The organism is Rossellomorea aquimaris (assembly GCF_008180865.1).
In the GTDB taxonomy this organism is placed as follows: Bacteria; Bacillota; Bacilli; order Bacillales; family Bacillaceae_B; genus Rossellomorea; species Rossellomorea yichunensis.
This window is the reverse complement of sequence record NZ_VTEX01000002.1, coordinates 401,451-457,250: the sequence shown is the minus strand read 5'-3', so window position 1 is coordinate 457,250 and position 55,800 is coordinate 401,451. Positions and strand designations below refer to the sequence as shown.

The 55,800-nt window shown below is 40.9% G+C and carries 68 protein-coding genes (2 of these 68 running past the window's edge); 58 read left to right on the top strand and 10 right to left on the bottom strand.

All coding sequences use genetic code 11. The features are described from left to right. The 16 genes from FZC88_RS09855 to FZC88_RS09780 all read left to right on the top strand — a co-directional run. Positions 1–20, top strand: the final stretch of a protein-coding gene (locus FZC88_RS09855) for a hypothetical protein (protein WP_148994657.1). It extends 604 nt beyond the left edge of the window; 20 of the gene's 624 nt are visible here — the last part of the coding sequence; its start codon lies beyond the left edge, outside the window; the stop codon is at positions 18–20. 137 nt (positions 21–157) lie between these two features. Next, positions 158–595 (top strand): VOC family protein, encoded by a 438-nt coding sequence (locus FZC88_RS09850; RefSeq protein ID WP_148994656.1) that lies wholly within the window; start codon positions 158–160, stop codon positions 593–595. Positions 596–831: 236 nt separating this feature from the next. Next, entirely contained in the window at positions 832–1,110 is a 279-nt protein-coding gene (locus FZC88_RS09845) for an ArsR/SmtB family transcription factor (protein WP_148967713.1), read from the top strand. A 61-nt stretch (positions 1,111–1,171) separates the two neighbouring features. After that, a complete protein-coding gene (locus FZC88_RS09840; protein ID WP_148967714.1) occupies positions 1,172–1,555 on the top strand; it encodes a VOC family protein in 384 nt (127 codons plus the stop codon). 56 nt (positions 1,556–1,611) lie between these two features. Then, the gene (locus tag FZC88_RS09835) at positions 1,612–2,157 is read left to right on the top strand and encodes a hypothetical protein (protein ID WP_148994655.1); all 546 of its coding nucleotides are present in this window, start codon (positions 1,612–1,614) and stop codon (positions 2,155–2,157) included. A gap of 163 nt (positions 2,158–2,320) precedes the next feature. After that, positions 2,321–2,668: a hypothetical protein gene (locus FZC88_RS09830; protein ID WP_148994654.1), complete on the top strand. Its 348-nt coding sequence runs from the start codon at positions 2,321–2,323 to the stop codon at positions 2,666–2,668. A gap of 164 nt (positions 2,669–2,832) precedes the next feature. Continuing rightward, the gene (locus FZC88_RS09825; RefSeq protein ID WP_187443568.1) at positions 2,833–3,303 is read left to right on the top strand and encodes a DUF1648 domain-containing protein; all 471 of its coding nucleotides are present in this window, start codon (positions 2,833–2,835) and stop codon (positions 3,301–3,303) included. A 24-nt stretch (positions 3,304–3,327) separates the two neighbouring features. Continuing rightward, positions 3,328–3,720 carry a DUF3021 family protein gene (locus tag FZC88_RS09820; protein WP_148994652.1) on the top strand — a complete coding sequence of 131 codons (393 nt, stop codon included), beginning with the start codon at positions 3,328–3,330 and terminating at the stop codon, positions 3,718–3,720. A 193-nt stretch (positions 3,721–3,913) separates the two neighbouring features. Then, positions 3,914–4,996: a DUF418 domain-containing protein gene (locus tag FZC88_RS09815; RefSeq protein WP_187443567.1), complete on the top strand. Its 1,083-nt coding sequence runs from the start codon at positions 3,914–3,916 to the stop codon at positions 4,994–4,996. Between the two features lie 268 nt (positions 4,997–5,264). Continuing rightward, positions 5,265–6,506, top strand: coding sequence for an ATP-binding protein (locus FZC88_RS09810; protein WP_148994650.1), 1,242 nt, complete (start codon positions 5,265–5,267; stop codon positions 6,504–6,506). A gap of 407 nt (positions 6,507–6,913) precedes the next feature. Beyond that, complete coding sequence (vanR, locus tag FZC88_RS09805; protein WP_148994649.1) at positions 6,914–7,615, top strand: vancomycin resistance response regulator transcription factor, VanR-F/VanR-M family; 702 nt, start codon at positions 6,914–6,916, stop codon at positions 7,613–7,615. Next, positions 7,608–8,717, top strand: a complete 1,110-nt coding sequence (locus FZC88_RS09800; RefSeq protein ID WP_148994648.1) for a HAMP domain-containing sensor histidine kinase — start codon at positions 7,608–7,610, stop codon at positions 8,715–8,717. The genes vanR and FZC88_RS09800 overlap by 8 nt, the downstream gene beginning before the upstream one ends. Positions 8,718–8,807: 90 nt before the next feature. Then, complete coding sequence (vanY, locus tag FZC88_RS09795; RefSeq protein ID WP_148994647.1) at positions 8,808–9,677, top strand: VanY-A/VanY-F/VanY-M family D-Ala-D-Ala carboxypeptidase; 870 nt, start codon at positions 8,808–8,810, stop codon at positions 9,675–9,677. A gap of 224 nt (positions 9,678–9,901) precedes the next feature. Next, on the top strand, positions 9,902–10,507 hold the full coding sequence (locus tag FZC88_RS09790) for a GNAT family N-acetyltransferase (protein ID WP_148994646.1): 606 nt from the start codon (positions 9,902–9,904) through the stop codon (positions 10,505–10,507). Positions 10,508–10,720: 213 nt separating this feature from the next. Beyond that, positions 10,721–11,122 carry a CBO0543 family protein gene (locus tag FZC88_RS09785; protein ID WP_316247532.1) on the top strand — a complete coding sequence of 134 codons (402 nt, stop codon included), beginning with the start codon at positions 10,721–10,723 and terminating at the stop codon, positions 11,120–11,122. Positions 11,123–11,146: 24 nt separating this feature from the next. Further along, entirely contained in the window at positions 11,147–11,608 is a 462-nt protein-coding gene (locus FZC88_RS09780) for a hypothetical protein (protein ID WP_148994644.1), read from the top strand. 83 nt (positions 11,609–11,691) lie between these two features. Here the strand turns inward: FZC88_RS09780 and FZC88_RS09775 are convergent, their stop codons facing one another. Continuing rightward, positions 11,692–13,236 carry a metal ABC transporter solute-binding protein, Zn/Mn family gene (locus tag FZC88_RS09775; RefSeq protein WP_148994643.1) on the bottom strand — a complete coding sequence of 515 codons (1,545 nt, stop codon included), beginning with the start codon at positions 13,234–13,236 and terminating at the stop codon, positions 11,692–11,694. Positions 13,237–13,937: 701 nt separating this feature from the next. On the opposite strand from FZC88_RS09775, the gene FZC88_RS09770 reads away from it, so the two are divergent. The 5 genes from FZC88_RS09770 to FZC88_RS09750 are packed head-to-tail and all read left to right on the top strand — an operon-like array spanning position 13,938 to position 18,488. Then, positions 13,938–14,606, top strand: a complete 669-nt coding sequence (locus tag FZC88_RS09770) for a GntR family transcriptional regulator (RefSeq protein ID WP_187443566.1) — start codon at positions 13,938–13,940, stop codon at positions 14,604–14,606. Between the two features lie 34 nt (positions 14,607–14,640). Continuing rightward, the gene (locus tag FZC88_RS09765) at positions 14,641–15,663 is read left to right on the top strand and encodes a TRAP transporter substrate-binding protein (RefSeq protein WP_148994641.1); all 1,023 of its coding nucleotides are present in this window, start codon (positions 14,641–14,643) and stop codon (positions 15,661–15,663) included. Positions 15,664–15,677: 14 nt separating this feature from the next. Then, positions 15,678–16,190: a TRAP transporter small permease gene (locus tag FZC88_RS24725; RefSeq protein ID WP_148994640.1), complete on the top strand. Its 513-nt coding sequence runs from the start codon at positions 15,678–15,680 to the stop codon at positions 16,188–16,190. Beyond that, complete coding sequence (locus tag FZC88_RS09755; protein WP_148967751.1) at positions 16,175–17,452, top strand: TRAP transporter large permease; 1,278 nt, start codon at positions 16,175–16,177, stop codon at positions 17,450–17,452. The genes FZC88_RS24725 and FZC88_RS09755 overlap by 16 nt, the downstream gene beginning before the upstream one ends. 28 nt (positions 17,453–17,480) lie before the next feature. Next, on the top strand, positions 17,481–18,488 hold the full coding sequence (locus FZC88_RS09750; protein WP_148967752.1) for a proline racemase family protein: 1,008 nt from the start codon (positions 17,481–17,483) through the stop codon (positions 18,486–18,488). 192 nt (positions 18,489–18,680) lie between these two features. On the opposite strand, the gene FZC88_RS09745 is transcribed toward FZC88_RS09750, so the two are convergent. Beyond that, a complete protein-coding gene (locus FZC88_RS09745) occupies positions 18,681–19,778 on the bottom strand; it encodes a hypothetical protein (protein WP_148994639.1) in 1,098 nt (365 codons plus the stop codon). Positions 19,779–20,446: 668 nt separating this feature from the next. Then, the gene (locus FZC88_RS09740) at positions 20,447–21,172 is read right to left on the bottom strand and encodes a MerR family transcriptional regulator (protein ID WP_148994638.1); all 726 of its coding nucleotides are present in this window, start codon (positions 21,170–21,172) and stop codon (positions 20,447–20,449) included. Between the two features lie 89 nt (positions 21,173–21,261). Here FZC88_RS09740 and FZC88_RS09735 point away from each other — a divergent pair, with 89 nt between their 5' ends. The 6 genes from FZC88_RS09735 (at position 21,262) to FZC88_RS09710 (ending at position 25,334) form a co-directional block, all read left to right on the top strand. After that, on the top strand, positions 21,262–21,966 hold the full coding sequence (locus FZC88_RS09735; protein WP_148994637.1) for a CPBP family intramembrane glutamic endopeptidase: 705 nt from the start codon (positions 21,262–21,264) through the stop codon (positions 21,964–21,966). A 47-nt stretch (positions 21,967–22,013) separates the two neighbouring features. Continuing rightward, a complete protein-coding gene (locus FZC88_RS09730) occupies positions 22,014–22,541 on the top strand; it encodes a P-loop nucleotide/nucleoside kinase family protein (protein WP_148994636.1) in 528 nt (175 codons plus the stop codon). Between the two features lie 20 nt (positions 22,542–22,561). Continuing rightward, positions 22,562–23,584 (top strand): phosphotransferase enzyme family protein, encoded by a 1,023-nt coding sequence (locus tag FZC88_RS09725; protein ID WP_148994635.1) that lies wholly within the window; start codon positions 22,562–22,564, stop codon positions 23,582–23,584. An 81-nt stretch (positions 23,585–23,665) separates the two neighbouring features. Beyond that, positions 23,666–23,791, top strand: a complete 126-nt coding sequence (locus FZC88_RS24430) for a hypothetical protein (RefSeq protein ID WP_262371816.1) — start codon at positions 23,666–23,668, stop codon at positions 23,789–23,791. Positions 23,792–23,960: 169 nt separating this feature from the next. Continuing rightward, the gene (locus tag FZC88_RS09715) at positions 23,961–24,536 is read left to right on the top strand and encodes a LysE family translocator (protein WP_148994634.1); all 576 of its coding nucleotides are present in this window, start codon (positions 23,961–23,963) and stop codon (positions 24,534–24,536) included. A gap of 21 nt (positions 24,537–24,557) precedes the next feature. Further along, on the top strand, positions 24,558–25,334 hold the full coding sequence (locus tag FZC88_RS09710) for an AraC family transcriptional regulator (protein ID WP_148994633.1): 777 nt from the start codon (positions 24,558–24,560) through the stop codon (positions 25,332–25,334). 162 nt (positions 25,335–25,496) lie between these two features. On the opposite strand, the gene FZC88_RS09705 is transcribed toward FZC88_RS09710, so the two are convergent. Next, a complete protein-coding gene (locus FZC88_RS09705) occupies positions 25,497–26,132 on the bottom strand; it encodes a lysozyme inhibitor LprI family protein (protein WP_148994632.1) in 636 nt (211 codons plus the stop codon). Between the two features lie 364 nt (positions 26,133–26,496). On the opposite strand from FZC88_RS09705, the gene FZC88_RS09700 reads away from it, so the two are divergent. The 4 genes from FZC88_RS09700 (at position 26,497) to FZC88_RS09685 (ending at position 30,432) form a co-directional block, all read left to right on the top strand. Beyond that, complete coding sequence (locus FZC88_RS09700; protein ID WP_148995148.1) at positions 26,497–27,696, top strand: MFS transporter; 1,200 nt, start codon at positions 26,497–26,499, stop codon at positions 27,694–27,696. Beyond that, complete coding sequence (locus FZC88_RS09695; protein ID WP_148994631.1) at positions 27,693–28,532, top strand: MBL fold metallo-hydrolase; 840 nt, start codon at positions 27,693–27,695, stop codon at positions 28,530–28,532. The genes FZC88_RS09700 and FZC88_RS09695 overlap by 4 nt, the downstream gene beginning before the upstream one ends. Positions 28,533–28,641: 109 nt before the next feature. After that, positions 28,642–29,265 carry a DUF421 domain-containing protein gene (locus FZC88_RS09690; RefSeq protein ID WP_148994630.1) on the top strand — a complete coding sequence of 208 codons (624 nt, stop codon included), beginning with the start codon at positions 28,642–28,644 and terminating at the stop codon, positions 29,263–29,265. Between the two features lie 33 nt (positions 29,266–29,298). After that, positions 29,299–30,432 (top strand): zinc-dependent alcohol dehydrogenase, encoded by a 1,134-nt coding sequence (locus tag FZC88_RS09685; RefSeq protein ID WP_148994629.1) that lies wholly within the window; start codon positions 29,299–29,301, stop codon positions 30,430–30,432. A gap of 200 nt (positions 30,433–30,632) precedes the next feature. On the opposite strand, the gene FZC88_RS09680 is transcribed toward FZC88_RS09685, so the two are convergent. Continuing rightward, positions 30,633–31,148, bottom strand: coding sequence for a DUF3231 family protein (locus tag FZC88_RS09680; protein WP_148967771.1), 516 nt, complete (start codon positions 31,146–31,148; stop codon positions 30,633–30,635). A gap of 313 nt (positions 31,149–31,461) precedes the next feature. On the opposite strand from FZC88_RS09680, the gene FZC88_RS24650 reads away from it, so the two are divergent. From FZC88_RS24650 to FZC88_RS09650, 6 genes are all read left to right on the top strand, one after another. After that, the gene (locus FZC88_RS24650; protein WP_316247531.1) at positions 31,462–33,198 is read left to right on the top strand and encodes a phosphotransferase; all 1,737 of its coding nucleotides are present in this window, start codon (positions 31,462–31,464) and stop codon (positions 33,196–33,198) included. Between the two features lie 258 nt (positions 33,199–33,456). Further along, the gene (locus FZC88_RS09670) at positions 33,457–34,728 is read left to right on the top strand and encodes a S1C family serine protease (RefSeq protein WP_148994628.1); all 1,272 of its coding nucleotides are present in this window, start codon (positions 33,457–33,459) and stop codon (positions 34,726–34,728) included. Between the two features lie 181 nt (positions 34,729–34,909). After that, the gene (locus FZC88_RS09665; protein WP_262371815.1) at positions 34,910–35,794 is read left to right on the top strand and encodes a peptidylprolyl isomerase; all 885 of its coding nucleotides are present in this window, start codon (positions 34,910–34,912) and stop codon (positions 35,792–35,794) included. 137 nt (positions 35,795–35,931) lie between these two features. Next, on the top strand, positions 35,932–36,810 hold the full coding sequence (locus tag FZC88_RS09660) for a hypothetical protein (RefSeq protein WP_148994627.1): 879 nt from the start codon (positions 35,932–35,934) through the stop codon (positions 36,808–36,810). A gap of 189 nt (positions 36,811–36,999) precedes the next feature. Continuing rightward, positions 37,000–37,704 (top strand): response regulator transcription factor, encoded by a 705-nt coding sequence (locus FZC88_RS09655; RefSeq protein WP_148967774.1) that lies wholly within the window; start codon positions 37,000–37,002, stop codon positions 37,702–37,704. Continuing rightward, on the top strand, positions 37,694–39,097 hold the full coding sequence (locus FZC88_RS09650; protein ID WP_148994626.1) for a sensor histidine kinase: 1,404 nt from the start codon (positions 37,694–37,696) through the stop codon (positions 39,095–39,097). Before FZC88_RS09655 ends, FZC88_RS09650 begins: the two co-directional genes overlap by 11 nt. A 122-nt stretch (positions 39,098–39,219) precedes the next feature. Here the strand turns inward: FZC88_RS09650 and FZC88_RS09645 are convergent, their stop codons facing one another. Next, positions 39,220–40,155, bottom strand: coding sequence for an iron-hydroxamate ABC transporter substrate-binding protein (locus FZC88_RS09645; RefSeq protein WP_148994625.1), 936 nt, complete (start codon positions 40,153–40,155; stop codon positions 39,220–39,222). 255 nt (positions 40,156–40,410) lie between these two features. Between FZC88_RS09645 and FZC88_RS09640 the strand changes: the two genes are divergently transcribed. Beyond that, on the top strand, positions 40,411–41,391 hold the full coding sequence (locus FZC88_RS09640) for a DUF1835 domain-containing protein (protein ID WP_148994624.1): 981 nt from the start codon (positions 40,411–40,413) through the stop codon (positions 41,389–41,391). Between the two features lie 25 nt (positions 41,392–41,416). On the opposite strand, the gene FZC88_RS23975 is transcribed toward FZC88_RS09640, so the two are convergent. Further along, a complete protein-coding gene (locus tag FZC88_RS23975; protein ID WP_187443565.1) occupies positions 41,417–41,587 on the bottom strand; it encodes a hypothetical protein in 171 nt (56 codons plus the stop codon). Between the two features lie 369 nt (positions 41,588–41,956). Here FZC88_RS23975 and FZC88_RS23970 point away from each other — a divergent pair, with 369 nt between their 5' ends. Next, a complete protein-coding gene (locus FZC88_RS23970; RefSeq protein ID WP_187443221.1) occupies positions 41,957–42,118 on the top strand; it encodes a hypothetical protein in 162 nt (53 codons plus the stop codon). Between the two features lie 49 nt (positions 42,119–42,167). On the opposite strand, the gene FZC88_RS09635 is transcribed toward FZC88_RS23970, so the two are convergent. After that, on the bottom strand, positions 42,168–43,361 hold the full coding sequence (locus tag FZC88_RS09635; protein WP_148995147.1) for a YhgE/Pip domain-containing protein: 1,194 nt from the start codon (positions 43,359–43,361) through the stop codon (positions 42,168–42,170). Between the two features lie 280 nt (positions 43,362–43,641). On the opposite strand from FZC88_RS09635, the gene FZC88_RS09630 reads away from it, so the two are divergent. Further along, the gene (locus tag FZC88_RS09630) at positions 43,642–44,049 is read left to right on the top strand and encodes a YbaN family protein (RefSeq protein WP_262371814.1); all 408 of its coding nucleotides are present in this window, start codon (positions 43,642–43,644) and stop codon (positions 44,047–44,049) included. A gap of 47 nt (positions 44,050–44,096) precedes the next feature. Then, a complete protein-coding gene (locus tag FZC88_RS09625; protein ID WP_262371813.1) occupies positions 44,097–44,279 on the top strand; it encodes a hypothetical protein in 183 nt (60 codons plus the stop codon). Here the strand turns inward: FZC88_RS09625 and FZC88_RS09620 are convergent, their stop codons facing one another. Further along, a complete protein-coding gene (locus FZC88_RS09620) occupies positions 44,280–44,471 on the bottom strand; it encodes a hypothetical protein (RefSeq protein WP_148994623.1) in 192 nt (63 codons plus the stop codon). Between the two features lie 223 nt (positions 44,472–44,694). Between FZC88_RS09620 and FZC88_RS09615 the strand changes: the two genes are divergently transcribed. From FZC88_RS09615 to FZC88_RS09595, 5 genes are all read left to right on the top strand, one after another. After that, positions 44,695–44,901, top strand: coding sequence for a hypothetical protein (locus FZC88_RS09615; protein WP_148967779.1), 207 nt, complete (start codon positions 44,695–44,697; stop codon positions 44,899–44,901). 13 nt (positions 44,902–44,914) lie between these two features. Further along, entirely contained in the window at positions 44,915–45,265 is a 351-nt protein-coding gene (locus tag FZC88_RS09610) for a hypothetical protein (protein WP_148967780.1), read from the top strand. 330 nt (positions 45,266–45,595) lie between these two features. Then, a complete protein-coding gene (locus FZC88_RS09605) occupies positions 45,596–46,270 on the top strand; it encodes a lysoplasmalogenase (protein ID WP_316247530.1) in 675 nt (224 codons plus the stop codon). 128 nt (positions 46,271–46,398) lie between these two features. After that, positions 46,399–46,944 carry a sigma-70 family RNA polymerase sigma factor gene (locus tag FZC88_RS09600; protein WP_148967781.1) on the top strand — a complete coding sequence of 182 codons (546 nt, stop codon included), beginning with the start codon at positions 46,399–46,401 and terminating at the stop codon, positions 46,942–46,944. Continuing rightward, positions 46,937–47,590, top strand: coding sequence for a hypothetical protein (locus FZC88_RS09595; protein WP_148994622.1), 654 nt, complete (start codon positions 46,937–46,939; stop codon positions 47,588–47,590). Before FZC88_RS09600 ends, FZC88_RS09595 begins: the two co-directional genes overlap by 8 nt. A 46-nt stretch (positions 47,591–47,636) precedes the next feature. Here FZC88_RS09595 and FZC88_RS09590 read toward each other — a convergent pair whose 3' ends face one another. Next, positions 47,637–47,936 (bottom strand): hypothetical protein, encoded by a 300-nt coding sequence (locus FZC88_RS09590; protein WP_148967784.1) that lies wholly within the window; start codon positions 47,934–47,936, stop codon positions 47,637–47,639. A gap of 289 nt (positions 47,937–48,225) precedes the next feature. On the opposite strand from FZC88_RS09590, the gene FZC88_RS09585 reads away from it, so the two are divergent. From FZC88_RS09585 to FZC88_RS09535, 12 genes are all read left to right on the top strand, one after another. Next, complete coding sequence (locus tag FZC88_RS09585) at positions 48,226–48,429, top strand: ATPase (RefSeq protein WP_148967785.1); 204 nt, start codon at positions 48,226–48,228, stop codon at positions 48,427–48,429. A 212-nt stretch (positions 48,430–48,641) separates the two neighbouring features. Next, entirely contained in the window at positions 48,642–49,040 is a 399-nt protein-coding gene (locus FZC88_RS09580) for an Rrf2 family transcriptional regulator (RefSeq protein WP_148967786.1), read from the top strand. A 214-nt stretch (positions 49,041–49,254) separates the two neighbouring features. Continuing rightward, positions 49,255–50,157 (top strand): NAD(P)/FAD-dependent oxidoreductase, encoded by a 903-nt coding sequence (locus FZC88_RS09575; protein WP_148967787.1) that lies wholly within the window; start codon positions 49,255–49,257, stop codon positions 50,155–50,157. Between the two features lie 179 nt (positions 50,158–50,336). Then, entirely contained in the window at positions 50,337–51,506 is a 1,170-nt protein-coding gene (locus FZC88_RS09570) for an MFS transporter (RefSeq protein WP_148994621.1), read from the top strand. A gap of 353 nt (positions 51,507–51,859) precedes the next feature. Beyond that, positions 51,860–52,453 carry a DJ-1/PfpI family protein gene (locus FZC88_RS09565; protein ID WP_148994620.1) on the top strand — a complete coding sequence of 198 codons (594 nt, stop codon included), beginning with the start codon at positions 51,860–51,862 and terminating at the stop codon, positions 52,451–52,453. A 28-nt stretch (positions 52,454–52,481) separates the two neighbouring features. Then, entirely contained in the window at positions 52,482–52,931 is a 450-nt protein-coding gene (locus FZC88_RS09560; RefSeq protein WP_148994619.1) for a 2-thiouracil desulfurase family protein, read from the top strand. Between the two features lie 124 nt (positions 52,932–53,055). Beyond that, positions 53,056–53,490 carry a hypothetical protein gene (locus tag FZC88_RS09555; RefSeq protein ID WP_148994618.1) on the top strand — a complete coding sequence of 145 codons (435 nt, stop codon included), beginning with the start codon at positions 53,056–53,058 and terminating at the stop codon, positions 53,488–53,490. Between the two features lie 180 nt (positions 53,491–53,670). Continuing rightward, a complete protein-coding gene (locus FZC88_RS09550; protein WP_148994617.1) occupies positions 53,671–54,162 on the top strand; it encodes a hypothetical protein in 492 nt (163 codons plus the stop codon). A gap of 96 nt (positions 54,163–54,258) precedes the next feature. After that, positions 54,259–54,681, top strand: coding sequence for a FosM family fosfomycin resistance protein (gene fosM / locus FZC88_RS09545; protein ID WP_148967793.1), 423 nt, complete (start codon positions 54,259–54,261; stop codon positions 54,679–54,681). Positions 54,682–54,809: 128 nt separating this feature from the next. After that, the gene (locus FZC88_RS23965) at positions 54,810–54,977 is read left to right on the top strand and encodes a hypothetical protein (protein ID WP_187443224.1); all 168 of its coding nucleotides are present in this window, start codon (positions 54,810–54,812) and stop codon (positions 54,975–54,977) included. A 52-nt stretch (positions 54,978–55,029) separates the two neighbouring features. Next, on the top strand, positions 55,030–55,248 hold the full coding sequence (locus tag FZC88_RS09540) for a hypothetical protein (RefSeq protein WP_148967794.1): 219 nt from the start codon (positions 55,030–55,032) through the stop codon (positions 55,246–55,248). Positions 55,249–55,300: 52 nt separating this feature from the next. After that, positions 55,301–55,800, top strand: partial view of an HAD family hydrolase gene (locus FZC88_RS09535; RefSeq protein ID WP_148995144.1) — the 5' portion only. 157 nt of this gene lie beyond the right edge of the window; only the first 500 of its 657 coding nucleotides appear in the window; it begins with the start codon at positions 55,301–55,303; the stop codon falls past the right edge of the window.

Below are 55,800 nucleotides of genomic sequence, written 5' to 3'. Positions count from 1 at the left end.
AGTTGAATATGGAGGGTTGAGCCAAGGGAGCCATGGGGACAGGCACCTTGGGCTCGTTTTTGTATAAGAGCCACGGTACCTGTCCCTGTGGTTCACACAAAGAAACCTTACACGAATACAGGTATTGAAAATAACAGGAACAAAGGAGGTATGAAATATGAAAATCAATAGAATCGATCATGTGAGTATAAACGTACAGGATCTTTCAGAGGCTAAGGCGTTTTTTGTTGATTTAGGACTTGTAGTGCAAGCGGAATGGGAATTGGATGGAGAACAGTTGGACAGAATAGTGGGGCTTAAAGGTGTGAAAACGGCTTGTGTAGGATTGGGGATGCCAGATGGTCAGGCATGGATAGAGCTGGTCAAATTTTATACACCGTCAGATGAAAAAGGTATTCAGCAGCCTTTAGCAAATACGCTGGGAATCCGACATATTTGCTTTGCTGTTGAAGATATTGAAACGATTGTTGGCAATTTGAAAAAGAAGGGCACGGAAATCTTTAGTGAGATACAGCAGTACGAAGAAAGTTATAAGTTATGCTACGTTCGTGGTCCAGAAGGGATTATTTTAGAGTTGGCGGAGAAAATCAGTTAAATAGTGAATGGGACTTTAAATGATTTAGATCTCCACCTTTATTCTTGAATGATCGGGTGCTTTAAGAAGATGAGAACACCAGAACCAAAAGTTTCTGGTGTTTTCTATATCCCTAAAGACTCTCTAAATCTTTAAATGGGAATATAGCTGAATCATATCATAATGTTCCTACTGTTGAGCAACTAAATAGTTGCTTATACTTGACGGGCAACCAATAAGTTGCATATAATCAATATATGACTTGGGACAAAGACACTATATTCAAAGCACTTGGCGACTCGACTCGGCGGCTTATCCTGGATGAGCTTTCCGACCGCAACGAGCTGACGTTGTATGAACTTACGGCACGCCTCGTTATGAAGCACAACCTTTCCATTTCGCGACAGGCGATCACGAAACATCTTAATCTATTGGAAGATGCAGGACTCGTCATTTCAGAACGGAAGGGAAAATATCGAGTACTTATGTTTAACAAAGAACCACTTGAAAACTTATTGAAAGGATGGGTAGACTAATTTATCACAAATCGGTAGAAGATAAACTGCCATCGCAACGATTAAAGGAGGCCAAATGAGGATGAAAATTATAATCACCAGTATATTCGTTCAAGACCAGGACAAAGCATTAGCGTTTTATACGGACACCCTGGACTTTGTGAAAAAGCATGATGTTCCTACAGGAGCACACCGGTGGATTACGCTTGTTTCACCTGATGAACAGGACGGGACCGAGCTTTTACTTGAACCAAATGAGCACCCGGCTGCGAAAGAGTATCAAGAGAAATTATTCGCTGACGGCATCCCCGTAACGATGTTTGGAGTTTCGGATATTCGCAAGGAGCACGAGCGGTTAGTGGAAAAAGGTGTAACGTTTACGATGGAGCCAACCGCCATGGGAGATATCACGATAGCTGTCTTTGACGATACATGTGGAAACCTTATTCAGATGATACAGCAGTAATTTTTTATGACGATGTATAAAATGAATCGGAGCATTGAAAATTAGGTGGGATAAAAATGGACAGTCAAGTAAAGTTGGCATTTGAACATTCTAAGTCAGGCGATAAAGAAGAGCGTTATGAAGCCTACCAATATATATTAAAGGTAACTGACCGAAAAGTTGATTGGGCATATGAAGTATGGGATCAACTATTAGAGGACTTAACTCATAAAGATAACCATCAACGCTCTCGTGCAGCACAGTATTTAGCTAACCTAGCCATCAGCGATCCAGAGATGAGGATGATGAAAGATTTCCCCAGGTTGTGGGAAGTAACAAAAGATGAAAAGTTTGTGACGGCCAGGCATTCTCTCCAATCAATCTGGAAGGTCGGAATTGCTGGTACACCTCAAAAAGAAATGGTTATGGATTATATGGTTGAACGTTTTAAAAAAGGAACAGATGAAAAAAACTTTACTTTAATCCGGAATGACGTCCTTCAAAACATAAGGAATTTATATGATCATTTTAATGATGAGTCTATCAAACAAACCGCTTTAGATCTGATTGATACGGTTGACGACAAAAAGTACAAAAAAAAGTATATGGATATTTGGAAGTAATTCAGAGTCCTAACCCTTGTGGCCATTCTTCTACGTGCTGTAAACAACACGTAGAGGAATGGTCCTTTTTCATTAAATAGGGATAGGACAGTTGGAAAAATATCGGTTTATTCTATGAGATATTGGGGATTCTTCTTAATAGTAACGAAAGAGGAGTGGACGTATGGAGTTAGCTGGCAGAAAACTAAAAGACAGGGCAATGGCAGCAATGAATAAGTTCAAACACAATATGAAGGGGACGTACTATTCTATCGCTGATATTCCCACAGCTTCCGTTCAGGAGCTGGCGGATTTCATTCAGATACACCCCGACACAGATGAAATCAAGAAGCATCTTCTTGGCAACACCTATACCTTTTTTAGATTGAACGTGAACAACTATCGATTCTACTTAGAAACAACCAAGGGACGTATTTTACAACTGGATGGCACATTAAATGGAAAGGAATTGGTAACTTATCGATCCTACCGGGATTCTGATGATATACATTCACCAGTTAAATTGAGTTAAGAATAGGGAAATGGGCTTTCTTTTAGAAGAGGGTCCGTTTTTTTCGTTGTTGAAACCAAATGACAAGTAAAACGTATAATTTATATAGATGGAAATATTTGATTGATTGTACTTACCAAGCACGGGAGAAAGTTTTAATAAAAATACAATGGGGTGACGGTCAAATGAGAAACGAGCCTCTTAAATTAACTCTTATAATAATCTCAACTACAATTCTTTTATATCATACTTTTCATTTATTTTATCTTTGGTCAGAGATTCCAAATACAATCGCTATCCATTTTAGTAAAGGAGAACCTGATCAATGGGGTTCAAAATACTTCCTGTTCATCATGCCCATTGTAAGTATTTTAACCTGGTTCCTTATTCGATTAGTAGCCAAAAAACCGGAGAAGTTGAACTATGTTAATTTAACGGAGGGGAACAAAGAAATACAATATGCAAAAGCCGATAAAGTAATGGTACTCATTCAACACCTTGGTTCTATAACCTTTATATTTGCTAATGAAGCCTTTCTTAGAAATGCAGTTGGAATGGAGTCAAGATTGCCTTTTTCAATGGCCATCGTTCTATTGTGTATTTGTTTTATGGCCCCCATCTACCATTTATTCTGGGCAGCAACGTTGAAAAATTAGAGGATGTAAAGAAAGGAGCATACAATGAAACTATTGAAAAAAGGATTGATCAGAGGAGTCATTCCATTTGGTTTCTCGATCATCATTTCTCTGCTATGGAATCAACTCCAAGGGACATCAGCTATTTCAAACACATTCTTCTTTTATGGTCTGATTGCTTTTTTCTTGGGAATGGCAAGCGTCATATATGAAATTGAAAAATGGCGTTTCTTAAAACAAATTATGGTTCATTACTTGGCCATGCTGATGACTGTTTTTCCAACTTTACTTCTGAGCGGTTTTTATCCGCTTGATTCTTTCAGAGATGCAGTGAACGTATTTTTCCTTTTTAATAAGGTTGGAGTTATCTTATTCTTGACTACATATTTTATTTTTACATGGCGTAAAAGGGCTTATTTGAAAGCCCGGCACCAATAGGACATGAATGGGTCTGTTGCTTTCAAAAGCATAGAAGCATAAGAACCGTCCCCGTGCTTCAGAACCGTCCCCGTGCTTCAGAACCGTCCCCCTGCTTCCGAACCAAAATAATTAATGATAAGGGAACATTATGAATCCAATCTCACATGTTAAAAAAAGAAAATTAACACCAGACTTAGCACGAGGTTTTATGTTGTTGTTTATTGCATTGGCTCACGCGAATCAATTTATCTTTTCAACTGACCTGGGAGTTACGTTAACCGATCAGTTCACTGTATTTTTCAGGCAGGTTTTCATTGATGGACGTGCCTTCCCTTTGTTTGCCATCCTTTTTGGATATGGGCTCCATCAAGTGTATAAAGGGCAAGAGAGAAAAGGGACCACTTGGAAAGATACGAAAAAAATTTTCAGGCGTAGGGGAGCTTGGATGTTAGTGATAGGCTTTTTCCACGCCACTCTATTCTTTGCAGATATTATAGGGGTGTATGGATTTATCGCTCTCCTTTTTGCGAGTTTATTTCTTCGATTATCGACTAGAAAAAGCATCATTTTGACGATTTTTTTTCTAGTCTTAGTGGGCTTGTTTGCTCCGTCCATGCCAAGGGGCTTTGATGCATTAAATATGGAAGTCACGAATTCAGCCACGATTAAAGATCCCTTCGAGGCATCAATTACCCGAATGGTTGAATGGATGTTCTACACGCCTGTTCTGAGTTATCAAGTGATCCCAGGAGTGCTAATGGGTATTTTAGTTGCTCGTTTTCAGGTAATAGATCATCCTATAAGACATAAGAAGGCACTACTCACGGTTGGTATATTGGGACTTTTCCTATCGACGGCCGGCGGTATCCCGATGGCGTTGATGTCATCATTGTTTTGGACGAGTTACAGTGATGGATTGGAAGTAATGGCAAAGTCACTTCATACCATCACTGGTTATGCGGGTGGAGTAGGATGGACCGCACTGATTGGACTCTTTATCATTAAGGTAGAAGGGAAAAGCGGGCGCTTTACAAAGTCTATTGCTGCACTTGGACAACGTTCACTGAGTTTTTATCTATTTCAGTCCGTTCTGTTTGTTTTGATTTTGGCCCCTTATGCTGGAGGTCTTGGTGGACACATCAATCAATTATGGAGTGATGTGATTGCCGTATTGGTTTGGATTTTTACCGTAATAATTGCTCATTATATGGATCAACGGTCTATAAAAGGACCATTTGAGACTATTTTAAGGAAAAAATCAGCCATTAAACAAACCATAAATGTAGACAGTTAAATAAGTTGAAGGATGCGAAGAACCTCCGCCTAAGCAATGGGAGGAGGTTCTTTGCTGCTTATCTACACAACGGATGTTGTTATGAATGACAAATTTTTTCATCTGATTGAACAGGCTTAGAGGAAATGTCCGTCTAGGCCTTTTTGTATTCACGAACCTATCGCCCAAAACCATTGATTTTTGTCGAATGTTCGTGATGAATGGAAAGGATTTCCGATAAGGATGTCGAAGAATTAAAGAAGATTCTTTTTCTTAAAGGAGACCTGATATGTTTGAGACTGTCCATCATTTAATTTTGCATGTGGTATTTATCCTATTTACGATTCTTGCTTTTCAAATGGTTACGAATGGATCGGACAGCAATACAAAAGGGTTTTCCTTTAAGTTCTTTCTCATGAATCTTGCTATGTTACTGTTTACAATGATCTTCCCCGTTGTATACTCCAGCGGTTATGTGTACGATTTCAAAGTGATTCCCTTCATCCTTGCCTTTCTCTATGGTGGTAAGAGAATGGGGTTCAGTATGTTCATCGCCATGCTGTTGATTGGTTTATTTACCAACCATGTAATGACGTTTTTGCTCGTGAATTATGCGATCTATGGTGTGTTGCTGATCCCTTTATCGAAATGGTATAAAAGGTTGACTTGGAAGAACAAGATGCTCCTGATTTCCGTCTTTTATTTCTTCATCCCGGTTACAAGGTCCCTTTATTTAGTTCAGAACAATGAAATAGAGCAGCTCACGCTTGTCGCAAGCTCTACCTTGATCATATGGATTACGTTGATCCTTACGATTTATCTGATTGAAAACCGACTGGAACATAACAGGATAAAAAAAGAGCTTATGAAGGCTGAAAAGTTTACTATCGTCAGTCAATTGGCGGCCTCCGTTGCCCATGAAATCCGAAACCCCATGACGACCGTAAGAGGATTCATGCAGCTTCTGCAGAGAGAAACGTTAACGACTGAACAGAAGAGCTTCATCGACATATCCATACAAGAATTAGATCATGCCCAAGACGTCATTAATCAATACCTCTCCCTTGCCAAGCCGCAGACGGAGGAATACGAGGTGTTCAGTCTGACCGACACCATGAATGAATCCGTTGATGTGATGTCTACTTATGCTGTGATGAGCAGCATAGAAATCAAGAAAAACATTGAAGCTGGCCTGATGATCAAAGGAATAAAGATCGAAGTGAAGCAAGTGCTGCTCAACCTACTGAAAAATGCCATCGAGGCGGTAAAAGAAGATGGAGAAATCACGGCGAAAGCCACTTTACAAAACGACGGCCGGATTATGATCGTCATCCAAGATAATGGAGTCGGCATGCCACCTGACCAACTCAAAGTATTGGGCAGACCTTATTACTCGACCAAGGAAAAAGGGACGGGACTTGGTTTGACGGTTTGCTATCAACTTGTCAAACAGATGAAGGGGGAAGTACAGGTGGAAAGCGAGCGGGGAGTGGGGACGACGTTTCGGATATTCTTGCCTGGGAATGGATAGGGTGAGCTATGGGGACAGGTCCCATTGCACCACATAATCAAATATGGGTGTCTGCCCCCAGCACGGTAAAGCTTTAACGCCGGGGGCAGGCACCGTTTTTTTTTTACGCGTTTAATAGGATCTTAAGAAAAATTTAAGAATTCTCCCATACTTCTTTTAAGAAATTTCATTTACACTATCACACTTGAAGGTTTTTTTATGTGTAAATAAACAATAATTATAATCGATGATGAAATCCCTTTGGATATCTTCTCTCCAAAGAGTATGCTTATGAAAAAATAATAGAAAATAAATATAAGAGCCCTAAATGATTCCATAAGCTGCCACGAAGATTATCAAAAACAAGGGGGCAGCTAGTAAGAAAACGATGGAGATTTAGCGGATGTCACTATAGAAGGAGTGAAATAATGAAACCTTTATCAATTTTAGTAGCTGATGATGAGGAGGAAATTGCTGATCTGATTGCTATCCATCTAGAAAAAGAAGGGTACCAGGTGACGAAAGCATCGGATGGAGAAGAGGCTGTTCGTGTGGTCGAGACTCAGGTCATTGACTTGCTGATTTTGGATATCATGATGCCGAAAATGGATGGATATGAAGTCACCCGACGCATTCGGGATCAGCATAATATGCCCATCATCTTTTTGAGTGCCAAGACATCTGATTTCGATAAAGTTCAGGGCCTTGTCATTGGGGCAGATGATTATATGACGAAACCATTCACCCCGATCGAATTGGTTGCGCGTGTGAATGCCCAGCTGCGGCGTTTTTTGAAGCTTAATCAACCTAAGACGACTACAGAACGGAAAGGCTCCGTGGAAAGTGGTGGATTGGTTATTTCTCACGATCAGCGTAAAGTGACTCTATATGGTGAAAACATCGAACTAACGCCTAAAGAGTTTGATATTTTGTACTTACTGGCCAGTCACCCGGGGAAAGTATTTGGTGTGGAACATATTTTTCAGCAGGTGTGGGGGGATGCATACTTTGAAGGTGGGAATACCGTAATGGTCCATATTCGTACCTTACGAAAAAAGCTTGAAGAGGATAAACGGAAGAATAAATTTATCAAAACCGTTTGGGGCGTAGGGTATACATTCAATGGGTAAATTACTGCGAGGCTTCCGTTCGAAAATGATCTTATTGCTGGGACTAAGCATGCTGTTGTCTGCGGCTCTTACATATCTACTCTTTAAAGCACTCCAAATGTATTATTATTCAAATGTGAATTATGGAGATTCATTAGGTTATTTTCGCATTATCATACGAAATATTGGTGACTTCAACGTTTTTTTACTAGTATTCATCCTGCTTTCGATCTTCTTCTTCTTTTTACTTACAAAGCCTTATTCAGCCTATTTTAATGAGATTTCAAAAGGAATTCATTCTCTCGCCCAGGGTGACTTCAAGCATCGGGTTCAAATCGTGTCGAATGATGAGTTTAGTGATCTTGCCGAGAGCATCAATCTCGCCAGTGAAAAATTGGAACAAGCCATCGAAAGAGGGGACTTCTCGGAAAGTAGTAAAGAGCAGTTAGTCGTCAATTTAGCTCATGATCTTCGTACACCCCTCACCTCCGTTTTAGGTTATTTAGATTTGATCCTTAAGGACCAGAATTTGACGAAAGAACAAGTCAGACATTTTTTAACAATTGCTTTTACAAAATCTCAGCGTTTAGAAAGACTGATCGATGAATTATTCGAAATCACGCGAATGAACTATGGCATAATGCCCATTAAAAAAAATCATATAAATGTAAGTGATCTCCTTAATCAATTAAAGGAGGAATTGTACCCTGTCTTCGAGAAGAATGATTTGATCGCTAGAGTGAATGTGACTCCGCAATTACCTGTATTGGGTGATGGAGAGCTCTTGGCACGCGTGTTTGAAAATCTTCTTACCAATTCGAATCGCTATGGGAACGATGGCCAGTTTGTGGATATTAATGGCTTTATTGATTCCGGGAAAGTGGTTATTCAGATTGTGAATTATGGAGATCCCATCCCTCAGAATGAGCTGCCGTATCTCTTTGATATGTTTTACACCGGTGACAAAGCTCGAGCTCATCAAGGGGGCGGAACCGGGATTGGCCTCTTCATTGCCAAGAATATCGTGGAGCAGCATGATGGAACCATTACGGCCGAAAGTAGTATCATACGTACCATTTTTGAAGTGCGCTTGCCGCAGGATAGTGAAAAACCGAATGAATGATTTAAGAAAAATTTAAAATTTACCCCACTCTTTATTTAAAAAGTTTTCCCTACACTTATAAGCAACGAAGAGTAAGGAGGAAACAGCTAAATGAAGAAGTGGGGATTTTTAATATTATCCTGCCTGGGGTTAACGTTCGTCTATATGGGACCCTTGTCCGAACCAGAAGTAAAAATACAAAATCATGTTCAATCTGAAAATGGTATTGCTGAGGGTGCTGATACCCAAGAAATCAAAATAACAGAAGATCATATCTATCGAGGTGACCTGCTTTTGGTCAACAGTGAATATCCTGTGCACCAGGAAAGCATTCGATCGGATATTGTCAATTTATCTGCAAACAATGAACTGGCACAAGGGTACGTGTTGTTAGGCAGTGACATTTATTTATCAGAGGATATTGCCCATACATTCTCAGAGATGGTTGCTGCTGCTAAAAAAGATAGTCTTCGACATTTCGCCATTACGAGCGGCTTTCGGGGCTTTGATGAGCAAAGTGTTCTTTATGAAGATATGGGTTCTGACTATGCCTTGCCAGCAGGCTACAGTGAACATAATCTGGGCTTATCCCTTGATGTAGGGTCTACTCAAATGAAGATGGCTAATGCACCAGAGGGAAAATGGATAGAAAAAAACGCTTGGAAATACGGATTCATTTTACGTTATCCAGAGAATAAAACGGACATAACAGGAATTGAATATGAACCTTGGCACATCCGCTATGTTGGTTTCCCTCATAGTGCCATTATGAAGTCAAAGAATTTCGTATTAGAAGAATATATGGAATATCTAAAAGAAGAAAAAACGATTTCTGCTCGTGTACATGGGGAAAAATATGAGATTTCATATTATCCTGTTACTAAAAGTACGACCATCCATGTGCCTCGTGATCTTCGTTATGAGATTTCAGGTAACAATATCGATGGTGTGATTGTGACCGTGTTTCCTGATGCGGAATGAGACGAACGAAATGAATGAAAGGCATGATGGTACATGGCTAAAAAAACAGCACTCGTTTTGACAATTCTTCTTTTCCTTTCATTTTTATGGTGCCAATCTTTGGGTTAATGCGCGCTTTGGGAATTGTTTGCCTAGGTACATGAAGGATATGTTCTAAAAAAATTGAATTAATAGTAACTTAATGAATATGCAGGATACATTCACAAAGAATAGAGGGATAACCTATGAATATTATTCGTGCGAGTGAATCAGAAAGTAATAGAAGAAATGAGATGAGTACAATCTTTGTAGACGGCTTCTATCAATGGTTGAATTATTTTTCAAAAGATAAGGCTAAACTTTACAAGACATTTGCCCATATGTTTAATGAAGAGGTCTTTTATACGGCAGTAGTAGACGATCGTATTGCGGCTATAGCCGCTTGCACTACAAACAATATACCTTCTGTAAGACTGAAATATAGTGAATTTAGAAAGCACCTCGGCTTATTCATGGGGAGTATTGCTTATGTCATTCTCAAAAAAGAATTTGAGAAAAAGCAATATCCTTTTCAACTTTCTGAAAAGATGGGTGCAATAGAGTTTGTGGCAACGTCGGTAAAGTATAGAGGACAAGGTGTGGCAACTGAACTGCTAAAATCGATCATACATTCAACTTCATACGACGAATATGTCTTAGAGGTAGCAGATACCAACATAAGTGCCATCAAGCTTTATGAAAAACTGGGTTTTGCAGAGTTCATGCGTATACCTCAAAAGCACAGTGAAAAAAGTGGTGTCAATGATCTTGTCTATATGAAGCATGTGAAGGTGAAAGAAGTGGGGGACTAAAGAGCCTATGGAATGACTGATTTTCTGGAATAACAGGTTAGTACAATTAGCTCCGATACTTTAGAAGAAAAGAGATGGCATAACGGGTCCTGCTTAACATCATACTAGTAACAAAACCTTTAAACGGAGGATCATGTTGTGGAGAAAAAAATGTTAAGCGTACTCATTTCCTTATGCCTGATTTGCTTCCCATTCTTATTCAGGGGTTCTATGATGAAGCAAAACTTAATCGTTTTCTTTTCAAAGGGCGTTGTGTCCACTCTAGTTGATACATATGTTGTGTCGGAGAAACGTGTTGCCTATCCAATTCGCCCTTTTCCAGGAGTGTTTAAGACCAATATTGTTTTTGATATGTTGTTTTTTCCATTGTTGAGTGTGATCTGGGTTAGACAGACGTATAATGACGGGTTATGGAAGATCCTTTGGAAAAGTTTGACCTGGAGTGTTCCCATGAGTATTACTCAATGGTTTCTTGTGAAATACACAAAGTTAATCCAATGGAAAAAGTGGTCGGCATTTCATACCTTTGGTTATGTAAGTTTCACATTATTTATCATCAGGGGACTTGTATCCGTCGTTAAAAGATTGGATCAAGCCAAGAGTACTCAATATTAAATCGTTAACTTAAGGTTTGGTCATATGAAAAAGACTCAAAAACTAGAAGCGGTGTTATGGAGCATAGCATTTCCAGGCTTTGGGCAGCTGTTGAATGGTCATGTCATAAAAGGATTCTTATTTATTTTATTAGAATTCATCATTAATAGCATGAGTACATTTAATCTGTCTATCTTGTATAGCTTTCTTGGCAGAATCTCGGAAGCTGAAGAAGTAATCCACTACCAATGGATCATGTTTTATCCATGTGTTTACATGTATGCGATGTATGATGCCTACAAATTTTCAGATGGAGAAAATCCTCCGTTATCGTTTATTCCATTTGCCTTCGCTGCCTACTTTGTTACGGTTGGAATTATGTATTCCCCAAAACCATTCCTCTCTGTTCACTTTGGTCCGATTTGGCTGCCGATGCTTGCGCTGATTCCGGGACTGGCGGCAGGGTTTATCATTCGGGCCATTTTGTTGAGGTTTACCTCATTATAAATATCCGGTGCCCAATTATGTGGTCACCGGATATCATCCTGGCAGAATAGAGATTCAAATGTGCTTTTCTCAGGGTTGGGAAATCAATGCATCATCATTTCATCAGCGATTTCCTCGCCGCTTAAGTCAGAAGGGTAATAGGTTGGCCAGTTAACGACTTCCTCCAGTAACTCTTCCCGGTCATCTCCCCAATACAAGTGATAGTGATGTGAATCGGTTGGGGCAATGCTGTGATCACTAAACTGGATGTAGTTTGGCATCTTTCCTTCCTCCTCGTCAGCAAGCTTGAAGATGTAGCGAACTCCACGGTTTCCCTTCTCATAGGTTAGAATTTCGTACCCGTCATAGGTATAGTGTCCAGACGATTTTTTTCCATCTTCACAGAAGGTGAACGTATCCCCATCAATCATGATGCGCTCGACGCCTGTTTTGTATCCGATTGTATAGTACTCTTTATACTCTTCGGCAGTCTTATCTCCGTCTTCTGCTTTGTGAGCAAATACTTCATCGAGGGTACCATCCAGTAAATAAGGGTAAACGGACTGCCAGTCACCTTCCCAGTCAGATAACTCACGATCTTTCACTTGATCATCTTCAAAGTAACCATCATAAATCTTCTGTGCTTCTTCATCTAATTCATGGCTGTGTTCATGGTCGTGCTCTTCCGGTTCTATAGTCGGTGCTTGTTCCAATGCTGTATGCAACTGTGTCAGGTTACGTCTCATCAGTGAAAAATAGTCTTCATCATTTTCAATATCTTCATCTGTCAGTACAGACAGGTTATGAAGTCTGAGTGTTTCAGCACCTATTTCATCCCTTACGACTCCAGCTATTTTCGTCGTGATGTTCTGTTCAAAAAAGACATGCTTTAATCCATATTCTTTAGCTGTCTCAACAATTGTCTGGAGTTCTTTCTGAGACGGTTCCTGTGTCGGGCTCAATCCGGAAACAGCAATCTGATGTACACCATACGCTTCTTCCCAATAGCCATAGGCGGCATGAGAGACGATAAAGTGATTGCCTGATGTTGCTTTCAGTTCAGTGGCAAACTCCTGATCAAGAGCTTCAAGGTCCGCCTTGAGTGTTTCAAAGTTTTCATTAAACAGTGCCTCTTCCTCAGGCTTCAATTCTATTAATGTATTCTTAATGTTCTCTGCTAAGTCAATGGCGCGGATTGGATCCAGCCAAACGTGAGGATCGTGATCACCGTGGTCATGATCCTCTTCATGATCGTGGTCATGAGATCCTTCATTAAGCTCAATCCCTTCAGCTGCTTCAACAACTGTCACATCTTCAGCCTCTACGGCCTTAGCGATTTTTTCAGCATACGCCTCAAGCCCTGCGCCATTCATAATAAATGCATCTGCTTCAGCAATGGCCAATACATCTTTAGAAGTGGGCTCATAGGTATGTGAGTCCGATCCTGGAGGTAACAGTGATTCAACTTCAGCTTCTTCACCAGCAATCCGTTCTGCAAAAAACTGCAGGGGATATACCGTAGTGAATATCTTCACCGGATCAGTTGAAGACGCTTCCTGTTCCTCACTATTACTCTTATTTCCTTCTCCACATGCAGCAAGGGAGAGAACCATTAATAAACTAAATAAAGCCATCCATTTTTTCCTCATATATATCCTCCTTATGATTTCTTAAAATAATATATCGTAACAATTACGATTTGTAAATAGTAATTGTTACGATTTATGGATGACAGTAGATAGTAATGATCGCTTTGGTGCCCAGGGGACAGGTACATTGGCCCCGCAGTGAACTAATGAAAGAGGAGGAAATAGGATGTTGATTATGGAATGTGTGAAGGGGATGAGTTGGAATTTTTGATTGAGAGTTTGCAAGTGTATGAGGTGGTGGGGGTGTTGGGTTGGGGGCGGTATTGAATTGGATTTTTACATAAGATACGTCTAAATCTTTTTCCTTTTGGTAATCCTAGCTAGTGATGACCCCCATCATAATGTAGCTCTGATTTGTTTTCAAATTAATCTACGGTGTTATGATGATGGGGTTATTTTTGTTTAAGAACGACGGCTCTCATGCTTTCAAAGCAAGAAAGCCGTCACAGTACTTGTTTCCATTATTGTGTCGGGGATCAGACCCCGGTATTAGTGGTGTTAGCTACCTATTCGTTATTAAAATGTTTATTTAAAACAAGAGTGAACCGGAGTTTAATTCAATTCCGTTCACTCTTGTTTTTGGTTTAATTGAGGAATTTTGATAAGAGATATACTTTTATCTGAATATTAAAAGTTATCTAAAAATAATATTGAACTGGGATACAGTATGTCATATAATGAAAGTGCAAAGGAGAGATAACATGAAAAAAATATCAAATACTCTTATAAGAGAAAACGCTTTCGCTGAATTAAGAAGAATGATTCTCTCTCAAGAAATTAAGCCGGGTGAAAAGTTGAATGAAAAGGAGGTAGCAGAACAATTAGGTGTTAGTAGAACCCCTGTCAGAGAAGCATTTCATAAATTAGAACTGGAAGGTTTAGTGGAAATCTTCCCACGACGTTATTGCTTGGTTAAGGGTGTGACTCACGGTTGTATTCGTGAAATTCACGTGATTAGGTCCCAGTTAGAGCCTATGGCAGCTTACCACGCAGTTGACCATTTGTCGGATGAGGATATTGATCAGTTAAGTAGTTTAATAGAAAAAACAAAAGAACTTATGGTTGAAGGCAATGCTCAAAAAATCATGGAACTGAATGATCAGTTTCACCGGACCATCAATGAAGCATCGAACCTTTCTAGAATCGTATCAATATTGAATAACATGCAAGATTACATTGTATCTTTTAGATATTCTTTCATTTCAAGACCGGAACTGGCACAAAGGTCAATAGATGAACACGAAGAAATATTGTTTGCATTGAGAAAGAGAGATAAGGAATTGGTGAAAAAGTTAGTAACGCAACATTTAGAGGGCATCTCGGAATATGAAGATGTGATCTTGGAAGATCTAAAACCGGTCCCTAACTAATCAAGTGTAATCCACGAAAAAGGAGTGTGTTTCTATGATAAGAAAAAAATTGGAGTTAAGATGGATGGTTTCTATTCTGTTCACAATGGCTATTTTGTTGTCGGCATGCAGCAATGAAGCTGGAAAGGCGGGAGAAGATAAGCCAATCACTTTAAGCTTTGCTTATGAATTACCAGAGGACCACCCTTGGGGACATGGCGCTACGAAATTCAAAGAGATAGTAGAGGAAAAAACGAATGGGGAAGTGAAAGTAGAGGTTCATGGAAATGGGTCTCTTGCAGCATCCGGTAGAGAGATACAAGAAGGTGTGAAAATAGGAACAATCGATTTAGGTATTTCATCTACACCACTATCTCAAATGAATCCATATCTGGATCTGTTCTCATTGCCCTACATTTTCAGTAGTCGAGAACAAGCATGGGAAGTATTAGATGGACCTGTTGGAGATGAGGTAGGAGAAAAGTTAAGCGAGCACAATTTAACCTTTTTAGCTTATTGGGAAGATGGCTTTAGACAGATCACCAATAATGTCCGACCAATATCAGAAATTGATGATTTCAAAGGATTGAAGATTAGGGTACCTGAAAGCGATGTCAGACTTGAAACATTTAAAGCGTTGGGGTCGAGTCCTTTACCGATGGCATGGTCTGAAGTATTTACAGCTTTACAACAAGGATCCATCGATGGTCAAGAAAATCCTTTATCCGTTGTGAACAGCTCCTCTTTCTATGACGTTCAGAAATATTTAACGATTTCTAATCACGTTTATTCCCCGGCGACACTATTTATCAATTCTTCTAAATGGGATTCACTAACAAAAGATCAACAAGACATCATACTCGAAGCTGCTGGTGAAGGTAGAGATTTGAATCGTAAAATGAACCAAGAACAAGACGAGGAAATGGTAAAAGGGTTAGAAGAGAAAGGGATGGAAGTAACAGTGATTGAAGACGTCAAACCATTCCAGGAAGCTACCAAACCAGTATGGGATCAAGTATCAAAAGAGATTGGCGGAAATTCAAAAGAACTTATAGATGATATTACTAAGACACAGTAAAGGGTTGGTGTTACATGAAGAAAGTACGCCACTATATACATCTTTCTGTTAAAAGCATAAACATTCTGGTCATGTTTTTCATGTTTTTAATCTTGCTAATACAGGTCTTAACGAGAAAGTTTTTTAATTATCCTTTATCCTGGCCGGAAGAATTATCATTGATCACAATGATTTGGATTACTTTTTTTGGAGCGTATCAATGCACAATTGAGGGAAATCACTTGAAAATGGATTTCCTGGAAAGTAAAATCCCTGAAAAAATCAAGCCCTATCTCTTGATCATTTCTAAAGGATTTGTCATCTGGTTTCTATTCATTACTTGTTACTGGGGATGGACCTTTATTCAAAAGGCTGGAAATATAAAAATGCCGGTATCCGGTCTTCCTATGGGGCTACCTTATTGTATTATTTGGATTAGTTTTCTTCTCATGTTATGTGATTTTGTGATTCAAATAATCTTCCATATTAAAGAAATTTCAAGCCCAACAACAGGTAAAGAGGAGGGTGAAGAATGCTCCCACTCTTAATGTTACTGTTAATTCTCCTTTTTCTTGCTATAGGTGTTCCAATTGCATTCACACTTGGTCTAACAGCTGTAATCTTCATTATGTATTACTCGGACATCACGTTAGAATTGATTATTCAACAACTTTATTTAGGTACAAATAGCTTCCCGCTTTTGGCCATTCCCTTATTTATGTTGGCCGGGGCATTAATGAATCACGGTGGAATATCGGTGAGGTTAATTAATTTTGCTCTCGCCATTATTGGAATGGTAAGAGGCGGTTTAGGAATGGTCAATGTTGTGGCGTCGGTCTTCTTCGGAGCAATAACGGGAACTGCAGCTGGAGCGAGTGCTGCAGTAGGACAGATCATGATCCCAGCCATGAAAGAAAAGGGGTATTCACCAAGTTTCGCCGCAGCGGTAACCTCTGCAGGATCATCACTTGGCATTATTATTCCTCCTAGTGTACCAATGATTCTGTACGGCTCTATCTCTGGATTATCCGTTGCGAGCTTGTTTTTAACAGGCGTTCCTATTGGCATTGCGATTGCCATAGGTTACATGATTGTCGTCTATATTATTTCTACCAAGAAGAAGTATGATTTTAAAGAAAATCCGTTTTCCTGGAATCTAGTGTTTAAAACCTTTATAAGTGCCCTACCTGCATTACTCGTCCCTGTGGCTATAATGGGTGGCATCTTAACGGGATTCGCAACTCCCACTGAGTCGGCTGCTATCGCTGTACTATGTGGAATTATTGCAGGATTAATTTATAAACAATTAACATGGTCAAGCTTTATTAAAGCTTTAAATGAAAGTGTCGTCAATACGGCACTGGTGATGCTGATTGTAGCGACAGCCAAGATACTCGGATTTTCATTTTCATCTCTTGGAATCGGGCGAATGATGCTGGAACCGATTATGGGATTCACAGATAACACGATCATGTTGATGTTAATTGCCAGTCTGATTTTATTCATTGGTGGATTCATATTTGATGGAACGGTCATGGTCCTTGTCATTGTGCCCCTGTTCTTACCTTTGGTTCAGGCAACATCCATTGATCCTATGCAATTTGCGATGGTGGTCATCATCGTTTGGGCAATCGGACAGCAAACACCTCCTGTTGCCAGCGGGCTTTACATAACAACCGCAATAGCAAAGGTCAGTATGCTTCAAGTAAGCAGGTACAATGTCTGGTTTATACTCGTTCTATTTATAGCTTTAATCGGAATGATTTTCTTCCCCGATGTAATGTTATATATTCCAAGATTAATGATTTAATCATTTCTAATAAAAAGGAGAATGCTAAATGAATTTTACAAATGTCGTTCAAGTGATTGATACCCACACATACGGAGAACCTACAAGGGTCATTAATGGGGGGTTATTAAAGCTAAAAGGGAATACAGTGGCAGAACAACGGGATTATATGGTTGAGCACTACCAATGGTTCAGGAACTCACTGATTCAAGAGCCAAGGGGTCACCGTGATATGTTCGGGGCAGTATTACTGCCTCCATTACAAGAAGGAGTGGACTTTGGCGTTATTTACATGGATAACGCGAACTTCTTGAATATGTGTGGTCATGCAACAATCGGAGTGGCAACGGCAATTGTGGAAACGGGACTCGTAGAAGTGAAAGGTGATGAGACAGAACTTGTTCTTGAAACCCCTGCCGGTCTGGTTTATCCGCGTGTGAAGGTTGAGAACAATCGAGTCACTTCCGTAACTTTTAAAAATGTTCCAGGCTTCCTTGAAAAGCAGGATGTTGTCATAAACGCAGGAGAACTTGGTGAGATCAAAGTAGATATCAGTTTCGGTGGCAACTATTTTGCCTGGGTAGATATTGACCAATTAGGAGAGACAATTCATGTGTCCAATGGATCGAAATTAAAAGCAATGGCTAAAATCATTAAGGAAGAAGTAAATAAAGTGGTAAAGGTCCAACATCCAACGAAACCATATATCAATCATATCGATATCGTAACGTTCTTTGGAAAACCTACCATTCCAGAAGCAACCTATAAAAATGTTCACGTCTTTAGTGAAAATCAAGCTGACCGTTCACCAGGTGGCACTGGGACAACAGCAATGGTATCAAGAATGATTGGGAGAGGAGAACTGGAAGTCGGGCAGGAAATCGTCTGTGAAGGGTTTGTAGGCGGAAAGTTCTACGGGAAAGCGATTGAAAAAGTAGCTCTCGGAGAAAAAGAAGCATATTTAACGGAAGTGAAGGGATCAGCCTTCATAACAGGGTTCAATAATATCTTAATTGATTCTAATGATCCGTTTAAGCATGGCTTTATGGTGGATTGAGTTAAGTAAAGGTTTGTGGATGATCCGGTGTCCGTTTGCTCTTTAACCCATCGGGGGTTGGTCTTCCATTTAAGCGTATTAGGGTGTATTGATACTTCAATAGAAAGCCGGTAATCATATCGATTACCGGCTTTCAGTCTGAGCTTTGGATTTAGGTTCATCCTTGAGAGTCGTTCCTGTGCTTTATTCGCATCATTGATAGTTAATAATCGCAGGACTAGGTTCCATTTTCAACACATCTTCCGGCTCCAAGACTGGCACATCCTTATCATAAAAGATCTTGAATGCCCCATACTGATTCGGTTCATTACGTATGTATTTTCCGTACAAAGCCTGCTTGTCCGCGGATGCTCCCCAGCCGTCAAAGTTTATGGCGACTTCGACGTTGTCTGTCGGTTGGATTGCCTCTTTATTCGTCAATACGGCACCGGTAAATTGGTGGACGAGGACGAATTTATCCGGAAGGTCATTCTTTTCTGTGAGCTCTGAGACATACTCGACAGCCTTCTGGATTTCCTTACCATCCACTTGTCCGAGATCTTCTCCGGGTTTCTCCCCCTCAGCTACGTGGAATTCCGTATCGATCGCCAGGTGAACATGCGGATGCTTAAGCCACTTCTCGACCATTTTCACCTGCTCCATGACCGTGTCTGTCCCGAGCTGAATATCGAGCAGTACCAGTGCATCATGCTTCTCCGCAAGCTCCACATACCTTTTAATATTCTCCTCTGACGTCATGCGCACATAATCTCCATCAGGGCCAGGCTCACTCTGGGCCATTGTCGTAATCAACTCGATCGTCGGAACCGCAGGACGGTCGGGGTCAGCGTCAGAATAGGCTTGCGTCTGTTCCTTCAGTTTCTTCATGTACTCCTCAGGCTCCATCTCTCCCAGAATCCCCATATTTTCAGAATCGGGCGTTCCGTAATAGGCAACTAACCGATGATCCTTCAATGGTCCGTCAGATGGGTCTTTCACTCCGTCGGCAAGTGTCTCACCGACAGGAACCGTACGCTCGGGGTTTCCGACCAGCGCCGCCTGCATTTCAGGGATGTTCTGCTGTTCCTTTTCTGATAGGGTTTTATCCAGGGAAACAGCATCTTCAGACGGTTCCAGCGGCTTGAAGGGCTGTGCGTCTTTCTCTGGTTTTTCGTTTTCCGTTTTTTCCTTTTTGGATTCGTTCTGATTGGAAGACGGTGCTTTCTCCTTACTCTCCTCTGTGGTCGAAGGATCAGCACAACCTCCTAAAATAAGTAACCCAGCTGCAAATAGCAGAGATAACTTTTTCATTGCCTCACACACCTTTTTATATAGAAGAATATGGAGGACTTTAACACATTTTCCTGTACATGAAACCTATGTAAAGAAATTGATAGAAATTTTTAATCTAAACGTTAATGGGACACCGGAGACAGGGGCCTTTTTTAAAAAAAAGTATCTTGAGTAAGACGCTTCACTTTGAAATAATTGGTATTAAGTTAGTCATATGAAAATTGAGGAGATAGAATTCAAACAAAACTAATAAGCTATTAATAAACCGAGTTGATCTGGAAATCTATTTCTTGGTATTTTCTTACATCCTTTAATGGAAAGGGTTGCTGGTTTTGTGGCTGCAACAAAGGGGGGAGTCAAATTAAAAAGCGTTGGATTTTATTTATTATTAGTTTCCCGATATTTCTTGTCTCATATGTTTATTCTTTTTTTTATCTCAAGTAAAATCGCTTACTTACCGCAATCAGAATGTAAGCCTGAATTCATTTTCACACCACAAGATGTTCAATATTGCAGTGATATCTACGCAATTGATGTCTTATTAATAGCCTTACAGACAAACCCGATTTCATATTTATGTTTGTTATCAGGAATTTATATCGTAAGTTTTTTTGTCTATATCATTTTTATAAATATAAAGAAAAGGATATAAGGGAGTGGCCTTGTTCGAAGCACACTCCCTCACCTTAACTCATTACATACTCCATACAACGTTCCGCAAACTCCAATACATCATCCGAAATCGGGTATAAGCCGGTATCCTCTGCAGGCTGTTTTCGTACCTTCCAGAATTTATCCATCAACTCTTTATCTCCTTGGAACATATCATTTGATAGTTCCAGTAACCTGGTCCCGATTTGAAAGCCTTCTTCTGATTCAGGCTTCACATTGTGTTTGATGCACGATTCCATTCTCCGGATTAATGAAATGTATTGCTGGGTTGTTTCGTCGTTGTTACTGAGGTTTGGAACGGACTTTTGTAAAAGGACCTGTTCATCTTCTTGGAAATAATCCATCCACTTCTTTGAGCTGTGTTGTGAACGGCTGACCAGTTCCGAGACGCGTTCCCAGGGTAAAGATTCTTCCAGATCCATCATATGAATTAATGAAGTCGTATGGGAGATGCTTGTTTGAAGTGTCGAGAGTTGTTCTTGCAGGTAATTGTAGTGTGAGACTAGAACTTGTTTGAAAGATAGTTTATCTAATATATGGCGAATATCCTCCAAGGGGAGTGAAAGAGATTTTAGGATAATGATTTTCTCTAATGTAAATAAGTCATCTTCTGAATAATAACGTTTTCCGCTTGCATCCTTGAAACTTGGTGTAAGGAGATCAATCTTATCGTAATAGCGAAGTGTGCGAATCGATATATTCCGCTCTTTGGCTACCTCCCCGGTCGTCCGTCTTTTCATTCCATTCCCTCCTGAAAAAAATACTTGCAGGTGACGTAACGTCATCTCCTATAGTTGGATTATACCATATATAGGAAGAGGGAAGATGAATGGAAAAGAGTCAATTGAACTGGAAAGAACAGGATCCATGGGGTTGGAAGGAATTCATATTATTGATGTTACTTGAATTTGTAGTTGTGATCGGATGTATTAAATTCGTGGTTAAGCCCCTATATTCTGGGTGGCTCGACAATGAACTGTATGCCGGAACGTTAATGGGGTTAACCATAGCCATTATTCTCCTTTCAGGTGTTTATCTGATTGCACTCCGTCCAAAAAAGATTTCCTGGAGTGAAGTAGGGGTCAAACCATTCGCTGTGAAGGATTGGAAAATCATAATCACCTATTCTGTCATTTTATTGGTTGGTGCCGTAATCATCGTCGTTTTGACCAGTTTCATAGGCAATTCGTGGGAGAACAGCAAAACAGAGGCCATGCAGCAAAATGCAACGTTCTTTACGGTACTGATCGCCTTTATCTCTGCGGCGATCATCTCACCGTTATACGAAGAGATTTTTTTTCGCGGTTTCTTATATCGCTGGTTGCGTACTCGAATCGGGTTGAATGGAGCTCTATTACTTAGTTCGCTTATCTTTACCATCATCCACATCCCGACATATAACGTTATGCCGTTAAATTTCTTTAGCGGAATCCTTTTTGCTTTAGCGTATGAACGTACCAATTCGATCTGGCCATCAGTTTTGATTCACGGTTTGACGAATGGGATAATGGTTTTGCTGACAAGTTTGGGGTAGGGGATTGAAGAGCAAGGTCTACTATATAAAAATGGGAGAGGGTCCCTATGTTTAACAAATTTAATTTTGAAATGATTTATCGTGAACGGAGTGTTTCCACACCACTAGTCGTCATGATGTGTGGAGTGGCCGGTTCCGGGAAAACGACATTCTCACAGCAACTTGAGAATAATGGCTTTGTGCGTCTTTCCATTGATGAAGAAATATGGGCGACTCATGGTCGTTACGGGATTGATTTCCCTATGGAAAAGATGGAGGAATACAAGAAAGAGGCAGAAAGTAAATTGCGCAATGACTTATTGAAGCTCATTCACGATAAACAACAGGTGGTCATTGACTTCAGTTTTTGGGACCGTGCAAGAAGGGAGCGATATAAACAACTCATCGAAAAGTCCGGTGGTAAATGGAAATTGATTTATTTAGACGTTTCTCCTGATGATTTGCGTGAACGCCTTAAAATAAGGAACAAGCGCTTTGATGCCAATGCGTTCCCGATTACGGAAGAATTGTTAGATTCCTATCTTAAGGGTTTTGAAATTCCTGATGGTGAGGAGGAAATGGTTGTTGAGAATTAAATATAAGGAGAATATACAACATGTATAAATTAATTAAAAAAGCTCTAATTCCTTATTCAATCGGAAACAGATCATTGGAGATTCAAAAGGAATTACATGCAAATAGTTGGAACAGAGACCTTCATTACAAAATTGTGGCTGATGGAGTCCCTTATTCTGCAAGGTTCATTGCGGATAATCGGTCTCCAAACAGTGTATTTGGTGATATTACAAATGATATTCTATATGAACAAACAACGTTTTGCCGTTTCCTTGTGAATAATGGAATTCCATTCATGCGTTTAGTACCTATATCCCATGATGTTCCATTTACAACGATTGAATGGGGTTCTGAAATTTATCGATTCATCTTATTTGAATGGATTGAAGGTCAACATATAACGCATTGTGATAAATTCATCGCAGAGGAATTTGGAAAAATGGCAAGAGAAATTCATGATATTTCAAGTTTATATAATTCTTCTGTATTTCCAAAGAAGTCGCATCTGGATGGCTATTCCCAATTTGCTAAGGAATTGCGAAATAAAGGTAACACAGCTACTATTTCCAAGGATAATCTAAACCTGATTCAGAGGTATGTTGAAGAAGCTGAACACCATATAGAAAATTCGATGACAAATGAATATGATTTCATCGTACAATCAGATTTAAACCCTCTCAATGTGATTTGGGATGAAAATAAAAGAGTAATAGGAATTGTTGATTTTGAATCAATAGGTTACAGTGATCGAATCGAAGGCTTAGCTTGGCTGATTAAATGGTATTCCAGGACTGATGGAATACATTCAGCAGAATTTTCCCCTAGCGCTGCAAACGCCTTTTTAAAAGGATACAGAGGAGAGCATTTCCTTGATCGTCATGATCTGGGCAGGCTGTCTTCTCTTCTATGGTTATCAGGTTGCCTAAATTGGAACTTCGTAAGAAAAACAATTGAAATAATAGATGCAGACAATAGGGAAAAACTAAAAGAGCATATTGTGGCTTACGAAGAACGGGGGAGAAGATTACTATCTGTGGTTTCAACATCTTCCATGAGCAGGTAAAGTTAGTGGTGACAGGCAGTTGCTCTCTTTCTTTTTGAAAAATAAGGAAAAATTCATAGGTTCCATAGGGGTGAATCATAAGTGAAATCCATTACGGTACATCATTATGATGCATTCAGCCAAAAGCTTAATAAAGGCAATCCAGCAGACATTGTACTGAGCAGGGATAATGGTTCGTGGGGACAGGTCCCATGGTCCGCTTTGTAAAGATGCTTATCCAGCACAGGGTATGCTCTTTTTTGAGAATATGTCATGAATATGATTTTTCATTATTAAAATATGGAAAAAGCTTTATATATTCCTGCAATAATATACTATAAAAAAGCTTAAAGACAGATGTATGATTACATGAGAACAATTGGAAAGGGGTTTCTCTATGAATTTTACATCTTTTTTAATTTACTGCATTATTATTACAGTTACTCCCGGCCCCACAAATATTGTTATATTATCCACCGCTCATAATTTAGGGACGAAAAAGGCCATGCAATTTACGTATGGGGCAACGATTGCGTTCGGACTGCTGCTGGTTATTTCAGCTATATTGAATACTGTCCTTCTGACGATTCTCCCTAAGATCCTCATTGTGATGAAGATACTTGGAAGTGGTTATATGTTCTATTTGGCTTATCAAATATACAGGATGGATACATCGAAACCTACTGTAAATCAATCGGGTACTTTTATGTCCGGCTTCCTTATGCAATTTCTAAATCCTAAGGTAGTACTGTTTACCATGACGGTCATTCCAAGTTTCATTTTGCCATTCTATGTCTCGAAACCTGCGGTAACAGCAGGGGTTATCGTGATAACGGTTATTGGATTTATGGCCTTTACGACTTGGGTGCTTTTCGGTACCATTTTCAAAAAATTCTTACTGAGGTACAATAAGGCTGCTAATGTAATCATGGCGTTATTTTTAGCCTATTCTGCCTTCATGCTATGGATATAGGCGAGTGAAGAGGTGAAAGAATTGGAGAAATTCATTTATAAAAAAAGAGCAGACATTACCGCATTGTCAGCAAGTATTAATGAATTTTCATATAAAAAACACGCACATGAAGAGTATGCCATAGGTGTAACCATTCGCGGCATCCAGCGTTACAACTTGGATGGCAGCTTGCATCTGTCCTATCAGAGCGGGATCATGCTTTTTAACCCTGAACAGGCACATGACGGAATGGCCCATGATGAGTCCGGCCTTGATTACGTTATGTTATATATTAAGCCGCAATTGCTTTTAGAAGCCCTTGAGAAGAAGGATATGATACGTTTTCCTTCACCGATTGTATATGACGATAGACTGAAACAAAGCATTTTAAATCTTGCTCATGGGATATTAGCCGATAAAGACGATGCGTTTTGTAGTGAACTATTTTTATCTCTAACGGATAGTCTCATTCAAACCGATCTTTCTACAGAAATGAAGAAAGATAGCACATTAATAAAAAAAGCGAAAGATATCCTTCATGCCCATTTGGCAACTGGGCTTAAACTGGATGACATATCTAAAGAGCTCGGCTTATCGAAATATCAGTTCATCAGACTATTCAAGGCTCATACAGGAATTTCCCCGTATCAGTACTATCTGAACGTCAAAATAGAACATGCAAAGCACCTGATAGAGAAAAGTGGAGATATCTATTCAGCAGTAGCTGAATGTGGTTTTGTCGATTTAACGCATTTAAACAAACATTTTAAAAATGTATATGGTACAACGGCATTTGAATATAGTTCCTATCTGAATTGAGGGTGAATCCGTTTTAAATCTTACTTTAATAAATGATGATGCTATGACTTAGTTTAGATGACGGGGTTTTCTTTGTGAAAAAAACGCAAAAAATCTGTTCCTGTGGTTCAAAGGCGAAAGGAGAGGAAGTGCTGATAACTTCCTCTCCTTTCGCCTCATCATCTATTCCGTCATATACTCATTCACCAACTCATAACATCGATCCTTCGTCGACTCATATAAAGAGATGTACCACGCCACATTCTCAAACGTCCCGCCTTCATACTTCAGTCTTTCTTTCTCGGCTTTCGCTTCTTTCTGTTCGATCCATTTTACCTGTTCCGCTTTTAACTCCTTCATGTCCTCTGGAGACAGCTCTTTTTTCAGAAGTGAATAAATCTCATTTAATGCATCGTCATACTTTTCATAGGACACTCCATAATAGTTTTTCATAGCGTTCGTGACACCTTTATCTGAATCCTTCTTATCTGGCATGACATCAAGTTCCTTTTGGATGTTGTCCAGCTTGTTCAGATATTCTGTTTTTCCCGCTACTTTTGTTTCGGGAGTAGGATCTTCCTCCTGACTGCTTTCTTCCTGAGAGTTGCTATCGTCCATTGCTGATTCATCCGATTGATTCTCCTTGTTGTTATCGGATTCTACAGTGCTTTCTGTAGATGATCCATCTGTACTTGCTGGAATCGTATCAGATTCAGTCTGATTAGAAGCATCCTCTTCAGGTGAATCGCTACAAGCAGACATGAAGACGAATGACATAGTTAATAAGGCAGTCACGATAAACATTTTCGATTTTTTCATTTTTACAGCTCCAATTCTTTGTTGGTTTTATGTTGGTTTATTTTAACATATAAGGGAATTATCTTCTAACCTGTTTGTGTTTGATCGTTCGTGGTCCTCAGGGACGGTTCTTACGTTTGCTGGTAGTCGATTAAGGGCAGTAACTTCCCGCTTGAATGGTCTCGAAGTTCCTAAAGGTGGAGGAAATGGGTGTTGGAATTAGGCTTACTTTCAACATTTTTTACAGGAAGTCGTCATATTCTCCGAATGTTCTCCATAGAAAATTCAAATACTTAGGTAATGGTAGATCAATCCTTAAAGGGTGGTTCAATTGAAAGAACAATGCAAGAATACAACGAAAATCAGTAATTGGTGCGTGGTAAGCATGGCCTCGATTCCTTTGGTAATGACCTTGGGGAATTCCATGCTGATCCCTGTACTGCCCATTTTTGAAAGAGAGGTGGGGATCTCTTCTTTTCAAACGAGTATGATTATTACGAGTTACTCCATTGCTTCGATCTTTCTGATTCCGGTGGCTGGATATCTGTCAGATCGCTTCGGAAGGAAGGTGGTCATCCTACCCAGTTTACTCATCGCGTTAATGGGAGGATTGGTTGCAGGGTTTGCTTCATGGAAAATGACAGATCCGTTTACTTGGATCATCATCGGGCGTATTCTGCAGGGAATTGGAGCGGCTGGAGCGGCCCCGATCATTTTACCGTTGGTGGGTGATCTCTATAAGGATGATGATGAGAAAACGAGTTCCTGTCTTGGGTTGATTGAAACATCCAACACCTTCGGCAAGGTGTTAAGTCCCATATTGGGGGCGTTGTTTGCCGCGTATTTATGGTATCTTCCTTTTTTCTCTATTTCTGTTTTTAGTCTCATTTCAATTGTACTCGTCATCTTCTTCATTCAAGTTCCTAAGAAGAAAGAGAAGCCCGTCTCACTGAAAACATTCATAAAGAATACAAAGAAGATTTTTAAACAGGAAGGGAGATGGATCTTTACAGTTTTTCTCGTGGGGATCTATAGCATGCTGCTCTTGTTTGCCGTCTTGTTTTTCCTCTCTGATTCCCTGGAGAAAACACACGGCTTGTATGGGGTGAAAAAAGGGTTTGTGTTGGCCATTCCTTTACTGGCTCTTTGCATCGCTTCTTTTATTACAGGTAGAAAGATTAAAGGTGAGCTGAAGGTCATGAAGGTGATCATGACGGTGAGCTTGATTCTGATCAGTGTCAGTGTGTCATTGATAGGATTTGTCGACGAGCGATTGATTCTTCTCCTGTCTGTCTCAAGCTTAATGGGTCTCTCCATTGGTGCTTTGCTGCCTACCATGGATGCTTTGATTACCGAAAACATAGAGAAAGAGGAAAGGGGGACGATTTCTTCTTTCTATAGTTCATCCCGTTTCATCGGGGTGGCTGCCGGTCCCCCTCTGATGGCCTTGGTGATGAATTCTCTATTGAATGAAAGTCTTATCGGTGCAGGTATCTTAGGTATCGGGATGTTTCTGCTTGTGTTGTTTTTTATTCAATCAGAAAAATCCCCCACTTCTACTACAAATCAAGGAGGTGCAACATGAAACCATTAGACAGTGATTTTTCTGACACACATCTCCCTTTCTTTAGTGTGAACAGTGGGAAGGGGAGGGCAGTAGGCAAAGATCTTTACTATTGGACCAATCAGATTGTGAATGTCTGTTTCTACGGAATTCCGGGAAGCAGGGAGTGGGTGTTGATTGATTGTGGGATGCCTCACTCTAAGCAGAAGATCATGGAAGCGGCGGAAGAACGGTTTGGCCATAGGGGTAAACCGCAGGCCATCGTGTTGACTCATGGCCATTTTGACCATGTCGGGTCCCTGGAGCCGCTCTTAGAGGAATGGGACGTTCCAGTTTATGCCCATGAACTGGAAATCCCTTACCTTAATGGAGAACGGAACTATCCAAAAGGGGACCCTACTGTGGATGGCGGTTTGGTCAGCGAGTTGTCCCCATTTTATCCCCATCATGGAATCGATGTGTCCGATCGGATTCACGCACTCCCGGAAAATGGTGAAGTCCCCTTTATGCAAGGATGGAGATGGGTTCATACACCTGGCCATACGCCAGGGCACATTTCCCTATATAGGGAGTTGGATGGTGTATTGGTCGCTGGGGACGCCTTTGTGACAGTGAAACAGGAATCCTTGTACCGGGTTGTCCTTCAAAAGAAAGAAATCAGCGGTCCCCCGAGGTATTTCACGATGGATTGGGAAGCGGCCAAAGAATCGGTCGCCACATTATCCAATCTGAAACCGAAAGTAGCTGTCACTGGACATGGAGAGGCGATGGCGGGGGATGAGTTGGAAGAAGCATTAAGAAAATTGGTTGAACAATTTGATGTGATCGCATTACCCGCTAATCGGAAACGTCATTAACTTCGATTCGAATAATTTTATACCAGCAGGGAAAATTAATCTTGTGAAAACCTTTTCCCCTCTTCACCTGAAGGGGGTTTTTAGCAATTGAAAGGGAGGGATACAGTTCATGGATCTAGATTGGATTTGGAAAGCCATTCTCATTGTTGTGGCTGGTACATTATTGTTAAGAATAGCCGGGAGAAAGTCCATTTCGCAGATGACATTGGCACAAACAGTCATTATGATCGGTATCGGATCATTATTAATTCAACCAGTTGCTGGAAAGAATATATGGACAACGATCGGAGTCGGTCTTATTCTTGTTTTAACCTTGATGGTCATGGAATATCTGCAGGTGAAATCCGATCGTGTCGAACAGTTTATCACGGGGAAATCCAAGATTCTTATGGAAAATGGCAACATCAATGAAAAGAACTTTAAAAAGTTACGAATGACAGTCGATCAACTCGAAATGAAACTGCGACAACAGGGAGTCAGTAAACTTTCCGATGTGAAATGGGCGACGCTTGAACCGAATGGACAAGTCGGGGTGGAATTGATGCCCCAGGCGAAGCCGGTGACGAAGAAAGATTTCGAACAATTCCAGGCAGAAGTACAGAGACTGATCAATATGCTCAATGTTCCACCCACAACAAAGAGGCCAGTCAGTCAGGAAGTCGGCGGGGAAGATATATTTAAAGAGATCAAGCAGAAATCTTCCGCCAATCCACCCCCTAAACATCTTCAGTAGCACAAGACAAGAATATTCGAATGGAGGAAGCTCATGAAAGCAGTCACCTATCAAGGAAAGAATTCCGTAGCCGTCAAGAAAGTGGACGACCCTCGGATAGAAGATTCACAAGACGTCATTGTCAACATTACATCAACAGCCATCTGTGGATCGGATCTGCATCTTTATCAAGGGAATTTCCCACTTCCGATCGGGTACGTCATTGGACATGAGCCGATGGGGATCGTGGAGGAAGTCGGGAAAGATGTGACCAAAGTAAAAAAGGGAGACCGTGTCATCATCCCTTTCACCGTGGCGTGCGGGGCATGTCCCTATTGTGAGCAACACTTGGAAAGTCAATGCGATCATTCGAACCCCCATTATGACTCTGGTGGGCTGTTCGGATACTCTGAGAAGTTCGGTAATTATCCCGGGGGACAAGCGGAATATCTCCGGGTTCCATACGGGAACTACACCCCTTTTTTAGTACCGGAGAATTGTGAACTGGAGGATGAACAAATCCTTTTATTATCTGATGTACTTCCGACGGCCTACTGGAGTGTGGAGAATGCAGGTGTGAAAAAAGGGGACACGGTCATTGTTCTCGGATGCGGGCCGGTCGGATTGATGGCCCAGCAGTTTGCCTGGAAAAAAGGTGCTGAGAGAGTCATCGCCGTCGATTATTTCGATTACCGCTTACGTCACTCGAAGAAGATGAACCATACGGAAACCTTTGATTTCACCCAATACAATGATATGGGTGAAACGTTGAAGGAGTTAACCAGAGGCGGAGCGGATGTGGTGATCGATTGTGTCGGCATGGACGGGAAGAAATCCCCCCTTGAATTCATGGAACAGAAATTGAAGCTTCAGGGAGGGACGATCGGTCCGATCCAGATCGCCACCAAAGCTGTCAGGAAGTGTGGAACCGTTCAATTGACCGGGGTATATGGCGGTCTATACAATATGTTCCCCCTTGGGGCATTCTTTGCCCGTAATGTTACGTTGAAAATGGGACAGGCTCCTGCGAGAGCGTATATGGCCCCCCTTTATGAACAAATCGTCAAAGGGGAAATCGACTCCACATCCATCATCACACATATACTTAAGCTTGAAGAAGCGGAAAAAGGGTATCAACTATTTAACAAAAAAGAAGACGATTGCATCAAAGTCATCTTGAAGCCTTAACGGTAAGAAGGAGGGATATAGTGTCCCTCCTTCTTTGTGTTCACGGGATATTATACGCGTATATAAAGGGGAAGGATGTTATGAAAGTAATGAAGTGGGGGTAATTAGACTCGTGTTCTATCAAAGAATGCACATAAAAAAAGATTTTCAGGTTGACTGAAAAATTCGCCAGCAACCTGAGAATCTTACCTATTCAGTGATCACTCACAATGTTCATTTTTGTTTTTGTGAAGGGGTGGAGGGATCAACCATCCCTTTTCTTTGTTTAACTTAAGTACTTTAGCACCCATTTGGGCTTTTTGCATATGAAATTGGCCGAACATCATCGCCACATCTTCACGTATGCTTTGTCCCATGATTGTGCTGCATGCAACTAAGCCTGAAGCGATATTAGCGGATAGCCCTGCTGCAACGGCAGGATCCGGCATGCGGGCACCTGTCGGAATATCATCAAGGCAGGCATGCGGAGGCTCTGGAGGTGTTGGAGGCAATCCAATCCCATTTTCCTTCAGAAGTTTTTCAACTTGCTTGATTTCTTCTTGTCCACCCTCGATGCTGTCCTTCAGTAACTTTTTCAGATCATCATCTCCGGCATGGTTAAGCTGCATCTGATATCCTGCCACAGTGGCTTTAGCCGTCAACAAATAGTTCCACGTCCCAAATACTTCACCATAATGCAATGGTTCTTCTTGTGGATTTCCGCTTAAAATACCCATAATCATCCTCCTGATTGTCATTATTGTGCCGCCTTTCAAAGTGAATGTTTGAGCACAAAGTTTATTTTTTCACTAATCACATGGAAGTATGTATGTACTTTTTTACATTTTTTGTATATGAAAGAGGCAAACCGTTTTAGTGCTTCGGAAATGTCCGTTCATCTCATAGCATAGGTGGGAAAAAGGGAATAAAAAACACTATGACTCCTATATCTTTACGATTCAACCATTGGTAAAATTAGACTATTATGGTCTATCACTAAACGATTTATAACTGAGTCAAGGGATTCACGCTTTACTGGAGGGTTGCCAAATGATTGATATAAAAACCGATTACATTTTTAAAACGATCACTTCTATTAACAAGGGGTGGTCGAGTGATAAGAAATACTATGTTGAAGCGGAGACTGGTGAAAGACTGTTGCTTCGGACAGCGGACCGTTCCGAATATGAGAGTAAGAAGAGTGAGTTTGAGGCGATGAAGCGGTTGGCCGAAACGGGCATACCGATGTCGAAGCCATTGAAGTTCGGTATGAGTGACGATGGGAAAAGTGTTTATACGCTCTTTACCTGGTGTGAAGGAGAAGACGCTGCAGAGATGCTGCCTAAGTTGACCGATACAGAGCAATACGAGCTCGGCCTGAAGTCGGGTCGTTATCTCCGGGAAATCCACTGTATTCATGCACCTTCTGATCAAGAGAAGTGGGAGACGAAGTTCAATCGCAAAGCGGACAGCAAGATTAAGCAGTACTATGATTGTCCGGTGAAAATAAAAGGCGGCGACAGAATCATTGAATACATTGAGTCGAACAGACATCTCCTGCGAGGGCGGCCCCAATCGTTTCATCACGGTGATTATCACGTGGGGAATATGGTCATATCGCGAGAAGCGGAACTTTCCATCATCGATTTCAACCGGCATGACTTCGGTGATCCGTGGGAAGAGTTCAACCGCATCGTGTGGAGTGCTTCGGTTAGTCCTCATTTTGCTACAGGACAGCTCAATGGCTATTTCAACGGCCGGCCGCCTGAGGAGTTCTTCAGGCTCATGCTCTATTACATAAGCAGCAATATGCTGTCGTCCATTCCATGGGCCATGCCGTTCGGGGAAGTGGAGGTGGCCGTCATGAAGAAGCAGGCAACGGAAGTGCTTGTCTGGTTTGACGGCATGAACAATCCAGTGCCGACGTGGTATGTGGAAGACTTTTATATTCAGTACATCGATGAAATTCCATACAAATTAAAGTCTCCTTTCGACTTCTCTTTCATCGAGGGATATGGGGAGGTTTTCAAGGTGTATGATGATCAGGACTCCGGCAATATTTGCTTTGGGATAAAGGACGACGACCAGAAAATTTTCATGAAATTCGCAGGGGCCCCTACAGCGCGATTTGCAGGGAAACCGGAAGATTCGGTCGCAGAGTTGAAGGCTAGTGTAAAGGTTTATGAAGATTTGGCACATCCCCATTTAGTCAAGTTGCTTCGTGCGGAAGAAATCGGCGGTGGATTTGCCTCCATATTTGAATGGACAGATGGGGAGTGCATGGGAAGAATGTATCCCTTATCCAGGGAGAAATTTATGAAGATGCCGGACAGCACAAAGATGGACTTATTTCATGACATCCTCGATTTTCACATTCATGTGATAGAACAGGGGTATGTAGCAATCGATTTCTATGACGGGAGTATTCTGTATGACTTTCAAAAAGGAAAGACCCTGATTTGCGATATCGACCTTTATTCCAAACGCCCCTATACCAATACAGTGGGCAGGATGTGGGGATCCTCAAGATTCATGTCGCCGGAGGAATTCGAACAAGGGGCAGAAATCGATGAAATCACGAATGTGTATCTGATCGGAGCCACCGCCTTTGCGTTGTTTGGCGGGGAGAAAGACAGGTCCATCGATAAATGGCGACTGAGTGAGAAGTTATATAGAGTGGCATTGAAAGCAGTGAGCGAGGATCGTGAGAAGCGTCAGCAGTCGCTTGAGGAGTTTAAGAGTGAATGGGACTGGGGGACAGGTACGTTGTCCCAGTCTTTGAAATGATCTAGAGACAAAGTACCTGTCCCCTTGTGGCTTGGTATGAATCCTTAGAAAAGTATATTAGGGCTGATCCCGGTACGTTAATGGGTTAACGTACCGGGATCAATCCTTTTTTGTATCTTTTTATTTAATAATCTTTTCCCCATCAATAAAAACTTCCCAAGCTGTACACACATTGTTAATAGTTTCGTAATATTTTCCCTCTAAGATGAAATCAACAGCAAAGATCAACCGAGCAAAATAAATAGAGGAGGAAAGAAAATGCTAGAACATAACAATCAAAATGAAGAAATGAAGCATATAGAGTCGGAAAATATGGAAGACGTGAAGAAAGAAGAAATGCAACGAAGCCCGAAGCCGAAGAAGCCTTTTAAAGGACGGGGGTTTCTAAATACTGTAGGTGCCGGGATCATCGGTTCGGTCCTGACATTGACGGTATTGCCTCAAACCGATTATTATCAGAACCTGGCTCAGCCCGGCATCGAACAATCGGCAGGGGACAACGGCGAGGTGGAGACTTCGGGGGATTCAGGAATCAACCCTACGACGGTTTCAACGGGTAGCGGCGATGTAGCGAATATTGTGGAAGATGCCTCTGAATCGATTGTCGGAATTGTCAATTATCAGCAGCAGAATGGCATGGGTGCATCTCAAGAAGCTCAAGCAGGGACAGGTTCAGGGGTTCTCTTCAAGAAAGAGGGCGAGAGTGCTTATATCATCACCAACAATCATGTCATTGAAGGTGCCTCTAAGATTGAAGTGTCCCTCTATGATGGTGAAAAGACCGAGGCGGAGCTGATCGGAGCCGATCCACTGACGGATCTTGCCGTATTGAAGATCGATGGTAAGTATGCAGACAACCTGTTGGAAGTGGGAGATTCCAGTGCGTTGCGCGCCGGTGAACAGGTGATCGCGATCGGGAATCCACTGGGCCTCGATTTATCAAGGACGGTTACACAAGGAATTGTCAGTGCCGTTGATCGAACCATTCCAGTGCAGACTTCTGCAGGTGAATCTGAATTGAATGTCATCCAAACCGACGCGGCCATCAATCCTGGAAACAGCGGAGGTGCGCTGCTGAATTCAAAAGGTGAATTGATCGGGATCAACAGTGCGAAGATCTCGAACTCCGGTGTAGAAGGGCTTGGGTTTGCCATTCCAAGTAAGGATTTTCTGCCGGTCGTAAGTGAAATCATCGAAACGGGGAAAGTGGAGCGGCCGTATATCGGAATCGGAATGACGAATCTTGCCGATGTTCCCCGTCATTATCTGCCGGATCTGCCTAATGAAGTCAAAGCAGGTGTAGTCGTCGCGAGTGTTGATGAAACATCAGCGGCAGCAAAAGCCGGTGTCAAAGAGGGCGATGTCATAACGAAGCTGAATGGAAAAGCAGTAGCGGATGTGGCCGACTTGAGAAGGCAGTTGTACGGTGACCTGAAAGTTGGGGATAAGATCGACCTGACCATCTTCCGGGACGGTGAAGAAATGACGGTCAGTCTGACTCTTACTAGTAATGCAATGATGAATGGGTAAAGTTGTGGTCTGGATGGTACCTGGTACAGAGTGAGTGGAATGTACCAGGTACAAATCGAGTGAAATGTACCAGGCTCAATCCAAGGTAAATGTACAAGGTACAAATCGACCAAACTGTACCTGGCACCACAAAAAACAACCGAACAGTATACAAATATTAGAAAAAAAGGAGTACGGGTGAGTGGATAAAAAGAAACGTTCGATCACATTATGGAGTGTCATAGGGGGCATTGTCGTCGTCGGCACGATGCTTGTGATGTTTGGCTTTTCGAAGGATGAAGTGGTGGCAAAGGTGGGGGACAAGTCGATCAGTAAAGAGGACTTGTATACGACGCTTGTGGACCAGTATGGGGATGCCGCCCTGGATACACTGATTGCCGAGAAGATAGTGGAGCTTGAGAGTGACAAGAAGGATCTCACAGTCAAGGACAGTGAGATCGAGGAGGAACTGGAGTCAATCAAAGAGTCCTATGGGGGCGAAGAGGCATTCAATGAGGCGTTGGCTTCAAGCGGAGCGAGCCTGGATAGTGTTAAAAAGAATGTCGAATCGTTTTTGTTAACGGAAAAGTTGCTGAAGGACAGAGTCTCGATTTCGGACGATCAGATAACGGAATATTTTGAAGCGAATAAAGACTCGTTTGCTCAAGAAGAACAGGTACAGGCAAGCCATATTCTGGTTGAAGATGAGAAAACAGCCAAGGAAGTGAAGGACAAGCTTGATGACGGAGGGGATTTCGCGGAGCTTGCGAAAGAATACTCCACTGATACGTCCAATGCCGAGTCGGGCGGAGAGCTAGGTTTTTTTGCAAAAGGTGAAATGGTGACGGAATATGATGATAAGGCGTTTGCCATGAAAAAGGGTGAAATCAGTGAGCCGGTGAAGACGGAATTTGGCTATCATATCATCAAGGTGACGGATAAAAAAGACGCGAAAGAAGCGGTCCTTGATGATCATAAAGAGGAAATAAAGGATATTCTGTTTGATCAGGCACTTCAAACGGAGTATGGGACGTGGCTTGAGGAACAAAAAGAGAAGTACCAAATCGAAAATTTATTGAAAAGTTAATGAACCGGCAACTATTTGTTCATACATTGGTCATAACTTCTGGAGAAAATGACAGGGCAGGGGATTGAATCCTGATCTCATCGTGTGCTACATAGATGGGTTCGATCCCTGCAAAACCAATAAAGGAGGAAATGAATATGAAAAAGAAAACACTGACGTATGTACTGACAGGTGCCTTATCTGTCGGAATCCTCGGGGCTATTCCAGCCTTTGCTGCTGAGGAGGACAGTGCGAAGACAAACGACTCGGCGGTTGTTAGCGGAAAGTCGGAGCCGGAATTTGGCGGACATCGTGGCGGTGGGCATGGAAAGTTCCATCTGAATGAGGAACAGGTGAAGGAAAAAGCAGAAGAACTTGGGATCGACAGCACCGATAAGGATTCACGGGAACTCGCGAAAGAGATCATGGATGCTGAACTCGAAAAAAGAGCAAAAGATTTGGGTATTGAAACAGAAGGAAAGGATCACCGTGCGCTCATGGATGAAATCCGTCAGGCGGAACTGAACAAAAAAGCGAAAGAGCTGGGGATTGCCACTGATGGAAAAGACCAGGAAGAGCTCTCTCAAGAGGTAAGGGAAGCTTTACTTAAACAGAAAGCGAAAGAACTTGGAGTGGAAACCGAGGGCAAGGAACTGGATGAACTTGCAGATGAAGTAAGGGAAGCAGCACTTCTGAAGCAGGCAAAAGACCTTGGAATTGAGTCAGAGGGAAAGGAGCACCATGAATTGAAACAAGAGATATTCGAAGCTTCCATTTTAAAAGCTGCCAAAGAACTGGGCATTGAAACAGAGGGCAAAACGTCGAAGGAACTGATGGAAGAAATCATGACCAATCATGCCGACGAAGCGAAGAAACTGGATTTCTTCCCTTTTAATAAAGAAGAAGGCTTCTTTTTCCTAAAGGGCGGTAAAGGCCATCATGGTGGCCCAGGCCATGGAAAAGGACCTCATGAATCTGTGCCTGAGGGCGAACAGAGTGAGGAACCGGCAGCCAAATCTCCAAATGACACATTATAAGGATTGGGATCCCCGCCAAGTGAGCGGGGGTTTTTCATTAGGATGAAACAATAGAATGAATCAGTCAAAACGGCTATACTTTAGATAGGGAGCCATGGGGACAGGTACCTTGGCACAGTATTGGATAGGAGCCACGGTACCTGTCCCCATGGTTCTAAATAGAAAAAAGTCGGGAAAGGAGCGATGTTGATGAACGTGCTGGTAGTAGAAGACAATAAGAGCGTCACGTCGATGCTTGAGATGTTTTTTATAAAAGAAGGGATTCAAGGAGAATTTGTCCACGACGGGGCTGATGGGTACCGGCGTTATAAAGAAGGAGATTGGGATCTTGTCATCCTGGACTGGATGCTGCCGGGGATGGACGGCGTCACCATATGCAGGAAAATCAGGGAGGAAGGGTCCCAGGTCCCGGTCATCATGCTGACGGCGAAAGACAGTGAATCGGATCAGGTGCTCGGGCTCGAACTCGGTGCCGACGATTATGTGACCAAGCCCTTCTCGCCCCTTGCCCTGATGGCAAGGATACGGGCTGTTACGCGGCGATATCAAGGGGAGAAAAACAGTGGGTCAGGAACTCAGGATGTCTCGACGGCAGACTTCCAAATCAGTAAAGAAACACGTGAAGTCCTTCTGAAAGGCGTTCCCCTTACGAACCTGACACCGAAAGAATTTGAATTGCTCTATTACCTATCACGGCATCCGCGTCAAGTGTTCTCGAGGGAGCAGCTACTCGAACGGGTATGGGGGTATGATTTCTACGGGGATGAGCGGACGGTCGATGTTCATATCAAGCGGCTCCGCAACAAAATCGGCAGCAAGGAAAAGCCGTACCTGCATACGGTCTGGGGAGTAGGGTACAAATTCGACGAGGCGGCGTCCGGGGATGAAATTTAGATATCTTTATCAGCTGCTCCTCAGCCATACAAGCGTACTCATCATCGCCTTCATGATCCTTGGCCTCCTGTTTTCCCAATATGTCGAAAATCTTGTCTACGAAAATAAGGTCACGGAACTCAGGTCGTATGGGGAAAAAATTTTATCAGACCTTGAAAGACCAAGCCCGAGAAGACCTCTGTATCTTGAGGAATACAGCAACTTGCTCCATGCCCGGAACATCGATGTGATCACGTTCAATCGCCAAGGGGAGGTATCCTTCTCAAGGGGAGGGGTGTACCCGCGGATAGAGCTCTCCAAAGAAGAGTGGCAAAAAATCGAACGAGGTGAAACCGTCCCCCTGAAGAAAGATTTCGGCCGGTTTGACCAGGCTGTATCCCTCGTCATCATGCCCCGGATCATCAATGATCAGCTGGCTGGCGGACTGATTTTGATTTCCCCAATCAGCGGCTCGAGGGAAATGCTGAGTGAGATTAATAAATATCTTCTATATATCGTGCTCCTGTCACTGGCGATTTCTCTCTTGATCAGCTTGTTCTTATCAAAGCTCCATGTGAAAAGGATTCAGAGGATCAGGGATGCCACTTCCCGTGTGTCATCCGGTCATTACGATGTTCGCGTCCCAAGCTCCAACTTCGATGAAATCGGCGATCTTGCCGAAGACTTTAATGAAATGGTCACGAAACTCCAGGCATCCAAAGAGGAAATCGACAGCCTGGAGAACCGTAGACGGCAGTTCATGGCGGATGTGTCACACGAACTGAGAACACCGCTGACTACGATTCGAGGTGTCATCGAGGGGATTCGAAACGATATGATCCCCGAAGAACAGAAAGAAAAAAGCTTCGGTCTCGTCAGCGAGGAAACGAGGCGCCTGATCAGACTGGTGAACGAAAACCTGGACTACGAAAAAATCCGCTCCAACCAGGTAGCCATCACGAAAGTAACCTTACCTTTACTGGATATCTTTGAAGTCATCAAGGAACAGCTCGACTTGCAGGCGGAAGAAAAAGGAAACGAGATCAGGGTGGTTGCAGATTCCGGTGCCACAGTACATGCGGACTACGACAGGCTCATTCAAATACTGATCAACATCACGAAAAACAGCATTCAATTCACCTCTGGAGGAACGATCACGTTAAGGGGCTCCTCTACGGGTAGTGAATCCATCATCGAAATCGAAGACACCGGAATCGGTATGGACCCCGAAGAAATCCAATCGATTTGGCGCAGGTTTTATAAAGCGGACCTGTCCCGGACGAATAATCCATACGGTGAATTCGGCATCGGACTCTCGATCGTGAAGCAATTGGTGCTCATGCATGAGGGGACGATTGATGTGTTCAGTGAGAAAGGGAAGGGTACGAAGTTTGTGATTCGGCTGCCTCTTTGAAAGGGTCCAAGTGGACAGGTACCTTGTACCGGTCTTGGATAGGAGCCGAGGTACCTGTCCCTTTGACCTTAAAAAACCCGCATGGATTCCAACAATCCATGCGGGTTTCATATGTTTTAAAATTAGTTCAGTTCTTCAAGGAATGCTTTTTTAAACACATCCAGAAGATATTCCAGTGTGATTGGATCACTATACGTGATCGCTTTCGTATCTAATTCTATGACTCTATTGTTTTGAACGGCAGGGATGTTCTTCCATGTCTGTGTTTCCAGGAATGAACCGTCACCGTCCTGATTTTTACTTAGGACGATATAATCTCCCGCGAACTCTGGAAGGACTTCTGTGCTCAGTGCAAAGTAGCCTGGTTCTAATGCATTTTCTTTCACTTTATCAGGCATTTCGAGTTTCATGGTTTGATATAATAATTCGGTGCCCCGAGCCCAGTTGTTTCCAAATACATAAGCCGACTTCGTATCGTATTCAAAGACCGATACAGTGGCATCCTCACCGATCTTTTCTTTGATCTCTTTCCCGGCTTCTTCTGCACGGGTAGTGAACTCCTCCACCCAATCTTTGGCTTCCTGCTCTTTATTGAGGAGCTTACCGATTTCGATTTGCTGTTCCAAGTAGTCCAGTTTCCCCCACGTGTAGGCCACCGTAGGAGCGATTTCACTCATCTTATCAATATTTTTCGAATGGGATCCAACGATGATCAGGTCTGGCTCAAGCTCAACGATTTTCTCGATGTTTTCCTCTGATACTACTTCAATTCCCTCCAGCTTCTCTTGAAACAGGGGATTCATATTTGTCCATTCATCGACTCCGACAATTTCACCTTCCAAGGCAAGCACGTTTGGAGCGTTGGAAAGCGCCACAATGCGGGTAGGATTCGCAGGTACCTCAACAGGACCGGTTTCAGATTGATATGTAATGGTTTCTGATGCTGATTTCTGATTAGTATTCTCTTCCTTTTGTTCAGTCTTTGATGTCTCGGTGCTGCCACAAGCCTGAAGGATGAGGATGGCGATGAGGAGAAATGGGATGAGTATTTTTTTCAATTTGTTTTCCTTCTTTCTAATTAATAGTGATAATCATTCTCAATATAGTTCTAAATATACAGAGAATGATTATCATTGTCAATACAATTTGACAGTGATTCTAAAGTTTGGGTTTGGATGATGACTTTAATGGGAGGGGGCATTTAAAAAAGAATCGTTAGCGGTCTAGTATCGTTACATCTGGTTTAACGTGGAGCTCTTTGATATCATATACAAAATATGGATAGTTTTTCGATGTTAAGGCGGTGAAATAAATTGATTGATCAAATAAAAAAACTAGTGGAGCATTCAACGGAGGACGAAGTGAAATCCCTGCTATTCCACATGCTGTTACGAATCAATATGGCGCAAGAAACAGAGCAAGACCAGCTGGTAATAGATCTTAAGAACACCTATCAGAATTTTGTGGAGTATAAAAGAAGTCAGGCTGTGACGGAAAAGACCTATGAAGCCGTCCATATCTTGTTTGGAGATTCTGCATCCGGCAGTTTGAAAATGACCTTAAAAGAAAGGGATGTGGGAGACGCTAAGGTGCTCGCTTTTTCGGATGTGTTCTCCATCGGTCCCATATGGAAACTGCATGAAGAACGGGGGATTCATCACCGGTATGAATGGCTCGAAAATCATATTCTTTTTGAAGGTGATGAACTAGCGGAATGCCATGAAATGTTCAATGAAACGATTTCGGAGATTGAGGCGATTCCTGACCATATCCCCATTACAATTTGGGTCGGGGGAAATGCTCACGAACAAACTGCTCTGCGATATGTTCTATATCTATTAAAAGGGAAGCAAAACGTTCTGTATATCATGAATACAACTCATTCTCATACCTTGCACACTGGAGAACTTTCACCAGAAAAAATGGGTATGATGTATGAACATGTTTCTGCTCCATTGAATAAAGAACAAAGAATAGCTTACGAAGAGGAGTGGCAAGAGCTGTCTGCCACACAGGAAGTCTTGAGAATCTGGGAGAATGGCGAAATAAAAAGAGTCCGGGAAGATTATTTTGATGAGTACATCATCCATACAGCGGAAAAACTGCATAAAGAGTTGGAGAATCATGGGTTCATGAAATCAGCTCGACTTATAGGTGAAGTGCTGGGACATGTGGAACAATATATCGATGACGGATATTTTGAGTATCGAGTAAGGTATTTAATCATGAATGGCGTATTTGAGATCAAAGGGGTCCCAAAAGCGATGAGGTTTTATAGTGTGAAACGTAAATAAAATGGGCGGTCTTTCACGCCCATAACTAATCCTGCAGTTTCTTATCCAGCTTGTCAGAAATGCTTTTCAGGATCCGGTTCTTCTCTTGCTGGATCTTCAGGAATTTCATCAAGAACCAGATGATGAATATAATGGGGGCCAGGTAAAATATAACGGTCAATAACGGGAAAATGCTAAACAGAACATCATTGGACATGGATTGGTCTCCTCTCGATTATTGGATAATTATAACATATGTACGGGTGAATGATTCTTTAATTTAAACAAGGAGGAGAAAGGTTGAGTCCAACGGAAATAACTCATTTGGAAAATGAAAAGGGTGACGAATTATTTTAGAGACTATCTTTGGAATCATCATTGTATTGTTTATATTGGGGTTATGTTTTGTAATCATATTTTGGAGTTTACTATCTTTATATAAAGGTTTAAACAAGTCGAATAATAATGAAATTGAATATTTAAAACAGCGGGTGGAGGTTCTTGAAAGGGAAATCTATCACAAATAAGAAGGGCAGTTCCCATTCTCTGATGAAGCAGATATCTAAAAGGAGAGGTTTCTAATGATATGGTTATTATCATTACCCCTATTATTTTAGTAGCAAGTATTGCAATCTATTACGAGAGAAAGTCTGGAATGACGCCGCCGGATTTATCTGAACATGCTATGAAAATAGATGAAGTAGATAAAATCTCCAAAATGAACAAAAACTCCGGCTCTTCAAATTAAAAATACAAATAAAAATGGTCAGCAGCTAAAAGCCCTGACCATTTTCCAATTAACCTTCTATACTTGCTTGAGGCTTCGCTTCTCCATCAGCACTAGATTCTAAAGCAGTGGACAGTATCACAAGCATACTCCCCAACCCAATCCACACAAGCGTCGCCACAGATGAACTCCACGTCAATCCTTTTCCGAAGAAGAACAATTCACGTAAACCTTCTACCATGAATCGCATTGGCAGCCATGAATAAAACCAATCGCGATAAAACGAAGACATCATTTCAGGAGCCATGGCAAGCAGTGGTGCCCCGAAGAATAGCATCAAAACAAATAGGGGCATGCCTTTAAGTCCGATCAGTGAAAGAATGCTTGAGATCATGAGATAAAAGCTGAATGACGTCAGACTCAGGAACAAGGCGGTATCGGTCATATCCGGGATAGTGAATCCGATCAGCCCCTCAGCCATCCAGGTTAAGGCAAATCCGACGACAAGGGCGACTATCGCACCGATCAGGATTTGGAGAAACTTTGCTGAAAGCTTTTCTTTTCGATTGGAGGTGGATAATTTGCTGACAGCGAGATAGATGATTGCTGCACTTGCCATGCTTGCCATCCAAAGTGGCTGGAATAGTGACACAGGAGCGTTCCCATTTGCGCTATTCGTCCCGATTTCATTCACGTTGGTCACGTTTTTCGTAATCGGGTTGACCAGGCTTGAGACTTGTTTTGGCGACAAGGTGACACCTTGCTTCTCAAATTCATCAAGGAGCTGGGCGCGAACACTGTTGTTCATATTGTCGACGATTCCATTCACCATTTGTCCTGCAGCAGTTGCAGCCATCGTATTCATCCCATGATTAATGTAAATCTCCACTTCAGGGGAAGTTGGTTCCGATGTTCGTAAAGAAGCCTGCTTCGCACTAAAATCTTCCGGAATGACGAGTGCTGCGTAATACTCTTGGTTATCTAACCCTTTTTGTACAGCTTCTGTGTTTTTTACTTCAATCCATTTCATTGCAGGGTCTTCATCCGTATTTGATTTTGACATCGTTAGGATCTTTTCAAGCAGTGTTTCGCCCATATTCATCTTTGGTTGATCCGGGATCTGTACACCTTGATCTTCATTCACAATCGCAATCGGCAAATTCTTAGGTTGAGGCTGAACCGATGGGAACAGGGTCAGGGAGAAAATAAAGATAATGGCCAATGCAATGAGAGGTGAGGCCAGCACCAGTTTGTTTTTGAAGATATTCATATGTTTGAACCTCCGTTTAGGAAAAATAAAAAAGGAGTGAGTAATCACTCACAAATAATATTACTCCCTTTTTTCGGGAAGTCAATAAAAAAGTGAGTAATCACTTTTTTAAATTGTGGGTCAGTCCCTTTTCCTCATCCACCCGCCAATCGCCACACAATTAACATAAATCACCTAATCCACTACCCGGCCCTTCCTGTTATAGTTATAGTACAATGATGTTGAATGGAAGTAGACATGTCTATTAATCTAGCGATGGTAGGGGAAATCAATCATGACACTGAAAAAGATAAAGAGCATCCTGTTTATGCTGCTTGGCTCGATATCCCTGGTGTTCGGGATTGCCGGCACTGTGCTTCCGGTTCTGCCGGGTGGCCCGTTTTACTTATTTGCCGCGTTTTGCTTTGCTAAAAGCTCCAAGCGGATCGATCGTTGGTTTAAAAGCACAGTCATATATGATAAATATGTTCTCGCCCTCCTTCAAAAGAAGGGGATGACCCGGAAAGAGAAAATCAGGATCAACGTGACGGCTGATTTCTTTATTCTGCTCTCAGTAGTGTTCGTGGATATCTTGTTTGTACGGATCATCTTAATCGGGCTAGCTTTATATAAGCATTATTATTTTATAAAAAAAATCGAAACGATATATCCGGAGTCGTATCAGGTGGAGAAAAGCCAGTGATCTATGGGATTACGGGCTTGTAGTGAACCAAGGAGTTACTGGGGACAATGCTGAAAAGATATCAATTAAAAAGCGATTTCAGAGGGTTCAAAAAAGGGGCCCACTTCTATTTGATTGCTGAATCGGAGTATATCGGCATCAAGGAATATGTTTTACGAACGATAGACTTATCCACGAGATTGATTATCTCAGAAAGGGAAATGGAGAAATATTTTATCCCTTTGAAATGACTAAAGACCCGTCAATGAGACGGGTCCTTTTTTTATGACAAGATAAAGAACATTCGACAACCTGGCATGATTATGGACGAAAGTGGCATGATAAATGGAATTCCCGCACGATTTTTCTAGAACCGGCATGATTCCTTCAATTCCGGCATAAATGTACTCGAAACCGGCATGATTCATAAGCGAAGGTTCCATAATCAATCCCAAGACCGGCCTGAGCACTCATGAAACATTAATTCCCCAGCTAAAACAGTTAAAATATCGATAAGATTGAGGGGATATGCAAAGAAACTTTACCTGTTCTCCTTAAATGTAGCCAAGCCCCTTTAGTCATTATATGAATAGGTGTTGCCCAACGCAAAAACATTTGAAATAATTGACATTAAGAAAACATAAAAAGTAAGGAGGGGGAAATCAAATGATGTATTTCTTTATTTTCATCGGAATTCTAGTCTTTTACTTTGCAATTAGGATTTGGATCGGTTCCAGGAAGATGGAGTTCTATGGAGATAGCATCAAGAATACGTCCCGAAATCCCAGAGATGAAGCATACGAAAAGTCCGCACGGCATTCCCAGCAAGCCATGAATTCGAATCATCATTCAGGTGGAGGTCCTAATGGTTAAGGAGAAGTTTCATTTGAAAAGAATCATGATTACTCTTGTAACCTTGATCACAGTCCTTTCATTGTTAGGATGTGCGGATGATGGAACAGGAATCATTGAAAGTGAGAAAGCTGAAGCCATTGCCATGGAACAATTTGAAAAAGATGTAGAGGAACATAATGGTTCAAGCTTTAAAAAAATCAGTATGGATGACGTGGAACTCCTTTCAAAAGAAACCCATTTCAGTAGTGATTCAAAGGCTTGGGAAATCACGTTTAATTATAAGGATGGGCTAAATAGGGAAGGCATAGTATCCAATTCGATTGCTCATTACAGTGTAGGTCCTGGGGGAGAAATCATAAAAAAGTCAACTTCATTCAAATGAAAGACGCAAGGACCGAGCATCTTTTGAGTGGTTCTTGCGTTCTTTTTTGAGGACGGCGGACTTCATCAAGAAAATTCGACACGGAGGATCAAATATCTGAAAAAGGGGCTTAATAAATCAAATTCCGGCACGATTAATCTGAAACCGGCATGATTATTTCAAACCCGGCACGATTATAGCCCAAACCGGAATGATTATAGGTCTCCCAGTAAAGAGAAGCTGGATCACATACTAAAATAAGATTCAACTATGTCCAAAGAAGGAATCCACTCCCAAAAACAAGTATATATATCAAAGAACTAAAAAAATCGCATAAACAGGATGTGAACGATGTTGAATAAATGGATGCTCCCCACCCTGATCGGAATCATGGCAGCCCTCTATATATGGATCATTCCGACAGAGCCATTAGCATTGAAAATCGTCTTTAAGCTGATCCCGATGCTACTCATCATTTTCTACGCATTCCGTCAGCTGCCCGCAAAACCAGCACCGGCCATGTGCCTCATCGTCATCGGCTTGTTTTTCTGCATGTTGGGCGACGGGTTTATTGCCGTGTCATTTGTTGCCGGACTTGGATCTTTCCTCATCGGACATGTCTTCTATTTGATGGGATTTATCAATATGTCCAGTATGAACAAGACACGCTTCGCCGCATTACTGCCGATTGCATTGTATTCCTTCTTCATCGGCCGACAACTGATTTCCGCGCTCCAAACTGAAGGGAATGATGGACTCGTGATCCCCGTCGTTGCCTACATGCTGGTTATTTCCCTGATGGCTTTAACCGCCATCCTGACTGGTAACCTATGGGCAAATGCAGGCAGCATCCTGTTTGTTATCTCTGACTCGATTCTGTCATGGAATATGTTTGTGTCAGCCATTCCTTATTCGGATGTTTTGATCATGACAACCTACTACTCGGCGCAGTTCCTGATTGCGGGAAGCCTCGCAAGCTTAGGGGAGTCAGTCAGGCATGAAGAGGGAAAAAGGTTGAACATATAATTAGCGTTTGCGCCTGTCGAGGGGGTCTCGCCAGGTGTGTTTTTTTTGTCAAATTATGAAATAATCCAAACTTTTTCTATAGTGAAAACGTCTTATTTAGTGAAGATACATACAAAGCAGGTGAGTGTTTGAAACCCGGAACTGTTTCTAAAGCCGAGAAGGATCGACTACTTGAGAAAGCCATGACGGAATACGGAAATGATGTGTATTACATTGTTTATTCCTATGTGAAGGAACACAGCCTGGCGGAAGATCTGACTCAAGAGATCTTCATCAAGTTTTATCAAAAGATGGATACCTTTCGCGAGGATTCCACCCTTAAAACATGGATCATCAGCGTGGCCGTCAATCATTGCAAAGATTATTTAAGACGGTGGGATACACGTATGGTCAGTATATCGAATAAAATCAATGACATGGTCAAAGGAAAGATGGGCGCGCCGGAACAAACCGTGATCGAGAAGGAAAAGAATTCTGAACTCATCCAGAGCGTGTTGTCCCTTCCCATCAAGTATCGGGAGGTCATCTTTCTATATTATTTTGAAGAAATGAAGCTATCTGATATCGGGGCCTGTATGGATTTGAACACCAATACGGTGAAGACCAGATTAACAAGAGGGAAAGCGCTGCTCGGTTCAACGATTAAACGGAACGAGGTGTATAACAATGGATGAGCTTAAACGATTGCGAGGTCTGATGAAAGAAGAGACCTTCAAAGAGCATGGTTTTACCAATAAGATGAGGGAGAACATTCTGAATGAGGTTCATTCGAAACCTTCATCCAAAGCCTTTTCATTCAATATAAAACCGATATTCGCTCCGTTGATGTCCTTTGTATTTGTTGCCGCATGCCTCTCTCTATTCGTTTATTTCGGTGGAACACAATTGGGACTCTTTGACGGGAATAACGCCAGTGCCCCTTTTTATCAATACGAGGCCAAAGATCGTCCTGAATCCCTTGGCGCAGAATTCAAGTTTCTCACAAAGGCCCCATTTGAAGTAGCGGAGGTCACAACCAAAACAAGTGAGGATCCTTCAGGGGAAATAGAATTGGTGAACTTGACCGGTAAGGAAAGACAAATAATCAAACTGACGTTTCAATCCATTGAACCAGGAACCAATCTGACACTATACCAGGAAGAAGTGAAAGTCGGCCAATCCAAAGGAAGCTATTACGAGTCAGAAGGTCCGGAAAAGGTCAACCGACTGATATGGATTGAAGGGGATACCATTAAATATGAAATGGAATACTTGCCCGGGGGATCTGACATTACTTTATCCAAGAAAGACATGATTAAGATGGCGGAGTCGTTTCGTTAATTAAAAAAGGAAAGGATGATGGTTCCAAACCCATCATCCTTTCCCCTTAATATGTTCCATACAAAACCTTAACGATATTTCCGTACTTGTTGTAGGTCACTTCTTTCCACTGATTCCCGCCGTTTGCACTTCGATACATGATGATGAAATTACTGCCTGAAGCTCTCCAATAATACTCTATCCAGGTGACTCCCCCTTGGCCGCCGCCATCTTCTATGACCTTTGTGCCATCATTCTCGGATGCGAATGTCTGCGTCACTCCTACGGCAGCACCAGTAGATAGGACCAGTGAACATGCAACCACATACTTTACTGAACATTGAAGGAAACCTATCACGATTGCCATCCCCTTTTTGTTAATAAATGTAATTATATATAGACAATCATACTATGAATTTCGATATTAAGTGTAGGTCGTTTTGTCTATGATTTGGGGGTGATGACCTTTAAATAGGACGATTACTTTATGATTCTTGTTGCAGTATTAATATTTTAATAATTCAAATTCACTTCATTCTGTGATTGTGATGTCATCAAAGTGATGAATAAAGGATTGTGTGATCTTAAATATTTTGAAATAATTGGTATTAAGTTGAAAGACAGTTGTTAAGAATTCATTGAATTGAGGTGGAGTTGTGTCTAAATCCTTTTGGCTACCGTTAATTGCTGCAATTGGAACCATGGTATTGCTATATGTAATTGGTTTTATAGGAAATATAGAATTCCTTGTATTCAAGATTTCACTCTCCAACACTGAAATTGCTTTACTACCAATCGCTATCGGGATAGTAGTGGCAATGGTTAGTGACCGGATTGTTAAATCCAGGTCTCTAGAATAGGGGGAATCATCGGGACGGTTCTTCTGCCTTCTGAAGAGAAAGAACCGTCCAGCAGGCGTTTTATTCCGTAATTCAAGATTTATACTAAAATATAGGGTCAAAATACTGAAGGTTTGTTCGTTCTACATTCTTATTTAGGAAGCAGTAGTCTTGACAAATAAATCCATTTAAGGATATTGTGGATATAATAAATCTACAATAGAGGTGTTAACATGAAATTTTCAAAAGCGACTAATTATGCTTTACACACCATGCTTGCTCTCGTTACTGCTTCTTCGAGTGAGCCTATAGGTGTCCAGAAACTGGCAGAATCCCAAGGTGTTTCAACAACTTATCTGTCCAAGATTTTAACCAAGCTCGTAAAAGCAGGAATGATTGAATCAATTTCTGGAGCTCATGGAGGTTATCGATTATCTCGTCTAAAAGATGAGATTACATTTTTAGATATCATTCACGCCATAGAAGGTACAGCTTCCTTATTTGAATGTGATTTTGTTCATGGAGATGAATGTTTAATTCAAGCTGAAATGAAAGAAGCAGAAGAGAAGATGAAGCAACATTTAAAAGAAATTAACTTAGTGGACATCGCTCAAAAGCAAATGGGAGTTTAACACAAGTTATTTTTTAATTTTTCTTTAAAGAGGAATCTTTTTCATTTAATAATAGATATCATGTATCTAATGTATTTCAGGGAGGGGAAATGATGAATTTTTCTACCCTCTTAAGAGCTCCATCAATCTATATACCTTTTATTCTTTAAAAAGGAATCTTATGTTTAATTACAGACATAAAATATCTATATTATCTATTTAGGTGGTGTAATGTATGATTTATGAATGTGCGATTATTGGTGGTGGCCCTGCAGGGTTGAATGCAGCCCTTGTACTGGGGAGAGCAAGACGAAGTGTAGCATTGATTGATAATAATCAGCCTAGAAATGCTGTGACACATGCCTCTCACGGTTTCATTACAAGAGACGGTATAACACCATCCGAATTCCGTCGTATTGCTTATAGAGAAGTGTTGAATTACCCTTCTGTCAATCATCTACAAACTGAGATCGTTTCAGTCAACAAAACAGCTATGGGATATGAAGTAGTTGATATATCAGGAATTCGTATTCAGGCAAAAAAATTAATTGTGGCAACAGGGGTAAAAGAGATTTTTCCTCACATCGAGGGCTTTTATTCGTTCTATGGAAAAAGTTTGTTTAATTGTCCTTATTGTGATGGATGGGAACTGCAGGATCAGCCGATTTTCGTTGTTTCCGAAAATCCATCTATCTTCCATATGGCGAAGCTGCTCTACAATTGGAGTAAAGATTTGGTGGTTTGTACAAATGGTCTTACACTTTTATCGGAAGTGCAAAAAAAGCAACTGCAATCAAAAGGGATTACTGTGGTAGAGAAACCCATTCTAGCCTTTATCGGCCAAAACGGTAGATTGGAGCATATTCGCTTTACAGATGGAACTCACACTGCGAGAGCTGGAGGCTTTGTCATGCCACAATTTGTTCAAAGCGCGCCGTTCAGAGACCAGCTGGGGTATGAAATGACAAAGTCGGGTGGGATCAAAACAGATGAATCAGGAAGAACCTCAATACCTGGTTTGTATTCTGCTGGAGATGCTTCCTATGTAAAACCATCTCAAGTGGTTTTTGCTGCAGCTGATGGGAGCCGTATTGCTATGACCGTTAATATGGATTTAACAGAAGAAGAGTTTGAATGACATCAAAGCCTTTTAAAGATTGTTTTAGTCTATGTATTTCCCTAGTCGTTAGCTCACCATTTTGTTCATTCTAAGATTGTATATTGAAAAATTCATTTCCTTGGACTTCTTGCTAATGAACATTGTCGATATGATGCAAAGTAGTTCTTTACAATACACTTAAGAAAAAGGTGAAAGAAATGAATCGTTTTGCAATATATTTGCTAGCTTTAGGAGCCTTTGGAGTTGGAACAGCAGAATTTGTTGTTTCTGGAATTTTAGAAATGATTTCAGGGGATTTAGGCGTTTCGATCTCAATGACTGGGCAATTAGTTACCATATATGCTTTATCCCATGCAATAGGTGCACTAGTGCTTGTTATGCTGACTGCAAAATACGAAAGAAAAAAAGTGTTAATGTTTTCAATGCTTGTTTTTGTTATTGGAAATATCATTGCCTTTTTCAGTATTAATTTCGGTGTACTTATGTTTTCACGCATTGTCTTGGCAATAAGTGGAGGTTTGTATTTTGTTGTGGCAACCAGTTATGCAGCACAACTTGCTCAGTCCACAAAGCGGGGTAGTGCAATTGCAACGGTTATTACCGGTTTTACCGTTTCTTTAATCTTAGGTGTACCAATTGGAACATTAATTGCTGCTTATATGGATTGGCGTTATATCTTTCTGTTTATTGCTGTCGTTACACTGTTCAATTTAGTGCTTCTAAATAAGTTCATTCCAAAATTAGCTGGAAATAAACCGACTTCGTTAAAGCAGCAATTGTCATTGATTCTAGACAAACAAATCATAACCGGTTTATTAACAACGGTATTTTGGATTCTTGGCTATACAATGGTATTTACTTACATTGCACCACTTTTAAGTAGTTTAGCTGGCTTCTCTATAGAAGAAATTAGTACCGCTCTTTTAGTGCTTGGTTTGTTTGCTTTCATAGGCTCACGTGTCGGCGGATATGCCGTTGATAGATGGGGACCAGTTCGTACTATCTCTGCCAGTTTAATCGTTCACTCAATAATCTTAATGATTTTCACTTCTATACCTACATCAACGATAGGTATTCTTCTTGCCATTATGATTTGGGGAACATCTGCATGGTTAACCACTCCTGCAAATCAATTTTACTTAATTTCTTTGAAACCGCAGTCATCAGAAATTGTTTTAAGTTTCAATACGGCTCTAATGAATATTGGTATGACGTTAGGCGCTGGCTTAGGAGGAGTGGTAATTGAATATACATCTGTCTTGAATTTAGGGTGGATTGCGGGATTAACAGTATTACTAGCGTTATTAACTGCATCTATTTCGTTTGGATTGGATAAAAGGAGAAAAGAAAACTTTGTGAATAGTTGATTTATAAATGCCTAGAATAGTATTGATTCATAATAACCTTTTCTTGTTCAACAACGAGTGCGAGAGTTATATAAGTACGATCCAGCTTCAACAGCCTTTGATCTTCAACAATCGGGCGCGTTTATCGGGCCCAATTATAGTTTAATAGAAGGAAATATTGGAATTCGGTGAAGTGCTATGGCTGTGCATACAAGCAATTCCACCACCTATATTTGATTGTCACTCATTAATAAGATAAATTGAGCCTTGCAAATTTGATCATCTGCCCCATAAAAAGGAAATATCGATTATCTAGCTAAAGTTAAGTCTTATTTTCAAACATTTACAAATTTTTCTTTCAGGAGGTTTAAAACATGCAACAGCGTACAGTTGGTATTTTACTATTTAACGATGTAGAAGTTTTGGATTTTGCAGGACCATTTGAAGTTTTTTCTGTAGCGACTTTACCTACTTCAAATGAAAAGCCGTTTGTTGTTAAAACAATATCTGAAAATGGAGATTTGGTTACGGCAAGGAATGGTTTGAAAGTTGTTCCTGATTTTAGTTTAGCTAACCATCCTTCATTAGATATCGTGATTATTCCTGGAGGGTATGGTGCTGAACAGATTGAAATAAACAATCCTACTATCATTGAATGGATTAAAGCCCAGCAATCAAGAACAGAGTTTCTGACTTCAGTCTGTACGGGTGCGCTGCTTCTTGCAAAAGCAGGAATTCTTGATGGAAGAAAAGCGACAACGCATTGGATGGATATTGATCGATTAAAACATGAATTTCCTAATGTATCAGTCCAGCGTGATGTTAAATTTGTCGATGAAGGATCAATTATAACATCTGGTGGAATATCAGCAGGAATTAATATGTCGTTTCACCTGATATCTCGACTTCATGGAAAAGATGTAGCTGTAGAGACAGCAAAACGAATGGAGTATGAAATTAAGTTGTAACTTTCCCTATTAAAATGAGGTGGCATCAATGATATTAGTGAGTTCGTGTTTAGCAGGTTTTCAAGTAAGATATAACGGTTCACATTGTCTAGATCATAAGATTAGTAAACTAATAGAAGGGAATAAGGCAATACCTATATGCCCGGAGTTGCTTGGCGGATTTTCAACTCCCAGAGAACCTGCTGAAATAATAGGTGGTAACGGGGATGATGTATTAGATGGAAAAGCGAAAGTAGTCGAGAAATCAGGTAGAGACGTTACGGAGATGTACTTAAAAGGGGCATATGCTACATTAAAAAAGGCCAAAGAGGCTCATGCAGAGGTAGTTGTTCTTAAAGAATATAGCCCCTCGTGTGGAAGTGCAATGATTTATAATGGTGAATTTAAAAGCAAGAAAATTATTGGAAATGGAGTCACGACTGCATTACTTAAAAGAAACGGAATACAAGTCATTTCTGAAGAACAACTTTTTCTATAATCTCAGTTGAGTTAAATTGAGTTATTTTCCATCCGGCATTCAGGGGATTTCACGAAACTTTTTCAAGATTCAAACGTATATTCAATAACATGAAAATGGATTTACTTCCAACTGGGGAATGAGGATGCAAATATATTATGCTATGTTGATAATAGGTGCAGTATTATTATTGATTGGTGTTTTTTGGTTTATTTATATGTTCAAGGAAAAAGAATTTACTCTTTCCAATACATGTAAAGCTCTTTTTTTATTAATATTCAGCGGTCTGTTGCTAATTATAACTCTCCCTAGCTTAAAATATATGTTATTCCAAGAGTACGATGTTGTAAAAGGGAGTTGCACGATCGAGATAGATTCATCTGGGAGAACCAGTGAAGCATCATTTAAAATGGATGATTCCTCCGATGTTTTTTATTTCAGAGATATCCCCGACTTGGATTCTTATGGAAGGGCAGTTCCGTACTATTGTGAGCTCACAGTCACAAAGGATCATGAGTTTGAAATAAGTTATAAAATCTATGATTCTACTACGAGGGAACTTATCCAAACAAGTGAATAGTTATATTTGCAATTCACAAATACGGACGAACCAATGTTTTAGTTATTCTGTAAGTGGTTCAAGATGCGGAGGCTTATCCAGAAAAGGGTAAGCTTCTTTTTAATGGTCAGAGCGATTGCTAAGAAAATTGAAACTTTTACCATTATTGTACGTATAGATGATTACGGAGGAGGTTGGGTCATGAAAAAAATCATGGGCATTACCATTTTAGCATCTGTCATTGTTCTGGCCGCAGGCTGTAGCTCTCCAAAGGAAAGTGATGAGAGTGTGAAGACCATCCAAACTTTTTTGGAGAAAGAATTCACAGGACCTAATGACGAACTATCGTACGCTCTAGAACAAGATGATGCATTTCCGCCTGAATTAGAAGAGTATGTACAAGAAAACTATAAGCCGCTGGTTATGAATTGGGAAGATATGATTAATACCAATCACATTTTGTTATTTCAAAGAGTTGCATATGAAAATGGGTACCAATTGAAACCAACGAATATTGATATACAAAAGGATCAAGACCAAGCTTATGATTATGAAGTCGAAGTGGAATACAGGAAAGACGGCCAAACCGACACTGCTACGATCACAGCAAGAATGAACCTCAATGACGATGGCAAGATTGTAACCATTCGAAATATGAATGATGATGGTTTATTAGAAAAAATGGAACAGTAAAAAAAGAGAGATGTTAATAATGCGTAGGGACGGTTCTTTGTTTTTTTGTTATTAGGAGGGATCAGAACTGTCCTGACGCTTCCTTGAGGTGAATAAATGACAATCAAAGGGCTTAATCATTTTCTATTTTCAGTTACCGATTTAGAAACGTCCATTGAGTTTTATCAGAAAATATTCGATGCAAAATTATTAGTAAAGGGAAGAAAAACGGCTTACTTGGATGTACAGGGAATGTGGTTTGCCCTTAATGTAGAGAACGACATCCCCCGCAATGAAATACATCAATCCTACACACATGTTGCCTTTTCCATTGAAGATAAGGATTTTGACAGTATGTACGACAAACTAAAGAAATTAAATGTAAATATCTTGTCAGGTCGCCAGAGAGATAAAAGAGATAAAGAGTCTATCTATTTTACGGACCCAGATGGCCATAAATTTGAATTTCATACAGGGACATTACAAGACAGATTGGATTACTATAGAGAAGAGAAGACGCATATGAAGTTTTTTGATTAAAAGGGTGGCGATGATAGGAGGGCGAAAACTACATAACAGTGATCTGCTGGAATGGTGAGTTTAGCAGCCACCCTTTTAACTTAGGTAAACAGGCGATTAAACGAAAAGTTAGTGAAGGAGTTAATAACTTGAATAATTTCGCACTGATGTGTATCTTGCTTCTACTAGGTGTAATAGTTGAATTTATCGGTACGAAATTCATTAAATATACTAATAAAAGAAGAACGTTTTCATTTATTGTGTGGGGTGTTCTATTGATCACCTTCATTGTACTATGGCTTCTGGAAAATTCTTAATGTTAACCTGGATTAATAAGTAAACAGATCTTATTAGAGAAGGTGAAAATAAATGTTAGGTAAAATTAAAGCACTACCTGAGAAAGTGGCATTTACAATAGGCTTAGCTTTAATATTATTTAGTCCATTATGTATATTTTTCTTGTCATTTCTATTCCCATTAGGTAATGGGACAAAGATAATTATAGGCAGTGTTGCTTATCTTTTTGCTTTTTTATTGATACTAAGTGCCTCTGATAAAAGACATTCTAGAATTGGTAAGAAAATGTGAGGATTATATAATGAGAGAAAGGCCGTGAAGATATTTGAGTAATTATAAAGCAATCCTATTCGATCTGGATGATACCTTACTTGACAGGGATCTCGCTGTAGATAAAATGTTTTCGGTTATTTTAGAAAAGTGTTATGAAGATGTTCAACATCCAGCAAAAGACGAAATGTTGCATAGGTTCAAAGAATACGATAAAGGAAGCTATGGCGATAACAATAAGATAAACGTCTTTGAATCATTATTTGATGAGTTCCCACCGCAGAATAGATTACCACGCCATGACATTCAAGATTTTTGGAATCATCATTTCCCGCGATGTTTTTCTATCAATCAGCATACTCTTACTATCGTAAATACCATAAAGCAGCACGTAAAAGTTGGAATTATTACAAATGGAACCACTCATAGACAAAAAGCTAAAATAATGAACTCCGGGTTAACTAATTATTTCGACACAATCATTATTTCTGAAGAAGTGAGAATGACTAAACCCGACAAACGCATATTTGAATTAGCACTGCATAAGCTGAATGTGCAGCCGGAAGATGTCTT

What these genes read in the sequence shown, in the direction of transcription:
- FZC88_RS09850 (WP_148994656.1), top strand. Translation starts at nt 158, where the DNA reads ATGAAAATCAATAGAATCGATCATGTGAGTATAAACGTACAGGATCTT.
- FZC88_RS09845 (WP_148967713.1), top strand. Translation starts at nt 832, where the DNA reads ATGACTTGGGACAAAGACACTATATTCAAAGCACTTGGCGACTCGACT.
- FZC88_RS09840 (WP_148967714.1), top strand. Translation starts at nt 1,172, where the DNA reads ATGAAAATTATAATCACCAGTATATTCGTTCAAGACCAGGACAAAGCA.
- FZC88_RS09835 (WP_148994655.1), top strand. Translation starts at nt 1,612, where the DNA reads ATGGACAGTCAAGTAAAGTTGGCATTTGAACATTCTAAGTCAGGCGAT.
- FZC88_RS09830 (WP_148994654.1), top strand. Translation starts at nt 2,321, where the DNA reads ATGGAGTTAGCTGGCAGAAAACTAAAAGACAGGGCAATGGCAGCAATG.
- FZC88_RS09825 (WP_187443568.1), top strand. Translation starts at nt 2,833, where the DNA reads ATGAGAAACGAGCCTCTTAAATTAACTCTTATAATAATCTCAACTACA.
- FZC88_RS09820 (WP_148994652.1), top strand. Translation starts at nt 3,328, where the DNA reads ATGAAACTATTGAAAAAAGGATTGATCAGAGGAGTCATTCCATTTGGT.
- FZC88_RS09810 (WP_148994650.1), top strand. Translation starts at nt 5,265, where the DNA reads ATGTTTGAGACTGTCCATCATTTAATTTTGCATGTGGTATTTATCCTA.
- vanR (WP_148994649.1), top strand. Translation starts at nt 6,914, where the DNA reads ATGAAACCTTTATCAATTTTAGTAGCTGATGATGAGGAGGAAATTGCT.
- FZC88_RS09800 (WP_148994648.1), top strand. Translation starts at nt 7,608, where the DNA reads ATGGGTAAATTACTGCGAGGCTTCCGTTCGAAAATGATCTTATTGCTG.
- vanY (WP_148994647.1), top strand. Translation starts at nt 8,808, where the DNA reads ATGAAGAAGTGGGGATTTTTAATATTATCCTGCCTGGGGTTAACGTTC.
- FZC88_RS09790 (WP_148994646.1), top strand. Translation starts at nt 9,902, where the DNA reads ATGAATATTATTCGTGCGAGTGAATCAGAAAGTAATAGAAGAAATGAG.
- FZC88_RS09785 (WP_316247532.1), top strand. Translation starts at nt 10,721, where the DNA reads ATGAAGCAAAACTTAATCGTTTTCTTTTCAAAGGGCGTTGTGTCCACT.
- FZC88_RS09780 (WP_148994644.1), top strand. Translation starts at nt 11,147, where the DNA reads ATGAAAAAGACTCAAAAACTAGAAGCGGTGTTATGGAGCATAGCATTT.
- FZC88_RS09775 (WP_148994643.1), bottom strand. Translation starts at nt 13,236, where the DNA reads ATGAGGAAAAAATGGATGGCTTTATTTAGTTTATTAATGGTTCTCTCC.
- FZC88_RS09770 (WP_187443566.1), top strand. Translation starts at nt 13,938, where the DNA reads ATGAAAAAAATATCAAATACTCTTATAAGAGAAAACGCTTTCGCTGAA.
- FZC88_RS09765 (WP_148994641.1), top strand. Translation starts at nt 14,641, where the DNA reads ATGATAAGAAAAAAATTGGAGTTAAGATGGATGGTTTCTATTCTGTTC.
- FZC88_RS24725 (WP_148994640.1), top strand. Translation starts at nt 15,678, where the DNA reads ATGAAGAAAGTACGCCACTATATACATCTTTCTGTTAAAAGCATAAAC.
- FZC88_RS09755 (WP_148967751.1), top strand. Translation starts at nt 16,175, where the DNA reads ATGCTCCCACTCTTAATGTTACTGTTAATTCTCCTTTTTCTTGCTATA.
- FZC88_RS09750 (WP_148967752.1), top strand. Translation starts at nt 17,481, where the DNA reads ATGAATTTTACAAATGTCGTTCAAGTGATTGATACCCACACATACGGA.
- FZC88_RS09745 (WP_148994639.1), bottom strand. Translation starts at nt 19,778, where the DNA reads ATGAAAAAGTTATCTCTGCTATTTGCAGCTGGGTTACTTATTTTAGGA.
- FZC88_RS09740 (WP_148994638.1), bottom strand. Translation starts at nt 21,172, where the DNA reads ATGAAAAGACGGACGACCGGGGAGGTAGCCAAAGAGCGGAATATATCG.
- FZC88_RS09735 (WP_148994637.1), top strand. Translation starts at nt 21,262, where the DNA reads ATGGAAAAGAGTCAATTGAACTGGAAAGAACAGGATCCATGGGGTTGG.
- FZC88_RS09730 (WP_148994636.1), top strand. Translation starts at nt 22,014, where the DNA reads ATGTTTAACAAATTTAATTTTGAAATGATTTATCGTGAACGGAGTGTT.
- FZC88_RS09725 (WP_148994635.1), top strand. Translation starts at nt 22,562, where the DNA reads ATGTATAAATTAATTAAAAAAGCTCTAATTCCTTATTCAATCGGAAAC.
- FZC88_RS09715 (WP_148994634.1), top strand. Translation starts at nt 23,961, where the DNA reads ATGAATTTTACATCTTTTTTAATTTACTGCATTATTATTACAGTTACT.
- FZC88_RS09705 (WP_148994632.1), bottom strand. Translation starts at nt 26,132, where the DNA reads ATGAAAAAATCGAAAATGTTTATCGTGACTGCCTTATTAACTATGTCA.
- FZC88_RS09700 (WP_148995148.1), top strand. Translation starts at nt 26,497, where the DNA reads ATGGCCTCGATTCCTTTGGTAATGACCTTGGGGAATTCCATGCTGATC.
- FZC88_RS09695 (WP_148994631.1), top strand. Translation starts at nt 27,693, where the DNA reads ATGAAACCATTAGACAGTGATTTTTCTGACACACATCTCCCTTTCTTT.
- FZC88_RS09690 (WP_148994630.1), top strand. Translation starts at nt 28,642, where the DNA reads ATGGATCTAGATTGGATTTGGAAAGCCATTCTCATTGTTGTGGCTGGT.
- FZC88_RS09685 (WP_148994629.1), top strand. Translation starts at nt 29,299, where the DNA reads ATGAAAGCAGTCACCTATCAAGGAAAGAATTCCGTAGCCGTCAAGAAA.
- FZC88_RS09680 (WP_148967771.1), bottom strand. Translation starts at nt 31,148, where the DNA reads ATGGGTATTTTAAGCGGAAATCCACAAGAAGAACCATTGCATTATGGT.
- FZC88_RS24650 (WP_316247531.1), top strand. Translation starts at nt 31,462, where the DNA reads ATGATTGATATAAAAACCGATTACATTTTTAAAACGATCACTTCTATT.
- FZC88_RS09670 (WP_148994628.1), top strand. Translation starts at nt 33,457, where the DNA reads ATGCTAGAACATAACAATCAAAATGAAGAAATGAAGCATATAGAGTCG.
- FZC88_RS09660 (WP_148994627.1), top strand. Translation starts at nt 35,932, where the DNA reads ATGAAAAAGAAAACACTGACGTATGTACTGACAGGTGCCTTATCTGTC.
- FZC88_RS09655 (WP_148967774.1), top strand. Translation starts at nt 37,000, where the DNA reads ATGAACGTGCTGGTAGTAGAAGACAATAAGAGCGTCACGTCGATGCTT.
- FZC88_RS09650 (WP_148994626.1), top strand. Translation starts at nt 37,694, where the DNA reads ATGAAATTTAGATATCTTTATCAGCTGCTCCTCAGCCATACAAGCGTA.
- FZC88_RS23975 (WP_187443565.1), bottom strand. Translation starts at nt 41,587, where the DNA reads ATGTCCAATGATGTTCTGTTTAGCATTTTCCCGTTATTGACCGTTATA.
- FZC88_RS23970 (WP_187443221.1), top strand. Translation starts at nt 41,957, where the DNA reads ATGGTTATTATCATTACCCCTATTATTTTAGTAGCAAGTATTGCAATC.
- FZC88_RS09630 (WP_262371814.1), top strand. Translation starts at nt 43,642, where the DNA reads ATGACACTGAAAAAGATAAAGAGCATCCTGTTTATGCTGCTTGGCTCG.
- FZC88_RS09625 (WP_262371813.1), top strand. Translation starts at nt 44,097, where the DNA reads ATGCTGAAAAGATATCAATTAAAAAGCGATTTCAGAGGGTTCAAAAAA.
- FZC88_RS09620 (WP_148994623.1), bottom strand. Translation starts at nt 44,471, where the DNA reads ATGGAACCTTCGCTTATGAATCATGCCGGTTTCGAGTACATTTATGCC.
- FZC88_RS09615 (WP_148967779.1), top strand. Translation starts at nt 44,695, where the DNA reads ATGATGTATTTCTTTATTTTCATCGGAATTCTAGTCTTTTACTTTGCA.
- FZC88_RS09605 (WP_316247530.1), top strand. Translation starts at nt 45,596, where the DNA reads ATGTTGAATAAATGGATGCTCCCCACCCTGATCGGAATCATGGCAGCC.
- FZC88_RS09595 (WP_148994622.1), top strand. Translation starts at nt 46,937, where the DNA reads ATGGATGAGCTTAAACGATTGCGAGGTCTGATGAAAGAAGAGACCTTC.
- FZC88_RS09590 (WP_148967784.1), bottom strand. Translation starts at nt 47,936, where the DNA reads ATGGCAATCGTGATAGGTTTCCTTCAATGTTCAGTAAAGTATGTGGTT.
- FZC88_RS09580 (WP_148967786.1), top strand. Translation starts at nt 48,642, where the DNA reads ATGAAATTTTCAAAAGCGACTAATTATGCTTTACACACCATGCTTGCT.
- FZC88_RS09575 (WP_148967787.1), top strand. Translation starts at nt 49,255, where the DNA reads ATGATTTATGAATGTGCGATTATTGGTGGTGGCCCTGCAGGGTTGAAT.
- FZC88_RS09570 (WP_148994621.1), top strand. Translation starts at nt 50,337, where the DNA reads ATGAATCGTTTTGCAATATATTTGCTAGCTTTAGGAGCCTTTGGAGTT.
- FZC88_RS09565 (WP_148994620.1), top strand. Translation starts at nt 51,860, where the DNA reads ATGCAACAGCGTACAGTTGGTATTTTACTATTTAACGATGTAGAAGTT.
- FZC88_RS09560 (WP_148994619.1), top strand. Translation starts at nt 52,482, where the DNA reads ATGATATTAGTGAGTTCGTGTTTAGCAGGTTTTCAAGTAAGATATAAC.
- FZC88_RS09555 (WP_148994618.1), top strand. Translation starts at nt 53,056, where the DNA reads ATGCAAATATATTATGCTATGTTGATAATAGGTGCAGTATTATTATTG.
- FZC88_RS09550 (WP_148994617.1), top strand. Translation starts at nt 53,671, where the DNA reads ATGAAAAAAATCATGGGCATTACCATTTTAGCATCTGTCATTGTTCTG.
- fosM (WP_148967793.1), top strand. Translation starts at nt 54,259, where the DNA reads ATGACAATCAAAGGGCTTAATCATTTTCTATTTTCAGTTACCGATTTA.
- FZC88_RS09540 (WP_148967794.1), top strand. Translation starts at nt 55,030, where the DNA reads ATGTTAGGTAAAATTAAAGCACTACCTGAGAAAGTGGCATTTACAATA.